Source organism: Mastigocoleus testarum BC008, from assembly GCF_001456025.1.
Lineage (GTDB): Bacteria > Cyanobacteriota > Cyanobacteriia > Cyanobacteriales > Nostocaceae > Mastigocoleus > Mastigocoleus testarum.
This window is the reverse complement of the sequence record NZ_LMTZ01000097.1, coordinates 57672-115342: the sequence shown is the minus strand read 5'-3', so window position 1 is coordinate 115342 and position 57671 is coordinate 57672. Positions and strand designations below refer to the sequence as shown.

The following is a 57671-nucleotide window of genomic DNA, read 5'->3' as shown; positions in this document are numbered from 1 at the left end:
TAATATTACTGGAATTTTAAAAAATCAAATTGATTGGATTCCTTTAACTATAGGTTCAGTTAGACCAACCCAAGGTAAAACTTTAGCCGTTATGCAGGTTTCTGGTGGTTCTCAGTCTTTCAACGCAGTTAATACATTACGAATTTTAGGGCGTTGGATGCGGATGTTTACCATACCCAACCAATCTTCTGTAGCCAAAGCATATCAAGAATTTAACGAAGATGGGACAATGAAAGACTCACCATATCGTGACAGAGTAATTGACGTTATGGAAGAACTCTACAAATTTACTTTGTTATTACGCGATCAATCAGATTACCTTACAGATCGTTACAGCGAACGCAAAGAGAAAGCACTTAAGCAAAGTAAAAGTATAGAAAACTGTTTACCTAAATTTGTGAATTGAGTTAAATAAAGCCTACAGTTTCTAAAAAACATTCAAAATTTTCTGAGTAAATCTATTACTATTAACAACTAATCACACCATGAAAAAAGTCATGTTTGTTTGTAAGAAAAACTCCCGTCGTTCTCAAATGGCGGAAGGATTTTCTCGAAGTTTAGGGAAAGGAAAAATTTCTGTTGTCAGTTCTGGTTTAGAAGCAAGTTACGTCGATCCCAAAACAGTAGAGATTATGGCAGAAATTGGAATTGATATTAGCAACCAAACTTCTCAGGCTTTAAGTGATTTTAATCCCGGGGACTACGATGCAGTGATTTCTCTATGTGGATGTGGCGTAAATCTACCTCCTGAATGGGTAACGCGAGAAGTGTTTGAAGATTGGCAACTTGACGATCCTGAAGGTCATGGGATCGAAACATTTCGACGTATCCGGGATGAAGTTAAGCAAAGAGTTGAAAAACTAATTGCTGCTTTGAGTTAGTTTCAAACCTTAATCACTAGCGCATAAAAGTTTATACTCAAAACTCGCTCGGTATTAAATTTAATTTTAATTTTCTATAGAGATATGACAGAGTATAAATGGGTGATTGCAGTCAGAACATTCCAGCGAGAGGTTTGTGCCAACACCATATTAGGCTCTAAATGAGGTTAGTCATAACCTCTGTCACGTCTCTACAGACTACCAATGTAATAGTTGTGGCACTTAAGCAAGATTTAAGTGGCAGGACAGAATTAATTACACTGTGTCATTTTATTCGTATTAGAAATGATTGGGTAAGAAAGATAAAAGATTGGGAATTAGAAAGCTCTAAGGAAACGGCTTAAATAGATTTTGAAACTGATAAATTTTGAGACTGATAGATTTTGAGAGTGAGAATGTTTTTAATATCTATCTTTTGAGTATCTACCTGGGAATTTGTGTTAAGCAACGAAGGAATTAGTTTTCATTAAGATATTAACTACAGAAAGGAATTCAAAATCGTTGCAATATTCATTTTGCGATAAGCCCATAGGGCATCGCAATAAATGGAGTGATAGAAGATTTACAGTTGTGCACTCACGTATAAATCACTCTTAACCTAAAACTAGGTTAACTTTGGTCGACACTGACAAGAGCCATCAGAGTATGTCCAACTCCTAATCCTTTTTGAGTGGAAACTTCTAAGTTATGTAAGTACTTAGCCAGAATTGGCTCGATGATACTAGCGCGGATATTTTCAACTTGAGAATTATCGAGCGACTCTTTTAATTCTTTAGTCAAACCTTGAAATTCAGTGGGTAGAGTAGATTCACATCCATGGACAGTTTCTCCACAAAGTATTGCAGCCTCTCTTATTAATTGATTCCACCAACCTTGAAAAGTTTTAAAGAAATCAATGATTTCGGCTGGTGCTTCTCCCAACTGCACGTCAAACATAAGTTGTTCAAAATCTGTAGTACAATCCACATCCATCAAACTATTAACTAAGTTTCGGTAACGAGATAAGTTCGGAGTAAACTCTCCTGTTGAGGTGTGTCTTCCAACCATTACAGAACGGTCGAAAAACTCTATATTTGACAATTTACAATTCGCTTGTGCTGCTGCTTCATGAATTAGTTGATTTAACTCCTGTGCAGAATAAAAACTCATAGGTGTAAAATCGGCTTCTCCATCGCTTTGGAAAAAGTTCATCCGATAATCCCAACGACTTAAATTCCACTTAGATACCCACTCAATGGAATATTTCCCCAGAACATCAACCACAACCGCAGATCGGGTGTTATGACGACGGATATTTTCAAATATGTTCTGTAGGGCTATTTGTAATTCTGCTGGAGTCAAATGAGAATAAGGGACTCCACAAGAAAGGTACAACTTAAAGGCTTCGTCAGGAAGACTTTGACGAATATCTCCTTGTAAGAACCTTACATAATTACGATGAGAGTGAATAGAACGCGCAGTTTCACACATATCTTGACAAATATCAATGCCAAGATAGTCAATATCATCATCTAAATTTAAACCAGACTCTTTCATTAATTTGCTGGTCAGTAGAGATATTCCGTCCCCAGTTCCACTTCCTATATCTAAAACTTCTAGAGAATTCCCTAAACGATATTCCGTTTGTTCTATAGCTTTACGATAAACCATACAAGAGAATGGTTCTTCCCAATTGACCTTTACTGCATCACGTCTGCTAGGTGATAAATAGTGGTCGGTAGCTTTAGACTTACCATAAACTTTGACAATTTCTTGAGTTTTGGTGCTCATGGTGAACTTTAAGAAACTTTAGCTACATTTTTTATTATCTACCCCAATTGGAATTATGTACAATAATGTACCAATTAATAGAAGTCTCAAATAATCTGTATTCCTTGCTCTATATAGGTTAAAAAATTTTTTAATTTTAATTTTTATCACCTAATTTAGGATATTTAAATTGGTAATTAACAAAGAGCTGAAGTAACCTTAATCAACTTTAGTATTACTGTTGACCTATACTCAATAATAAGTTTGACTAGGGAGGATATGGATAATTTAATTGGTGAACGCGAGGTTAAAAATAACCTCAAAATTCTGTGAATTATAATCATATCACCGCATAGTAATGGATATTATTAAAACATTTAATTTTTGATATTTAGCATTTGCTGAAAAGCTAACATTTAATTTTTAATCTACCGTTAGGTATAATTTTAAGTCCGATTCAAATAAGCACAACCGTCGATTTCTCAAAAATTGCTCGTCATGATCGTTGTATATTTATTAATTAAAATAATGCTATAAACCTTTATACTGCAAGCTTTACAGCCTATATACTCTGAGTATATAAGTTACTTTAAGCATAATTTAAGTTCTCGTACATATCTACTTGCTAATGTAATTGTCGAAACCTAATTATTTTTTGATTAACTTAATATTTTATCTATTTTTTCAATTTAAGTATGTGCTCTTAGGCTCAATGGCATTATATTTGTTTATGAAAATTAGCAATAATTGGCAATTTAAACTCAATTATGGATATTTTTTAATATTTACTAGTGAATTAATGATATAAGAGCTTCAATAATCTTCTATACAAAATATATTGAATAATTATTTGCTGCGATCGCTGTAAATATGGACTACAGGCAAAATTTTAATATTAGACTAAGATTTCTTTAAATTTAGTGACTTAAGCTAAAATATAGTTATCCAATTCACAGGAGTCGATAGTAATGCAAATCAATCGACATCCCAAAAATTCACTTAATTCAGAAGTTGAAAATATATCTCTTGAAGGATATAAGTTTAACTGGTTTGACTGGTTTTGTGTATGGTATCCACCAGGATGGTTAATTTTATTCAATCGTCATTGGCAACACTATCACGAAGACCCAGATGGGTGGAATTGGTTGGAATATTTACTATTTTTAATACCTGCAGGTTTTTACATTGCACTATTTATACGCTGGTTGCGTCTTGGTTTTCGTCCGCCAAAACGACGCCATAGTGCGTTCAATCCCCAGTATCAGCAAGCCTTTAGAGAAGAAATATTAGCACCAATTGTTAAATCTTATTTTCGTGCAGAGTTACATTTATCAGAAAATTTACCTAAAAGTGAAAATATAATTTTCGCGATGAATCATGCGGGAATGTGTTTTCCGTGGGATTTTGTGGTGTTGGGCTATTTATTGGCTGAGAAAAAAGGGTGGATTGTACAACCTTTAGCTGGTGTATCTTTATTTGAACATCCTTGGATGATTTGGTGGTTACCTTCAGGATGGTCCCAAGTATTAGGTGGGATCAAAGCCCAGAAAAAAGATTTTCAAAGTGCTGTCGAACAAAATCGTATTTTACTCTACGCTCCGGAAGGTCTGAGAGGACCAAGCAAAGGATGGGGAAAACGCTATCAGTTAGAAAAATTTGACCCAAGTTTTATCCATATCAGCCAAAAAAATTGTATGAAGATTGTACCGGTTATTTGTATTGGTAACGAAAATCTTCATCCTTGGACTATTAATATTAGTAGACTACAAAGAAAATTACAAAATTTACTTAAATTACCTTTTCTACCATTATCACCTCTCTTACCTATTTTTATGCTTTTCCCTTCCATGGGTGTTTGGGCTGCAAAAAGTCGTTTGCATTATTTTATTGAGTCTTGGATCGAAGCAGAAGCAATCGAATCCCTGCAAACAACAGAAGAAACAAACTTACGGAAGAAGATTTATTGTCAAGCTCAAAAGCTACGCGCACAAATGCAAGAACAGATTAATATAAGACTTAAATTGATAAAGCCTTAATTGATTGATTTAAAAGTAGCAGATAATACTTTAAATGTTGGTTTAGAGCCTGATAACATAAAAAAAATATTTTTGTATAACAATTTACCTTGCACTGAAATGAATTGCTGATACTTTTTAAACGAGTTGAACAATCTAAGTAGAGTTTCTCGAAATATTATTTTGGAACTAATATTTTGGGCAATAATATCTTGGACCATAATCTTTTGTAATTATCCTTAAATCTCATAGTATCGGGGCTTTTTTCAGTTTTTCTCATTCATATAAAACTTCATATGGAAATAAAAAGAGTATGTATTCTTGGTGCAGGTATTAGTGGTTTAGTTGCAGCCAAAACATTTATCGAAGATGGTTACCAAGTGACTGTTTTTGAGAAACAGTCTAATATTGGTGGAGTATGGGAATGCTCTAGAACTTATCCAGAGTTGACAACCCATAATCCTCGAAATACATATTGTTTTACTGACTATCCCTTCCCTCAAGAATATCCAGAGTTTCCTACTGCAGAGCAGATGAGGAATTATTTGCAATCCTATGCAAATAGTTTTGGTGTTACCGAACGGATTTTTTTTCAAACAGAAGTCACGAATATATACAGAAAAATAGGTAACAAAATCATCTGGGTAGTAGAAGCAAACGTCAAAGATGAAAAAGAGAACCGGGTCAGAAAAAAAATATATGACTTTGATTTTGTTTTGATATGTAATGGTGTATTTAATCTTCCCAAAATTCCCAAGCTAGCGAATAGATCGGAATTCGAGTCATGTGGTGGAAAGATACTTCATTCTAGCCAGCTCAATGACCTATCAATTTTAGATGAGAAAAAAGTAATTATCGTTGGTTTTGGTAAATCTGCAACTGAAATTTCAGTCATCGCAGCTGATAGAGCTTCTTCATGTACTCTAATTTTTCGGCGTTCTTTATGGAAGATTCCGAAGTATTTATTCAACAAAATTCCTTATCAGCAAATTTTCTTCACTCGTTTTGCAGAAATTTGGTTACTTTATCTTAGACCCGTAGGAATCGAAAAATTACTTCATTCTTTTGGTAAACCTTTGGTATGGGCTTTCTGGCGCGTCCAAGAGATAATAGTCAGATCGAAATTTAGTCTCAAGAGTTACAAGCTTATACCTAAAAAACCTATGAATAGCATGCTAAACCATACTGCTAATTTAGTTACAGATTATTTTTACAAGTATATTCGAACCGGGAAAATAGATACAAGAAAAGCAGAGATTAGCAATTTTTTTTCTGGTGGTGTAGAACTAAATTCAGGTGAAACTTTAGCCGCTGATATTGTCATTTTTGGAACTGGATTCCGCCAGGATATTTCCTTCTTGGAGGAAAAGTATCGTCATTGGATAGTCGATGAAGAAGGTAATTTTCATTTATACAAACATATGATTCACCCAGACATTCCCAATCTGGGTTTTTTAGGGTATAACTCCAGCATCTTTTGCCAGTTAACCTCAGAGGTCGGAAGTTGGTGGTTATCCCAATACTGCAGAGGTAAGTTATTCTTACCTTCGCGCTCGCAAATGTACAAAGCAATGCATATAAATTTTCGGTGGAACAAAAAAAATCTACCTAATAGTTTAGCCTACGGTATTTGTGTATCTCCATTCAATTTCCATTACCTAGAAAATCTGATTGAAGATATGGGTTTTAATATTTATAGTACAAAGAGTAAGTATATTCAGAACATGATGAATACTATAGAACCATATGCATACAATTGTATTCGAAGAGTATTACGCAATAAAATAAATTGATATATAAGTTATTTCTCATAAATTGATCGCTGGCTAAAAAATTATCTTTTGTAAGATTATCAGAAAAAACAAACATAAAAGTGCATAAGTTGACTATTTGTACATTTATCAACTAAGTGTAGATAAACTAATTAAAATTTTAAGAAAGCGCATTGAATATGAGCGCCTTGTCAAGGTATTGGAATATTTGGCGAATAGATCCCGCAAGCGAAGCAGCGGGGTATAAATCTTGTTCAGTCCCTATCGCAAAGGAATTTATTAAGGATTTAGGAGTTTCTCAAGGTACGGACCTACAAACAACTTTACTATCTTACTTTTACGGGCAAAATGGCACTTTAGATGTCGTCACCCGTGCAAAAGCAGGTCTTTGTCTGCGATGTTATATTTCTTATCCAATTTTAAAGGTTTGCAAAAAAATTGATTATTTATTTAGTGGTGGGAAACAGTTTACCTATCGGGATCTATTACCTTTTGTCCTAGACGATGACGGGAAAAGCTTAATTTTTATAGATAGAGATACAAAAAAACATTTTTTTATAGATAATAACGGCGAACTTAAAGACCCCACTTATCAATTCTTTTCCGCAAAGATATTACAGTCATTTCGTTCGGAGTCTCAGTTAAGAATGAGTTTAGATAATTGGGCATATTTACAAACAAAACAAAATCCCCAGATTAAAAATTTTATCTCAGAATTTGGTTTTAGACATTTGAGTGATTGGGCACTATTAAATAGAGTTAGGCGCAAACAATTAGAAAACTTATCTATAAGCGATCGCAATGTGGTAGAAGCATTTCATATGGTTTATCGTCGCGATCGAGTGAAACAAAGACAAACTGGAATCAGAAAATGTCCAGATCCCTCACGGGAACAATTGCAAGAAATGTTGATGCATTTGAAAGATAAAGAATCTCATATTTATACAACCAAAGATTTAATTATTTTCCTCCATCAAATAGCAATACAACTTAGACAGTATGACATTTGGAATTCTAGGGAACCTTTAGAAATATATAATCCTGAAATTCAAACTTACACGACGAGAACTGATTTACCAGGTTCTAGTTTAGATATTGAAGAAGAAGAAGATAAAGAATTTATGGGCTTTTTACATAAACAATTAAATTTAATATTAGCCAATACAATTAAACAAGAAATAAATAACCGTATTTCCCAACTCCAAAAAAGTAAAAATTATGCTATCTTCGCTAATCAATATCTTCAAGGGTTAAAATTATATTATTGTCAGAATCTTTCCCTTAGAGAAATAGCTCCCAAATTAAATATGAAAAGTTGGGATAGAGCTAGGCGAGTTTTAAATCCAGGAAAGCTTCTAAGTGATATTCGTAGTTCTACAATCAAAGAAATAATTGGTGAAATTTTGCATCAAGTTAAGGAGAAGAAATTTCCTATTAGCTTATCATCGCCAGAATACTTAGAAAATTTAGCAATAGAAGTTGAGTGTTTTGCTGACACAGAAATTTTTAAGGAAGCTGCAGAAGAAATTAGAGCCGGGAAAAATCGCACCATGAATAGTTTATATGCTCAACAATTACGAATTTATTTTAAAAAAAATAATTAATAAAATTGCGGCTCAAAATTAAGATTGAAGGAGTAAAAGTAATGTCAAATATTTCAACACATAACTCTGTAGATTTCAGGCTTTTGATACCAGAAGTTATTTATTTAGAATCAGAACACTTTGATCGTGCGGAAAAAATATGTTTACAAAGTAATCATGAAGATAAGCAGTGGCAAAATCATCTAAATTCTTTAGCTGTAGTTGCTTTTAAAGATTGGTTCAAAGAAAAACTATCTACGTACAGCTTAAGTTTAGAAATTAAAGCGACTGAAGATGGGTATTATTTATCAGTTGGTAAATTTAACTATTTTTTGATTACAGTAGAACATCTGTTAGATGAAATTGTAAATGTATCTAAAAGTATTATTAATACGTCCACAATTAAGGTGGACTTCTATGTACTAATAGAAGTATTAGAAGAAGAGGAAGAGGTAATAATTAAAGGATTTTTAAATAATGGCGAACTACATGATTATTGTACTGAAATAATATCGCATTCATCCAATAAAAATTATTATCAAATTCCTCTATCAATATTTGATTCAGAACCTAATCATTTATTGTTATGTCACCAATTTGCAGAAGTACTTGAATTATCTAGAATTGAAGTATCTGCAGCTGAGTTATCTACAGTTAAAACTGAAATCAAGACAAAAGAGAAGAAAATATTCATTAGTGAAATAGATAAAAAAATACCCAAGCTTAGTGAATGGTTTAAAAATATTTTTGATGAAGGCTGGCTGACAATAGATAAATTAACAAAAGTAGAAACAAACTTAGCCTTCAATACCATCAGGAAATCGATCCAAGGGGTTAGGAGAGGTAAGCTAATTGATTTAGAAATACAATTAGGTAAAAATACTGTAGCTTTACTGGTTAATATAGTTGAAGTGAATGGCAATAAGTTTTCCATCTTAGTGCAACTACACCCCACTGGCAAAAATAAACATTTGCCCCATAATCTTCAATTGAGAATGTTTTCTAAAGGAGGAAAGGTACTTCAAGACGTTCAAGCAAGAATTAAAGATAATTATATTCAATTGAAACCATTTAAAGGAGAAGCAGGAAAACGTTTTAGTATTGAAGTTGCTTTAGGTGATGTGAGTGTTAAAGAGAATTTCGAAATTTAAGTATAAAATCTTCAAGCTATTCTAATTTACCAATTAACTCCTCAAATACTGACAAGACAAACAGTAAAAATCTTAACCGTAGCAAAATAGGAAAGCATACTTTTAGCTAATACCTCGAAATATTAGCTAAAATTATTATTTGTGTTTTAATAATTATTTTGTAAAGACAAGTTGTAAAATACTAATGCATATTAAAGATAAAATTAACATGTCTTGCTAAAAAAACAAAAGATAAAAGCAAAAATTGTTTTATGATTGATTATTTTATCTGCTTCTTATGAGTAGGGTAATTGTTTTAAGTTTGGGGACGGGAAATTTACAAGATGGTTTTCCTGTTGTAACTTTACAACTTGGAGAATCAAATAATGCTTATAGGATGAAATTTACTGGTAGCTTACCACCAGCACCAGAAATTGCTCAAATCTATCGCAATTGGCAATCTTTATATTCGGCTTTTTATCAACCTTTAACCTTGTATCGTAATACTGAGGATATTGACGAAGCAGATGACACTTGGGAAATAGAAGAAGGTTATATAACTAATGTTTCCGAAGTAGATATTGTTTCTCTATGCAATCAGATTTCACAAAGTATAAATGCCTGGTTTGATTCAATAGAATTTCGTAATATCGATCAACAATTGCGCACACATTTAGAACCATCCGAAGAAATTCGCTTCATCATTGAAACAAACGATATTTTATTGCGAAGAATTCCTTGGCATCTTTGGAAATTTTTTGATGATTACCCCAAATCAGAAGTTGCAATAAGTGCTTATGACTACCAAAAGCAAAAAAAAATTCTCGAGTACTCTCATAAAGAGGATGTAAAAATTCTAGCTATTTTTGGTAGCAGCGAAGGGATTGATATTAGTCAAGACAGACTTTTTTTAGAACAATTATCTGCTCGAGTAGAATATGGTACTATCGCTTCAGATTGCACTAATGAAGTCGCTGCTTCACGTTGCACCATCGAATTTTTGGTAGAACCAAAGTTGAGCCAATTAGACGAAAAGCTGTGGCAAAAAGGTTGGGATATTATTTTCTTTGCTGGTCACAGTGGTACTCAAGAGCAAGGATTTATACATATAAATAGTAAAGATATTATTACTATCGATAAGTTAAAGAATGCTTTCAAGCAAGCCATCGGTCGAGGGCTAAAATTAGCGATTTTTAATTCTTGTGATGGTCTAGGTTTAGCAAAAACATTAATCGAATTACATATTCCACAAGTTATTGTCATGCGCGAGCCTGTACCAGATAAGGTCGCGCAGGAATTTTTAAAGTATTTTTTGGCTTCATTCTCACAGGGACAATCTTTATATACAGCAGTACGTTACGCACGAGAAAGGTTACAAGTTCTCGAGAAAGATTACCTTTGTGCGACTTGGCTACCAGTAATTTGTCAAAACCCAGCCGAAGCACCTATCATTTGGTCTAAAAATGGCATTCACACTGAAGGCGGACAGGACAAAATATTGCCATTTTCGAGCAAGATATTAGCTGTAAATTCTGACTATACGAATAAATCTGATATTCTTATACCTAAAACAAAAAGAAAGCCCAGTCGTAACCGTAGGGAAAAACCTCCATCAATAAAATTTAATCAAAAACGCTTAATAAAGAAATTTTGGTCATTTGGTCAGGGCAAATCCCCTTTGAAAACTTTACTAGTAGTAAGTATATTTTTAGCCACTCTATTAATGAGTATTCGCTACTTAGGATTTATACAACCTTGGGAATTAAATGCTTATGACCATTTAATGCAATTGCGACCATACGAACAGCCAGATCGACGCTTGTTGATAGTTACAGTGGGCGAGTCAGACATCAAGTATCAGATAGAACAAGGGATGGATATGCGATGGTCTTTATCAGACCAGGCATTGTCTAAGGTTTTAGAAAAGTTAGAGCAGTATGACCCAATATCTATTGGTCTAAATATTTACCGAGAATTTCCAGCTGATCCAAACTACCCCAATCTAGTAAATCGGTTAAATAAGAATAAAAATTTAATAGCTATATGTAAAGTTTCTGCCCCTGCTGATGGGGAACCAGATGGTGTCCCTCCTCCACCAGAAGTTCCCAAAGAACGTCACAGCTTTAGTGATTTTGTAATAGATATGGATGGGGTCCTCCGTCGTCAACTTTTATTTATGAACCCTCCTTTAAATTCTCCTTGTATAACGGAGTATGCTTTTAGTTACTTAATGGCAAGAGAGTATCTAAAGTCACAAGGATATCCCCAACCTAAATTTAACGTTCAAGGCAACTTGCAAATTGATAAGCTTATATTCAAACGTTTAGAACCCCACAGTAGTGGTTACCAGGGAGTAGATGCAGCTGGTAATCAAATATTAGTAAATTATCGTTCTCTACCTTCTTTTAAGGATATTGCTACTCAAGTCAGTCTCAAAGATATCCTTAGTGACAAAATTAATCCTAACTCTATTGAGGGCCTCAAAAACCGTATTGTTCTGATTGGCGTTACCGCCCCTAGTATTACTCAGTTTTGGCAAACCCCTTATGTTTCCAGAGGAGTTTACAAAGAACTTGAGATACCTCATGTGATTGTACAAGCCCACATGATAAGTCAGATTCTCAGCGCAGTTGAAGACAAGAGGTCTTTAATATGGTGGTGGTCTGGGTGGTTTGAAGCTCTGTGGATATGGTGTTGGTCTTTGCTAGGAGGAGTTATCGCTCTTACTATTTGGCAACCAATTACTCTAGTATTCGCTACCGCAACAGCTTTGTTATTACTTTTTAGTACGTGCTTTGGTATATTGATATATGCTGGATGGGTTCCTCTTGTACCCCCAGCATTAGGGTTGATATGCTGTGCATTTCTTCTCAAAGTTTTATTAAGCGATGGCTTTATTCCAATCCAGAAATCTATTAATACTTGATAATGGCCGAGATTAATTTATTCAAAATTCTAATCAAACAGCTTTATATTATTTCTTTGCCAGTTGTATTATTTGGAAATTTAGAACGATCTTGGGCTGGAATGGTAGATACTAATATCTCCCAAGAAAATATCCCTGTTATTGATCGAGGAGTATTTAAACTTCAAATATCCAAACAGCTATTCAAAGTAAGTTCGCCCGACAAGTCGATCGCCAGATCGATTTCTTTCGCACAAAAATATTTAGCCCAAAAAGTACCTGACAATATAGGTGCTCCCACAGGTCGTCGTAAGGGAGGAGCAACTAGGGATCCAAAGCAATGTTCGAGTTTAGAAAAACCTATCACTGCTTTGGTTCCTGGAGGGAAAAGTGGCGAGAAAAATAAATCATTTTTTGCATCAACAGTTGATCGATACCTAAATGTTTGGTTGTTCGTTCCTCAATTAACAACTCCCATGAAGTTTGGAGAATTTGTATTGCAAGATGACAGTGGCAACGACATTTTGAGAAAAAGAATGTCACTTCCCCATAAGGCTGGCGTTATAGGTATCAGCATTCCCCAAAATCCCCAATATGCTCTCAAAAAAAATCATAAATATCAATGGTACTTTCAAGTTTACTGTGGGGATCCAAAAATTCCCCGAGAGTATGCTTATGTTGATGCGTGGTTACAAAGAGTCGCACTAAATCCAAATTTGCAAAAACAATTAGAAACAACTAAACGAGGTAAATACGCTATTTATAGCAAAAATCATCTTTGGTACGATGCTGTTAGCGACCTAGCAAAACTTCGCACTCGCAATCCAAATTCACAGCAACTTGCTCGAGATTGGGCTAACTTACTCAAAATTTTTAATCTAGAAGAATTCGTTGATGTACCTATTATCAAAAATTATGTTTTGTCAGAGTGATTGGTAATGGGTAATTGGTAATTGGTAATTGGTAAAAGCCCGCCCCTCAAAGCGATTTGCTAATTGGTAATAGATTTGAACTAAAATCTATTGCTTTGCGACCCTATAAGCACAGCGACGCGCACCAGCAACAATATGCTCGGTTCGCTCGATCGCATATTCTTCTCCTAAAGCTGCTTGAAAAACTTCCTGCTCCTTCATACACAAACCGACACAAGCAGTTGCAGCAGCACAAATCGGACAATGATTCTCAATCAACAAAAACGACCCATCTTCTTGAGGTTGAACTAGAGCCATATAGCCCTCTTGAGTACGAATTTCCGCTAAGGCTTCTAATCTTTCTCCTAGGGTATCTAATCCTACTAAATATTCTTGATAGTTATCTGTTTGCTGTCGTGCTTTAATTTCTAAAAGTCGATCTAAACCAGCTTCTCCAAACGCTTCTGTGACGGAGTTAATTAGACTTAATGTTAATTCGGCGTACCCATCAGGAAAAAAGCGATTTGCAGCAGCAGTTAATTGCCAAATTTTTGCAGGACGCCCCATCGCTCTAGATTCTTCTTGATAAGTGACTAAATTTTCATCTTGCAGAGCGTACAAATGTTGACGTACAGCCATCGTCGAAACATTTAAACGAGAAGCTAACTCCTGCGAATCCATCTCTCCTTCTTGCTTGAGCAAGTTAATAATTGCACGTCTAGTCCGGACTGCAGTCGATTTTTTGTTGGATTTTTTTGCCATGTAACACTCGTCATTAATGTCTTTAACATCAAGAAAAATATGCTTGTAAGTTTATCTATACCGATAAAAGTTTGAATACGGATTTTTATAGATATATATACAAAGTAAAGAAAAATCTTTACAAAGTCAATTGAATTGTGTAGGCTAGTTTATAAAGAAAAAACTTTAGAAAGTTATTGCGAGCAACTGAATATGAATTTTCATCGATTTGAACATATTAACCAGTCATGTAAGAACCTGGATGTGACTCGTCAGTTTTATCAGACTCTATTCCCCCAATGGTATGTACGGGCTGAGGGTGAGGAAGATGGCTGGAAGTGGATGCATTTTGGCGAACGCCAGTTTTACCTCTCTCTAAATCAATATCTAGATTCATCAACCGTTTCACCATCGATGGGTCATGTAGACCATATTGGCTTTGTGATTGAAAATAGTGAAGCGATGAAAGCTTTGTTAGATGAAAACGGGATTGATTATTCTATTTATATTTCTCCAGAAACCAAATGTCGTATATACGTCGATGACCCGGATGGTACTCAAGTGGAGTTGGTGGAATACAACGAAAGCTACGAGTTGAAATAATTATTGAAACAACTAGTATCCAAACTGGTTTAATTTAAGATAATAAGGAGATTTCCAATGGTTGATCGCGGAATAACACACATTGCACTTGCAGTTAAGGACGTCGATGCAAGTATTTCGTTTTATCAAAAATATGCCAACGTGCAAGTCGTACATCGTCGAAGCGATAGCACAACACAGTCTGATGTTGCTTGGATAGGTGATTCAATTCACCCTTTTGTTATCGTATTAATAGGAAACTCTCAAGTAAAAAGTCCACTCTTACCGGAATCCCATATTGGTGTAGTATATGAGACTCGCGAACAAATAGATCGTCTCTGCAAGATTGCCCGAACGGAAGGAATTTTAATTAAAGGTCCAACTGATTCGCCCCCTCCAGTTGGTTATTGGGCTTATATTCAAGACCCAGACAATCACACCTTGGAAATTTCTTACGGTCAAAATGTTGAATCAGTAATTAAGAGTTAAGAGTTAAAACAATGACTAAAGATATTAAGTATATTAATCCAAAAGGATTGTACGATCCTTCTGGAAATGGCTACAGCCATGTGGTTATTGTGCCACCAGGGGCAACTATGATTTATATTGCCGGACAAGGTGGTGAAGATGAAAACGGCAATCTTATTGATGATTTTGCCCGACAATTAAAACAGGCTTTTGCTAATCTCCGTGTTGCTCTGAGTGCAGCTGGAGCAAATCCAGAACATGTAGTCAAACTCACTAGTTTTGTAGTTGAACATGACGAGTCCAAAGTTCAATTATTAGCCTCTGAAGTTTTAGGGATATGGGGAAATCAAACACCTGCACATACACTTATACCCGTACCGAGATTAGCACTTGATGGAATGTTATTCGAGGTTGATGCGATTGCAGCAATTCCCAATTCTTAGTCATCAAAAAATTTGCTATCAATTCATTAATGACAAAAGCTGACAAAATCTAAAACTTTAATAAATATATACAAAGGAATTTTAACTATGTCTGTAGAAAGTCAAGTATTGACTGTAAATGTGAACGACCGACAATGGGTTTGTACCGTTTGTGGTTATAACATGGTTGGTAAGATGCCCGATGTCTGTCCATTTTGTGGGGCGCGCCATGACACATTTGTTACTTGGAATGAAGCAGAACAGACCTATCGAGTAACACCAAGCAAAGTAAATGATTACGTCACACAATTGATTTCTGTACCTCGTCTAGGAATTGAGCATGCTGCTTATCGCATTGAAACGGATGATGGTGTAGCAGTATGGATTGATTGTCCGTCAGCATTCAATCGGGACTTAGAACCAGTAGAAGCTATTTACTTCACTCATAAGGATTTTATGGGTGCATCCAACCAATATCGACAGTTATGGGGTGCGAAGGTTTATCTGCATATTAACGATAGCGAACATCCCCTTGTCCAGCAATTTCCTGTTGACAATAAAATTTACGGTGACTTTAGCGAGCATGGTGTTGAAGCCTTTTATATCGGTGGTCATACTCCAGGTTTCATGATATATGTCTATCGCAAGGTTTTGTTTATTTGTGATTATGTATTTCCTCCGGGCTCGAACATGCAATTCAACCCCTTTGGACCAAAAGATAAAACTCGTAAACGTGCATCAAGAATACTAGATATTGTTTCTGAGAAATCCCTTGAAACCGTATGTGGTTATAATTTTGTTACTGATTTCGATAGCTGGTACAAAGATTTCAAGCACCTACTCCATGGTTAATTAATATTTCTTGTATCAATTGATGTAGTGTGTTAGGCGCAAAACCATTAAACATTATTTCAAATACTTCATTAGCGCCATAACGCACCATTAAGAAAATAGGTCGAGGTGAGTGAGGATGAATCAACAGAAAATTGCGATTATTACAGCTGCGAGTAGATCTATAGGTGCAGGATGTGCGCGAGAACTAGCAGCACGAGGTTATAAAGTTTCTCTAATGGCGCGTGGTAGAAATATTTTTGATTTAGCTTCAGAGTTGGATGGGATTGCAATTCAAGGCTCAATTACAAAATTCCAAGACTTGCAACAATTAGTAGAGACAACCTTGGTTAATTATGGACGCATAGATGCAGTGGTGAATAGTTTTGGTGACCCACCCCGACCGGATTTACTTTCTATCTCCGATGAAATGTGGTTAGAAAATTTTGAAATGCTCTTCCTGAGTGTTGTTAGGATGGCGAGATTAGTTACAGAAGCAATGCAAAAATCAGGAGGTGGGGTAATAGTTAATATTTCAGCCTGTGATTCCCAGGAACCATCCTTAGGAACACCTTTCAGTGGAACCATCCGCGCCGCAATGGAAGGATTTACAAAACTTTACGCTAAGCGTTACAAAGTAGATAAAATTCGGATGATTTCGATCGCACCTTTTTTTGTCGCAGATTCAATGGAAGAATTGGAAGGATGGGACGTACCGAACAATTTGATATTTGGTCGTCCTGCGACCTATGCTGAGTTTGCAAAAACAGTGGCTTTTTTGGTTTCTGATGATGCTAAATTTATTACTGGTACAACCCTAAAGGTTGATGGGGGAAGTTCTGCAACAATTTAATATCAATTTGGTTTTTCCCAAACTGATACGTGATAGCGACTAGTATTTGTAAATGGTTCTTTTTTCCAGCCTCCCCACCTTGCTCTGAGTTTTAAATTGGCGATTCTTGCCATAAGATCGAGTTCTGATGGCCAAACGTAACGAAAATGTATTGAAGATAACTCCATCTTTTGGTTATGAATTCTCAAATGATGTGATGTTAGGGATTGAGAAACAACATCATAGGTATCTACTCCCCAATGACGCTCGCATAGATCGAATACCCGATTTGTTTCACCATGTGGTAAGGACTGAAGAGCGGGAACCATGACCTCAAGAACAAAACTTCCACCAGGTTTAAGATGTGAGGCTGCGTTTTGGAAACATCTAACTTGCTCATCTTGAGTTGTGAGATTCATGATGGTATTGAAAATCAGGTAGACAAGCGAGAAGGATTCTCCACATGATGCAGTTGTGAAGTCACCTTGAATTACTGAAATTCGGTCGCTACCAGATTTCTCAGTAAGCTTGGTAATCATGGTATTAGATAGTTCAATTCCATGAACTTTGATGCCTTTCATCGCCAGTGGTAAAGCTATGCGACCTGTTCCAATACCAAATTCCAATGCATTCCCGCCATCAGCAAGTTCAGCCAGAAAATCAACAACTGGTTCGACTTTTTCCGGGTTGAAGGCGTCTACGTCGTCATCATATGTTGCAGCAACTCTTTCGTCGAAATATCCGTCACTATGCATGGTTCAAATATGAAATTCACCCTATTGATATAGAAAAAAGTTATTTTGGAGCGATAGGTTTAGCCCTCTGTCTGAGATCGCAATGAAATCTGCTTAAATACATCATCAAACAACTGTACTATAAACAAATGTCCTTCTTTTGGATACCGATTTAGTTTTGTTTGTGGTATCTTCTCATCGAAATATGCTGCATAACTATAGGGCGCAAACCTGTCTTCTTCTCCGTGAAACAGGTGCACTTCTATCTTTATCTCCTCAACTCTAAAACCCCATTCCCCATACAAAATGATTGCATCATCAGCCGGTCCTCGAACTCCTTGCCGAAATCCTTCTGCTATGTCATCTGCATAAAATTGGGCTAATTCTTCATCTGCTGCCAGCAGTTTGTCCGCCACACTCATCGAACTTTCTAGCGATTTCATAAAACCCTGGGGTGACATCCTTTTGGCTGCATATCCAATAAACGAAAATGGCACATAGAATATCCAAGGTGCACTTTTTGACAGCTTGGCAAAGAATCGATCCAACGGAGCCATTTCCTCCCACAATTTAGGCTCTGTTGCTACTGGTCCCCAACTTCCCATCACTACAGAAAACTCAAGTAGCTCTGGGATTGCATAACTGCATGCTAGCGTATATGCCCCTCCGCCTGATGCACCAATAACTCCAAATCTCCTAACTCCAAGCTGTTTTGCAACTTCTTTCACATCTTGTGACCAATCCAGTAATCTCCTGTTTTTGACGTAATCCGACCGACCCATTCCAGGTCGATCCAATGCTATGATTCGGTAACCATATTCTTTTCCTGCTCGATCGCCAAATGAAGGTTCATACCGGGATCCTGGCGTGCCATGAAAATAGAATACGGGCTTTCCTTGTGGATCACCGTATTCACAATAAGCGATCTGCCGTCCATCATCCACTCGAACGTATTGTGTATCAGGCTTATGCTCCGGCATCTTCATGTCGATCTCCAAATACAACTACGCCAATACAGCCTAACTATTTATTACAACGAAAGTTTTCACATATCTCAACATCGTAAGTGAATCAGATACCACCCATCATACTAAACGAGGGCGTAGTCCAAAATTTCTGAAGCACCTTGCGACAAATGTCAGCAAGTAGCTATTAATATACTAGTGAAGTAGTAAGTCCGATGGCATTGCCAAACGGATCTATAAGCATTGCTGCATCAGCACCGAGATCTGTTTTTAGTGGACCTCGGTATAATGATGCTCCTTTTGCGCTTAACTTCATTATGGCATTGGAAACATTGCTTACTTCCCAATAAGTCACTGAACCACCGACACCAGTTGGATTTTTTGTATCGGCAGGGTGGAAACCAAAGATCATCCCTGCACCGCGAACAAAAGCATAATTCGGATTTTCATACTCAACCTTAGAGTCAAGCAAATCAGCATACCATTGTGCGGCTGTATTAATATCTTCGACGAAGAAAATTGTTGACTCTATATGCTTGAACAATATCGATTCCTTTTTTAGCTGCTAATTATTTATTATATGAAAGGTTTACATATAACTTGTTGTCAAATATTTCCCATCCTAATATGCAAAGTGTTGGAAATTACTGCCCCATCTGAAGTATACAGAAATCATCACAAACTGGGAAAAACAAGGTATCAACAAAGCATTAGAACAAGTGGCACTTAATTCGTTACGCGAAGTTTCATAACTGTATCCGTAATTCAGTCTTGTTTATGATTGATGGCTAGTTGTCTGATAATTTGTTCCAGTGCATTTGCTGCAGAGTTAAAGCTAGAATCCTTATCTGGCTGAGATGCAATCCAAAGAGCAGCATCTATCATCGCGCCGTTCAGTAGAACTGCAAGGGCTTGGGGATTGACATCAGAAAAAATTTTTCTGTTAATCAAATCAGCGATCGCTTCTGTCAATGGATCGAGACTACTTTGAGCGTCGATATCACGTAGCCTTTGCCCGAGAACTGAAGGTGCATCCTTAAAAACGATGCGTTGTATTTCTGGTTCAAGGGCAAACGTTAAATAGGCACGACATACTTTCACAAAAGCTTCCAGTGATGTGTCATCGCCGCCGATTTCTAAGAGACGTTCGCCCATTTCATGATCGATCTCTCGCACAACTGCCTCAAATAACCCTTCTTTGCCACCAAAATTGTGATACAGCGCTCCTCGCGTGACGCCAACGCTGGCACAAAGCTTATCCATAGAGGTTTCGGCATAACCGACTTTAAAGAAGCTCTTGCGTGCTGCCGCAATTAATTGTGCTGAGGTCTCCGCCTTTTTTTGAGCCCGTGATTTGGACATATTTTCCTCTAATCTATTGACATACTAGACGTATGTGAGATATTACATACATAACGTAGGTTAAATCAATAGGTATGGATAATCAACCAAGTAGTTTTGAAACCGTACGCCCAGCAAATCATCAGGATATTCCCTTTCTTGCTCTTATGGATCTAGAAGCCTCGCGGGCACCTTTCGGGAATTCCTTCTGGGAAGAGCTTCTAGCACCAACTGGGACACCTTCAGTTCGTTTTCTTGAAATAATGCTTCAGTGTGACGCATCCAACTGGGGGCATATCAAAGATTTCTTGGTTATTGAAAGAAGCGGTCAACCTGTCGCAACCTGCGCGGTTTATCGACCTTCGTCAATATCGGAAATAAATGGTCCGCTTAATCTCATCAAGTTACCCGAGATAGCCGAGATGCTTGACTGGGGTACTTCTATAACCAAAAGTTTTGAACAGGCTTACAACAAGATCTGGGGAGACGATAACAGTTTTCTCAAACCGCAGGCTGAGATGATTGTCGAGACTGTAGCTGTTTCCCCCGAGCATCGGGGCTTAGGGCTCGGACATAGCCTGATGAAGGCAGCCTTTAAACGCGCTCGTGAAGCAGGAGCTTCCTCATTGGGTGTTATGGTGATTCATGGTAATAGCCCAGCAAAGGCGCTTTATGAAAAATACTTCGAACCGTTCGTTACTTTTCACTCTGCTTTCTTTGATGACACATTTCCCGGTCTAACTAAGTATCGAGCAAACCTTAATCCATAGGAGAAATAACAGAAAAATCGATACAATGCTCTTATGTATGACCTTGCTGACGGTCAAAATGAAAAAAACTTTGAAGCGTCAATCACTCGAATGCTCTCATTGTAACTGAAATGCGGTGGTTTTTATATTTCGCAAATTTTGGGATTTCGTGAGTCCAATGTTGATTCGTACGCCAAGGGATTATTATGAAATCTCCGTTCCTTAGAACAAAATCTTTTATCAGATTACCCTTAGGATATGGACGCATTCGAAATACTCGCTCTTCTCCAAGGGAAATCGTGATTATCGGGGTTTGGGGAATGAGACCCTTCGTGCTGTCACGATGTTTGCCGTGATAATGGCTCAAACTGCCATCGTGCCAATTTACGAATAAACCATTGATTCTAGGATCAATTTCTTGTTGCACCCATTCCAAGTAGGATTTCAATGATTCGGGTACATCGTGTGCGATCGCGATTTGGTTGGAAAATGGGTAGTCTTTCTCATAGGCACGATTCCATCTCGGTACTTTGACGTGTTTCCCGTGTATGACGATCTCGGAATATTCGTCAGGGTGAAGACTCCATAGCTCCTTAAAACGGGTGCTATCCGGAATTAGATCGGCTGGAATTGTACCCGTCGTGATTTGGCAGTCTGTATCAAGGTCAATCTTACTATTCATTTTCCAACGCATCTATTCAATTTGTTTTTGGTATTTTTTTACGCCCAATAATGAATGGCATTAATTTAGCTAGATTTTTTGCATCATCAATTCCTCGATGATGTGTTCCATCTATAGACAAACCAACCATTTTTAGCGCTTTAGCCATACCATATTGTTTTTTAGTTCCTAATGCTAAAGAAAATAATTTTTTAATATTTACGTGCTCATTTCCCATGGGATAGGGGATTTTATGATACTTTGCATCTCGTTCAAGTTGATTTTTATCGTAGTCGCCCCAAGAACAAAAAATGGAATTTTGATATTTTTCAAACCAACATTTAAAAGTTTCTACTGCTTGTGAAAATGTGGGTGCTTCCTCAAGGTCTGCTTGTTTAATCGTAGTCAACTCTGTGCAAAAAGCAGTCAGTATTGGATGTCTAACGGGTTTAATAAAAATTGTAAATTCGTCGATGATATTTAATCCTACAGCTTCTACGATCACAGCACCAATTTCAATGGTTTCCATTTCCTTTTGCGGGATAGAAAATTTATCGCAGCAAGTAGCTTCCAAATCAACTATTAAATAATGATCGTAACTAAATAATCCGATATTCATATTTTATTTATTTTTTTATATGACAAATAATGACCGTGATGTGCAGCACGAATACTAAGCAGGGATGAGGGTGAAGGAGCCGGCGGGGCTCTAACGGGGTTAGCCACGGGCGCGAAAGAGAGCTAAAAAGATACGCTTAAGCCTGATTTTCCAGTGCAGTGCGGTTTTACTCGCTTTAGTGGTGGCTTTTGCCATGTGCCATTAATCGCCTCTTGTTGTGGCAAGTAAAGCCGCAAGGATATGAAGAAGCCCTTATCCGGTGCAGGTAGCCAGTTCTTCCTCTTTTTTTCTTCAGTTGGTTGAGCGTACTGGATATAAAGTGTCAGTCCTTCATCTTCGTCGAGAACAAGTTCATTGTTGTCTAACATCGTTGAATTAATAAGATAGCGCTCGAGTTCGTTCTCGACGAGAAGCTGCTCGGGGAGATTATACATCGTTGCCGACCAGAAAGCGTCAGCCGGTGGCAATCCACCTGGCTCGAAGCGTAGCGTATAACAGACGTCGCCTGATGCATTTAATTCGTTGCCGTCTGAATCGTTATAGTAGGAAGGATACATGGCCTCCTCAACGGAATTGCCCCAGATGCCAAGAATCGCGCCAGCCATGCGGTACAGGTAAATGTTACCTGTTTCCGTCAAGTGCTGACGTGTGCCGAATAGGTCGGCGGCGGTGACTTCTTGAGTGTTAATTTTGTTCTTCTTCAGCTCCAGATAAGCATCCCAACCGTCCTTTACACCTTGCTCGACGGCCTGTTTCAATTCCACAGAGAGTTCTGTCGGGTCAAAGGTCAGGCCAGGTCCGATGTTTAGTTTTGCGAAGCGAGCCATCAATTCCGTTTCCGATTCGTGTGTTGGACAAAACGTCGTAAGAAGGAAGTTCAGCAGGCTGAATACTTCAAGTGAAGTCTCGCCCTTGTCCAGTCTTACGGGTCTTGGGTATCTCACCGCTGGCATTTCCGATGGCGGATCCGTATTTGTAAACTTACTCAGCGGTTGAACCTTGTAACCGTTCTCAATGATGTCTTCGACATTCTCTAAGTCATCTGAGTTGAAAAGCTGGGTGCGGTACAAGGCTAGTACAAGACTGGTTTCGCTACGTATAACTGCGGTGATTTCAGCCGGTGTCTGCCCCGTCCAGTCAGGACCAGCCAGCAAGTACTTGCCTGCCCCATTGCCTGTCGTCCGAGTGCCAACATATTCGAAATTGTGAGTGTAAGCATCAATGAGTTGGATAGAGTAGTATCGTCTAGGGTCTATAATTGGGACCGTCAAAACTAAAGGTTCCGCACGAAGATCTGCGCCAACCACACAGTAAGGTGTATCCGTGTTCGGTGTCTGAACTGTTTTATCCGATGGCGTGGACAGTCGTGCTTCGCCATGTAATTCATTCAATGGTCCCTTATATTCGTCATTATTGGGCCAAAGAAAGTAGGCAAAAAAAATCCGATAGCTGTCCACCATCGGATACGCGTAAATGAACGCATCTTTCGAGATCAATCGGGCTTCTTGTGGAGTAAGTGTGGACGAATCAGCCATTCTCAATTTTCCTTTATAGTTATTCCCAAGGATTAATTATATCGATACCACATTTTTCAAAATCATCCACATTTCGTGTCACCAAAATAGCCTGATGCAAACAAGCAATAGCAGCAATCTGAGCATCAATTTGAGAAATAGGACGACCTATAGTTTTTCTTTTGGCTACTATAGTTGCAAATAATTGTGCTGCATCGGTATCAAAAGGCAAAATACGTCCAGCAAAATCTAGCTCGAACATGGATTTAGCTGCTTTTTTCAAGGCAGTACGCCGTTTTCCTACTGGTAAAATTTCCAAACCATATAGGATTTCGGCTTGAGTCAAAGCAGTTATAAATAAGCTTTTTGCTTGGTATTTCCCTATCCAGTGCACAACTGATTTATCGGGTTTCGATTTCATTAGTTCCGATAAAACATTAGTATCAAGAATAATCATTGCTCAAATTGAGGAGGTTTGCGCATTGCTTCACGAGAAGAAGCAGGTAGGTCGTCAACTCCACCCAGTTGAGCAAATCGTTTTTGAATTGATTCGGCGAGATTTTCTGACAGTTGAGTATCTTGGAGTAAAGTATTGCGTAAAATTTGCCGTACTTCTTCTTCCATCGAATGACCGTGATGTGCAGCACGAATACGCAGTAGTTCTTTTATTGGTTCTTCCAGATTGCGAATAGTTAAGCTAGCCATAGATTTTAATTTGACTTTGTACTTGCATTGTAATCAATGCTAGCAATGCTATCAATTTACTCAAAAGTGATATCGCTTTAACATATAAAAGTGTTTTACAACGAGAGGAAGATTTAATTGTTGGAGTAATTTAAAATTTGCCGTAGCGTATTGCTTGCTGAGAAGGAGAAATATATGGAAATTGTTACAAGTTGGGAAAAACAAGGTGCTAACAAAGCATTAGAACAAGTAGCACTTAATTCATTGCGCGAAGGTCTACCAGTAGAGATAGTTGTAAAAGTTACAGATTTGACTATAGAGCGAGTGCAGGAATTGAAAGCGGAATTAAAAGCTGAAAATAACAAGTAGGGAGTTAGGATGATTGGGATCATCGCCAGATTTAATTGACTTAAAGCTCTAAGGTTTCAGTGCTGCGATCGCTATTTCTTTATCTATAGCTTCATACAGCTTCCCACTCTTTGGCATGTTTTTTAGGATGTCCGTCACCAACATTTTAATTGTGACTTCGACAACTAGAATATCTAGCACACCGTAGATGTTAGAAGCGAAAGATGTCAGCAGCAACGCTAAACATATCGCGTTCCATTCCTTGTAGGAACATTTTTTAAGATCTTGCTAGTATTTTCAAGGCGATGATGCCACACAAAAGTTTGAGTCACCGGCGTGAGCAGGTTGAAAAAATAGTATTACGGCTGTGTAAGCCGAACTTTCGGCGCACTCTCTGGTTAGATGAGCAAAATAAAATCTATTGTTGCAGATACGAAAAAGGTTTCATAAACTTTCTAAGAAGTTTTGATCTTGCCCAAGATGGAATTAAAGGACATTGCTTATTGATCTGATCGCGTTCCTGCATAAGACCTTCCCAACGATTAATAAATTCTGCGACTTCAATAATACTAGCTCTGCTTCTTTTGATCAGGAGATAAGTTTTGGTCGCCCATGAATCCAGTGCATTGGCAGCTTCAAAATGTAACTGTTGCTTCTCGGATGGGTTAAGAAAAGACATTGCACCTGTCAGCCCTGAAACAATGAATGCTGTTATGCCAGCAGTAACAGAGTACTTGGCAAAAGCTGATACACCAGAAACACTAGCTAAGATCGCTGCAGGTAATCCAAAGAATATATGTAGATTACCATAGATTCCAGCAGCATTCCTATGGCAACTAGACATTTCAAGCGCTCTGTCTGCATACCACTCCATCTCGGTTGCTAGATCAAGTAGAAACCGGGTGTGGCTAGAATTATGATCATCGTCTGTCATAAACAATAAGTTACGAATATTTTAATGAGTATCCTTTACTTTTTTTAGAAGCTGATTGATAAGAAAATGGACCAGGCAGATTTACTGAAGTATTTTGAGTGGAATTCCAACTAATTGGACCAGCCTTTATAGTCGTTGAAATTTCTGATTTGGATAAATTGACAGATAAACCGGGCAACAAACAGCTTTATCTTTTTCCTAAAACGAAATCCCATAGTGTTTTTAATATATCTATCCATTTCAGTATGCCCATATTTCACCAAGATTATTAACTCTAAAAAACCTTTAAAGCAGCAATAAGTACAATGAGATTAGAGCAGAAGGAGAAATATATGGAAATTGTTACAAGTTGGGAAAAACAAGGTGCTAACAAAGCATTAGAACAAGCAGCACTTAATTCGTTGCGCGAAGATTTATCAGTAGAAACAGTTGTAAAAGTTACAGGTTTGACGCTAGAAAGAGTGCAGGAATTGAAGGCAGAATTAAAAGCTGAAAATAACAAGTAGGGGATTAAGATTATCGGGATTAATAGCTAGACTCAAAGGAGCAAATCTTGGATACTCTAAGGAATTTAAGTAAAAATCTACTACTCAATAGGGCGCACTTCGGTGCGCCCCTACGAGTAAGAAATTATGGTAAGAATATTTTTTTGGGAATTTATTACAAGAAAAGAAGCACTTTGCAATACTCCTGGCTGCAAATATTATTCCATCTGGTTAAACTTCAGCTACGACGGTTAAATTTAAAGCAATAAGATTACTGATAGTAAGGAAAAATTTGTTAACGAAATTGATTCTCAAACCGTTCGCGATTGCATGCACGTAGTTTGCGCTTATCGCAGCTAAGCAGTTAGCAGAAGCGTACCGTAGGTATTGGTTCTCCTTATAGTCTAATACACTTCTTAAATTGATAAACATTGCTACAGTGAGACCGATTATTAGCCCCAGTTCAGAGACGGTAAGCGAGAGCCACTCATTCCCTTTCTCACACTTTTCTCAATATCTAAAATTACCTTCTGAATCCCACTCTGCTCGTTATTCAAAATATCTTTCTTCATTAAACTGAAGTAACCTTCGATATTCTGTTTCAGAATGGGTCGGTACTTAACTTCTGTATTGTGCACGTCCACAACATCCCAAGCAATAATAGCCATAGTTGCTAAAGGACCTAGAAACTCTCCACCAACTAACCCCCCTGTTTTACCTAAAAAGCTTGTACTTACAAGGGCTTTAGTTGCTATTTTCCCTGTCATTTTTTCAAATAACACTACTGTTGCTTTCGTTAATAATGCCCCACTTCCTAAGCTTCCAATGGTAAAAGCTTTTAGTTGCAATGGAACTTGTTTTCCCTCAACGTTAGTCACAAGGACTGTAACACCTTGCAAATACTCGTTCCAGTCTACTTTGGGGATGTTGTATTTAATACGAATTTTCTCAAAGTTTCGCTGCAGTTCACTAGTATAAATTTGTGAAATGTCCCTTGAAATAGTTTTTAATTCAAGCTTTGCAAGTTCAGGTTGAAGAACACGATTTGTAAATTCCTCAAGAACCTCTTTCTGAATTTTCTCTTTAGCAGTTGGAGAATTTTTACTTAGAACTCGCTTCCCAGTTTGTAAAGTTCCATCTAAACCAAATTTTTTCTGGGTCCAGTATCCAAAATACCAATCCAGGAAATCAACATCCTGACTTGAATCAACTCGACTCATCAAGCCATTAATCCAGGTATCTAGCTCATCTGAAGCAGCCGTTAAAGCTGCTTTGCGAGCTGCCACTAAGGCAGCATCTAGTTCTACCGTAAGCTTATCTGTTTGAGTTGCCGCAATAGTAAATTTACTAGCTACTCCAGTAGTGTTAGCTACGGGTGCAGCAAGGGTATTTCCAAATGCAAAGTGCCTTCCAAAAGAAGACAGGACAATGAGAATTAAAATAGCCCAGAGAGTAATAGAGAAAATACGCCATCCTAGCTTCAGTAACGTCTGCCATGTAGGAATTCTCTTTACAGAGTTAAGCAATACTAAAGCTAAATTAGTGACAAGTGTTAGAAAATCTCTTTTTTTTGTCATACTACACTTGATCCCTGTAGCTAATGTTTATAACAATATGTTATATTTGATACTTACTAGTTATCATTGGGTTTTTCCCCGATCTCTTCAATATTAATTTCGTAATCTTTTAGTAAAACTATATTAGGGCTTACGCAAAATTTATGTAATTCGACATCCAGTTAACTTCTACCAAAATACTTTATTCTCTAATAACAAAATCTAATGATAGGATGACCAAAATTACTATTCAAAGTAACTATGCCTATCGACCATGACCGCTTATTTAAAGAGTTAATTTCTACATTTTTCATTGAATTTATCGAACTTTTTATTCCTGCTATAGCTTTAGATATAGATCGAGATTCTATTCAATTTTTACCAGAAGAAGTTTTATCCGATGTGACTGCTGGAGAAAAGAAACTCATAGATTTACTCGCAAAAGTCAAATATCAGGAGAAAGAAACTTACTTTTTAATTCATGTCGAAGCTCAATCTTATTCACAACAAGATTTTGCCAAACGAATGTTTAAATACTTCGCCAGACTTTATGAAAAATATGATTTGCCAATTTATCCTGTTGTTATCTTCTCATTTGATGAACCACTAAGAGCAGAACCAAAAACGCATAGCATTCAATTTCCTAATTTGGATGTACTCAGGTTTGAATTTGCAGCAATTCAATTGAATAAAATTAGTTGGCGAGATTATTTAACCCAACAAAATCCTGTTGCTGCTGCACTAATGGCAAAGATGAATATTTCACCGGAGGAGCGTCCACAAGTTAAAGCAGAATGTTTGCGGTTGTTAACTACTTTAAGATTAGACCCGGCACGCATGCAATTAATATCTGGTTTTATTGATACTTATTTAAATTTAAATGAAGCAGAGGAAAAAACCTTTAAAGCTGCAATAAGTACAATGGGATTAGAGCAGAAGGAGAAATATATGGAAATTGTTACAAGCTGGGAACGAAAAGCATTAGAAAAAGTAGCACTTAATTTGTTGTGCGAAGGTATATCAGTAGATATGGTTGTAAAAGTTACAGGTTTGACTTTGGAACGAGTGCAGGAATTGAAGGCAGAATTAAAAGCTGAAAATAACAAGTAGGGGATTAAGATTATTGGGATTAATCGCTAGACTCAATTGACTGCTCAAATTGAGGAGGTTTGCACATTGTTTCGCGAGGATAAGCAGGTAGATCGTCAACTCCACCTGGTTGAGCAAATCGTTTTTGAATTGATTCAGCAAGATTTTCTGACAGTTAAGTATCTTTTAGTAAAGTATTAGGTAAAATTTGCCGTAATTCTTCTTCTATCGAATGACCATGATGTGCAGCACGAATACGCAATAGTTCTTTTATTGCTTCTTCTAGATTGCGAATAGTTAAGCTGGCCATAGATTTTTGTTTAACTTTGTACTTATATTGTAATCAATGCTAGCAATGCTATCAATAAACCAAAAAGCGATAATCGCCCTAATGATGAAACAAGTATCCTGAGCAGTTGTGCCAATGTCGCCTTGATGAACGATCCACAAGCCCGTGAAAAGACTTGAGAGTACGGTGCATAATTCACCGAAATAATGCTGTCTAAAAGATTGGTAGGTGGCGCGTTCTTTAATAAGAAAACGTGGTGCGCTCCTCGTAGCATCCGCTCCATTGAGTTGTTGGGCATCACAAATGCTTGCGCTTGCTGGCTTGAGGCAACAAAGCCCAGCCTACAGTCAGCTTAATCGCACCACGAGAACGAAGATCGAGATCATTTGCTCTACTCGACAAACCTCTCTATAGAGACTACATAGAAATCTCCTCTAGCTTATACTTTGGAATAATCCGGTTCAGGAATAACCAACCCAAAAGTTTTACCTCCTTCAACCACAATCTTCAGATCAAGTACTTCCGGAATTTTAACGCCAAGAAATTCTTCCAGAGTCTGATAGGGACGGACTGAGAGATTATGGGCAAAGACTGAGTCTGAAGCAGCTTTGGCGATAATTTTTTGCTGTACTTTTTCACGACCTTCTGTTTCAATCAGCTTACTTAAGGATTTCCCCTCTTTGTGCGCTCGGAGATAACTTTTGGAAAGAGTCGGTGTCGTCGCCATATCAACAATCGCTGGGATACGACTACTGGGGTTGGGAAGATAACCACTACCCGAGTTGAGCTTGTACGTTTCTTCTTTGATGTTTAAGCTATTAAAGACCTCCTCTCTTGTAAACAAACCATCTGGATTGATGACCACACCAGGAGTACTGTCCTTAAATAGGTATTTGCAAGCGTCAATATTCAGCGAGTTGTCCTTGTATAGTTGCGCTTCAGTACCCAGGCTGTATTCTTTGATTATCCAGCCTGAATAATCTGTACATCCTGACCCTTCGTGCCAGCCCCAGATGCAGTAGTATGCAGGGTTTTTGGCATAGAAACTTTGAACCCACTTTGTAGGAGGGGTGCTTTTGTCGCCTTTTATGACCAAGGGGTGCATGGGGTCGTCTTGCCAGAATGTGATGACCTTATAGGTATCTAACATTTGTTGCCAAAGATTTCTGTCTAAACCCAATAAAACAGCCTTAGCCAAATCCAAGAATTTAGGATCCGTTTTGTCCGGAAATGCTATTGTTGCCAACTCAGAAAGAGTGGTGGTAGAGCCTTCAAAGGTAAAGCTTTTCTCCCAGTTACCGACAACATTGGCATGATAAGCTGCCAGTTGAGTATCTACTGCGATGCATGTTTTTGAAAAGCGATTAACATAGCTTGCAAAGGAGCCTTTTATATCGGCAGGCGGTTTATCGTACCATGAGGAGATTAATCCAGCAAGAAAATTTCCGACGATAGAACCAACAGGGCCTGCGATTGATGAGCCAATCTTCCCGAAAGCACCTTTCATAATGCTTAACACGATTTTGAGGCCTGGGTCACTCTTATCATGTTCAGATAAGAGGAGATAAGCGTTTGTGATCTTATCCTGACCATAATTATGAACATAATCATTTAGCTCCTGCATATTTTTCAGGTTATTCTGAACCTTAGTTATATCTGCAGCAGTAGGTGAACTCATATATTCCTCAACTTTATATTTTTATGGCGTTGCATAAATGCAGGATGAATTAGCTGAGCACTAGGATCTCTTTGTACTCGTAACTACAAAGTACAAATTAGACATGCATTTAAGCATATCCACTGATTTAAAATAGCATAATTGCAAACCACATAAATGTAACTTTGTCTACTTCGGTGTTTGCCGTTTTTTCTAATTTTTCTAGACTTGCAGTATAGATAATGCACAGTAGAAGAGATCAATTCATCCCTCTATTATGCAACGGCGAAAATTCCCACAGAAGATGACACTCCTTCATAAAAATTTCCCACTTCAATCAACCACATACTCCCCAAATTCCCGCGTCAAAGCCGGAAACACCGGACAAACAGCCTGCTTCTGCAAATTATCCGGCTTACTCCAAGTAAAAGGAGCCTCTTTCGCTGCAGACATCCACAACAAACGTTTCGCCCGAGTCATCGCCACATAAAGCAAACGATATTCTTCAGCAATTTTGAGATATTTTGCTTGTTCCCAAGCTTCGGTAACATTGGGTAAACGGGGTTCGTCATGTAACGCCGCACGAATTTGGGCGCGAGCAACCTCTGATAAAGTAAAGCTACCCAAAAATTGCCTTTGGGGAGGAACCCAAAATCTCCCTGGTATTAAATTTTCGTGCAGAAACGGCATAAATACATAATCCCAGTCCAGCCCTTTGGCTTTATGCATGGTAATGATGGTCAATTGACCGGGACGGGTATACCGGGCTTCTGAATCTTCTGTATCAACTGGTTCAAAACGTTCGGAACTGACTATTTCGCTTAATACTCGCAACATTTCCCCCAAGGAAAGATTACCGGCGATTTGGATTGCAATGCGTTCAGCTAATTTGTCTGCAGTAGCGAGTTCGGCTTGTTCGTAGTTTAAAGTTAAACCAATAAAGGAAATCAGGTGATAAACCGGTAATTCTAACCGAGCGCGGAGTAAACTTCGACATATTTGAGCCGCTTTTTGCACCGGTTCTGTTTGCGGTGGAGCGAGGGGTCCGGGATACAAAAAGTCCTCTGGTAAGGATGCAAGGGCGTTAAGGTCTTGGGTTTCAATAATGCGACGTTGTACCATTACCGCCAATGCAGCTTTTAGGTAGTCCGGGGAATGGGGGCGATCGCAAAAGTTAAGTATGGCTAAAATTTCTTCGGGGACATGGGAATGACGTTCCTGCTCGCTGACATCATACAGGTTAATTCCATGTTCTTTGCAAATCGGTTTGAGTACTTCACCAAGCCATCGTCCTTGACGGTTTTCCCTAACTAAAATTGCGCCGGTTATTGTATCGCTTTCATCTTCACTAAACAACTCAATTATGCGTTGAGAAATCAATTCTACAGTATGGTGAATATCTCGAGGCTTATGTAGTTCTAAACCTTGACCGATCGCTTGAGGATTTGCATTGGGTTGAGGATCCTCTGGTTCTACAAGATGAATATTTTGATCGCGAAATGGAAGTTTTGCTGTAGCTAGACTTTCTGCTTGCAGACGTTGTTGTTTCGCTTTTTTATTTTGACTACTGTAAAGTGAATTGACCCACTGCAAAGCAAAGTTAGCCGCTTCAATCACTATACTAGTACTCCGTCCCGCTCGATCCATCGTCGCCAGTCGGTTTTTAGCCTGACATTCTTGGCAAAACTCGCGGAAATAAATTGGATCTGCAGGGGTAAAAGTTGAGTTAATTGCTTGGTTGGGATCCCCTACCCTTACCAGGTTAATTAGGGATTGGCGTTCGGAGCGCACGCTCCGCGTACCATTAGGGATTTGGGATTGGGTAATAATTGTTTGTCCCCTGCTCCCTGCTCCCTGCTCCTCGTCTCCCTGCTCTCCACTCCCAGTCCCCAATCGCCAGTCCCCAGTCCCCAATCCCTCCGTCGCCAAAATCTGCAATAACTGGGTTTGCAGAGGTGAGGAGTCTTGAGCTTCGTCTTCAAATACGGCGAAAACTTGATTTTGTTCGATTCTGCGGGCGCTGGGATTATCTAATACCCGTAACGCTGCTAAAATCATGTCGTCATAATCAATAAATTCGCGATCGCGCATCAGGGTTTCATATTGGTCGTATAACCCAGAAGCTATACTTAAAATTCCATATTCATCTTGAGTTTGTCTGCTTAAAATTTGTAAATCTTCTGGCGACAATCCAGAACTTTTTGCTTCATGAATCACCGTACTCGCCAAATCCGGTAAAACCTCCGTTCGGATTACTGACTGACGACGCAATCTTTCGGTTTCCTCACCGTCAAATTGCATCCCTTCAACTAAACGGTAATATTGAGATTGGTTATTAGTAATCCAATGCTCCACAGAAGTGCGAATTAAACGGTGTCCTTGGTTGGGAGTAATTAAAGTAAGACGGTCTAGTTCTAATCCAGATAAATTGGGGTGACGACTAGCAATGTTGAGGGCTAAACCGTGCAAAGTATGGACGACAAAACCTGTTTGGGGTAGAGATAAATCGTCGCGGAGATATTTACGAATTTTAGCTTTAATATTGGCAGCAGCGGAACGAGTAAAGGTCACCACCACCAACTGTCGGCGAACATTGGGGCGAGAACTGTTAGAACGCTGATACTGACGCGCGATCGCAATAGCTGCGGCTGCAGCCATTCCGGTAGATTTACCAGCACCAGGAACAGCCGAAACAGCTAAAGGTCCACCTTGCCAATCTACCATTTGCTGTTGCCCGTGACGCAAACTATTACGAATATTATTAATGGCTTGTTCCCTGGGAGAAGCAAGGTTTTCTCTCGCAGATAATTCTGTATCTAGAGGCTCAGTCGGCACTGTATCAGTAAAATTAGCGTCTGACATAGATTCAACTTTAAACTTTAACCTTGAAATTTGAGATTTGAGCTGCCATATTGTTCGTTATTAATTTCTCATTCCTCGCTAGAAAATGGTGGGTACATTTGACACTTAATTAGTATGTATTTGTAATAACAAATTTTGTTATTCAATCAGTTTATATCAATAGAGTTTAATAAAAATCTATTTTGTCAAGGGGTTTTGGAAAGAACAAAAATCTTACAACCTTTACGGATACTTTAAAACAGACATCAGACTTAATCTAATAAATGAGTTTATAAATCAATAATGACAAATTTAAAATCAAAATATTTCCTACATTACTTAAGTTTAACTTTTTTAGTTTTACTTGCTGCAATTTTACGATTTTGGCACCTGGATTTAAAGCCTTTATGGATGGATGAAGTTATTACAGCCATCTTCAGTTTAGGTAAAAACTATCAAGATTTACCTTTAGATGTAGCACTACCTTTGGAGAATTGGCGAAATTTTTTGAGTTTAGAAACAGGGAGAAGCTGTTCTCAAATTGCCGAAAATCTTTCCAATCAATCTACCCATCCCCCATTATTTTTTTGTGGAATGTATCAGTGGCTAAGTTGGGTTTCTCCTAAGGAGCAAGATTTAGTCACACAATTACGTTACCTCCCAGCCATATTTGGCGTGCTTACAGTTATACCAATCTATGCTGTCAATAGAATTGCTTTTTCTACTCAAGCTGGCTTAATGGCTGCTGCTTTGATGGCTGTTTCACCTTTTGGAGTTTACCTTTCCCAAGAAGCAAGACATTACACCTTACCAATGCTGTTGATTTCAATATCACTGTTGGGGTTGATAAAAATTCAACGGGATATCATCGAACGGAATCAGATAAAATTTTCAGTCTGGTTGGGATGGACAATTGTTAACAGCATTGGGTTTTATGTCCACTATTTTTGTATTTTGGCGTTCATTGCCCAAATTGCGACTTTTATTGTCTTAATGTATGGAAAATTAATATATCCTAAAAAACCACAGGAACAACAAGGTAATATTCTTCCTCAACGTAAAATTTTACTGGCGTTAGTTTTGTCAATTGGTGCAACTAGTTTAAGTTTTTTACCTTGGCTACCAATTATTACCAAACATTTTACTAGTGCAGATACTAGCTGGCTCCATGCTCCCGTCCATATTGCTCCAATTTATCAAACCCTGGCAGGATGGCTGGTAATGTTAATTGTATTACCAGTAGAAAATCAACCTTTACCAATAGCGATCGCCTGCGGTGTATTAATGCTTTTATTTGGTGTTTGGGTAAGTTTGCAAGTTTTCCGGGGTTTAAAACAGTTATTATCTGCACCTAAAACCTATTTTTCAGCAGTTACACTTTTAAGTTATTCAATATTTATTATTTTAGAATTTTTTGCGATCGCATATATTTTGGGCAAAGATATCACAGCAATACCCCGTTACAACTTTATTTACTTTCCCAGTTTTTGCGCCCTGATATCTGCTAGCTTATGCGCGACTAGAAACTTAAATAAAAATCAAAATACCAGTAAAAATAAAAAATTCAACAAGTTTAAATTTAATAAATTTCAATTCAACAAGCTGAGAAGTTTTGTAAATAAAATAAATTCTGTAGCGCTGACAAGATATTTAGTTTTACTAATTGGAGTCATAAGCTCATTATTCGTAATTAATAACTTTGCCTTTAAAAAACCCTTTCTTCCCAGTGAATTCGCTCAAAGTATAGATCGAGAAGTATCAATACCATCAATAGTAGTCATGGGGTATAGAGATAACCAAGATGTCGCGCTAGGATTAAGTTTTGCTCTAGCCCTAGATGCAGAAAAAGAACAAAAAAAATCAAAAATTACTTATGTATCGAGTGATTCAACTTTAACAACAAGAGATTTTATAACAAAAGATTTAACAGCAGGAGGTTTAGTAAAAGGAAATTTACAAGTAGATCGCTTGGGAAAAGAAAATTTACCCACTAAAAAATATTCAACAGCCGATAAGTTTGCATTTTTTTCTCAAAAACAGGGATTTCAAGCAGTTTGGCAAAAACTAGCTGAGTTACCTCCACCAAAGGAATCACAGGTAAATTTGTGGGTAATTGCGCCAGGTCTTAGACGTCGCGACTATCCCCAGCAAACCAACTTGTCCTCACAAATTCCTTGCACCATAGATCCCAAACAACATTACCGTATTGGAGTACCCTATCAACTTTATCGGTGTGAAAACTTTGAGTAAGGAGTAATGAGTAACAAGTAATAAGTAATAAGTAAGGAGTAAATGATAACTGATAACTGTAGCCCGTAAGGGCGTGGCGTTAGCCATAAACTGTTAGCGGATCCGTAGGTAGCGCAGCTAGAGGCTAACGCCGACGCCGCAGGCTCTACTCTAGCGTGCACGACAGCGCATTAACTGGTAACTGATAACTGGTAACTGGTAACTGATAGCTGATAACTGATAACTGGTAACTGATAACTGGTAACTGATAACTGATAACTGATAACTGATAACTGATAACTGATAACTGTTAACTGACAACACAAGGATGAACAAAAGAATTATTGGCTTAACCGGAGGTATCGCAACAGGAAAAACTACTGTAGCGAACTATTTAGAGAAAACCTATAATTTACCAGTTTTGGATGCAGACATTTATGCAAGAGAAGCTGTCGCAACAGGTTCGCCAATTTTTCAACAAATCGTAGGACGTTATGGAACAGAAATTTTGCTTGATGATGGAAACCTCAACCGTCACAAACTCGGGGAAATTATTTTTAACGGTCCAACAGAACGTTTATGGCTAGAAAATTTAATTCACCCCTATGTCCAGCAAAGATTTATTCAAGGTATTGAAGAATCAACCTCGGAAACATTAGTTTTAGTTGTACCGTTACTATTCGAAGCTGAAATGACCGATATGGTAACAGAAATTTGGGTTGTATATTGCAATGAAGAACAGCAATTACCAAGGTTGATGCAACGAAATAATCTTACATTAGAACAAGCTAAAGCCAGAATTAGCAGTCAAATACCCTTAGAAGAAAAAGTAAAAAATGCAGATGTAGTCTTAGATAATTCTTCTACTGTAGAAGTTTTATTGAAGCAAATAAACACTGTGCTAGCAAAACATGAACGGAAATCAAGTTCAAATACAGTTTAAACTGGGTTTATGAACAGTCAATAGTCGCGACATTGACGAGTAATTTTACAAAACTGCAGGTGATGATGAATAAATTTGCTGTTCTCTTTTAATAAAAACCTCAGCTAATATTTCATAAGCTTCTGTCCATGCTGTCATCACCTCATCAGTTGCAGCATCCCCCAATACATCTTTCATTGCTTGTAATAAACTTTCTCCTACAATGGCATATTGTTCGGGTTGAACATGAGTTTTGACATGACGGTGGGCTATTGTTTCCACAGTGGACTTTAATGCTTCAAGATTATCGATGTGACTAGCATAACCATAAACTGCATTTGCAAGTTTTGCTGGTTGAGAACCATTAGCTTGTGCGGACATATCAAACTGTTTTTTCACTTCTGGATGGTTGTGAAACATGATTTCATACATCCGCGTAGTAATTTGTTTACCGCGTTTTTTGAGCATCGGAGCAGTAGACTTAACGATATCAACGGTTTTTTGGCTGACACCACTTTTTGCTTGGAGATGTTCTGAAAGGGTAAGCATAAAGGAAAGATTTTCTGTAGCTCGTACCGCGTGGATGGTATTAGCTGGTAGAAATATAAACACACCTGGGGTCAAGATAATTTCTCTACCTTCTAAGGTAAGAATTCCTAGTCCCTCGATCGCTGTAATTGTTGCGTTGCGAGTTGAAGTATGTTCTTTAATTTCTCTACCTTTAGCTAAACAAAGTAGAGTGTATTGAGTGTTGTTATCTTTAAACAAAACTTTGCTAATTGTCTTGGTTTGGGAATATTCAATTGTATCTTTGAGGGTTGTTGTAAAGTAAGTACTGGGAGAATTAATAGTGTTAGTCATATATTTGATTCCTAAATGTATCTATACAAACAAAAAATCGAGAATAGTTCGAGATAAAGAAGATGAAGGCTTATTTCATCTCCACTACAGATATCAACTAAAGATATAAGGAAATTTCACACCCTTACATTTGAAGTTATATTCACTTTCTCACTAAATTTTTACTGTGTCTCTGAGCTAGCTCATAAATATGGAGCGAAACCGATCAAATTTTCTTTCAAAATCACAAATAGTATTTGAGTTTTTCTACCTTAAGTCAATAGATATCGCAGATTGGAAGTAAGTGAGGTACAGCTTAAAAGGTAAAATTTAGGTATGATGCAGGTTCAAATTCTATCTCCTGAATTCTGACTCCTGACTCCTGACTCCTGACTCCTGACTCCTGACTCCTAACTCCTGACTCCTGACTCCTGACTCCTAACTCCTGACTCCTGACTCCTGACTCCTGACTCCTGACTCCTGACTCCTGACTCCTGCTGTGCTTACACCCCGCTATGCTAACGCTGTAAGCGCGGTCTGTCCTAAATTCTTTTTTACTTTATTGTTTGATTTTTCAACAGATGCTAATCAGAGGTCACTCTTCAATTGAACAGATCGCCAAAATTTCGGTCTTTCTAGACTTAGAAACCGCTCAATTAGAGTATCTTGTACCTCATAGTTGCATTCGAGATTATCAGCGCAATGAAATTATCGTACATGAGGGCGATCGCCTTCCACCTCAACTTCACGCTCTAAGTACGGGAATATTACAAATTAAAAAAACTGCTACCAATGGGAAAGAAACATTAGTACGTTTGATTCCCCCAGGAGAAATTTTTGCAGCTCCGGCTATTTTTGGCGATGGAATTTCACCCGCTACAGTGATCGCTCAGGTAGACTCACAAGTATTGACAGTAGAAAAAGAAGCATTATTAGAAGTAATTCGCCATCATCCAGAAATAGCTTTGCGCATACTTTCTGTTTTTAATCAACGTCTACAACAGCTCCACAACACCGTACATGGACTAATTTCGGAGCGAGCGATCGTGCGTCTGGTACGCGTGATTCAATATTACGCTCATCGCGATGGAACTCACACCACAGTTCAAGGGGATTGTTTAAATATTAACCTTCCCTATTATCAAATAGCTCGAAGCATTGGTATTACTTATGAAGAGTGCGTGCGCTTGTTCAAAAAAATAAATCAAGTTGTTACTTATCAGCGAGGAGGTAAGATTATTGTGAAAAATTGGCAGCAGTTAGAAAAGATTACATATTCTAAATAGAAATAATCATAGCAGAAGTCAGGAGTCAGGAGGCAGGAGTCAGGAGTGAAAGCTGCTTTACATATAATTTCTAGCTTTTTGGCTGTACCTCACTTACTTGCAATCCGCTATAAATGAAAATAACCCCGTTCTATAGCTCAACTCTCGCACTACGAAAACGGGTTTATTTTGGATATTTCTATTAAAGAAAATCAATTGTTCAGAAAATTCCAGAGAATTATGCAGGATTAGCTTTTACTCTGTTTTGCAGTAGATTGATAACGGCTGCTTTCTCTAAAATTCCAACCAATGCTCCATTGTCGCGAGTTACAGCAAGTGCGGATAACTTTTGTTGTTCGAGTAATTGAATAACCTCCAATAACGGTTGACCCGAACGCACAATTGTAGATTCTTCAATTGGTCGCATGACTTCTACTACTCGAGTTTCTGACCATAATTCAGTAGGAATATTTCGTAAACTGTCAATCGATATTGAACCTAACAATTGTCCGCTATCGTCCGTTACCAAAAACCTACGCCAATCTTTTTGACTTAAAATTTGTTCGTCTGCAAATTCTCGTAAGCTAAGATTATCCGAAACAATTGGGCTATTATTCGTTACAGCATCTTCAGCAGTTAGACCAGTAAGCTTTTCCTGTATTGAAGCAAATTGAGCTGCATTACCAGCATTTTGAAGTAAAAAGAAGCCTATCAATAAGTTCCAGATGTTAGCAAAACTACCGGATAACAATAGAGGAACTAGACCGGATGCGATCGCTAACCAACCAAATACTTGTCCAACTCGACTTGCAAAAGTCACACCTTTGTAAGGATTACCAGTAACTTTCCAAACAATTGCTTTGAGTATATTACCGCCATCTAATGGTAAACCTGGAATCAAATTAAATAGCGCTAATGCCAAGTTAACTGATGCTAAAAGACCAAGAATTGCAGCCAATGGTCCCGATGGATTAGTTGTTATACCAATAGCTGTAAGGGTTCCAAACAGGAGTAAGCTAACTAAAGGACCAGCGATCGCAACCCAAAAGGCTCCAGCAGGAGTTTCAGACTCTTTTTCTAAACTTGCTAATCCACCAAATATAAATAATGTAATTGATTTAACATTAATTCCCTGACTAATAGCTACAAAGCTGTGTCCTAACTCGTGAGCGACAACAGAACTAAATACTAATAATGCTGTTATTAAACCTAATATTAGAGCCACTCCCCCGCCAAGCTGGGGAAATTGCGCCATCAGTCCACCACCATAGCTCCAAGTCACTAAACCTAAAACTAAAAACCAGGATGGGTTGATATAAAAAGGGATTCCAAAGAGATTACCAACACGAATTGTATTATTCATGGCTTTTACATTGTATTTCAGCCTTGAGAGGTTTTTAATTCTCTCGATGTTTCTATGGTAACGAAATGTTAAGCAGATTTAATCTTTGTAACTGTAGTGGTGTCCGTCCATACAGGTGCGGTTATGCGACTTTGGTTATTAAAACCTATACAGTAAAGGTGAATTTGGGAATGAATGGACAAATTTCGCTCCTCAAAAACGAGAAGAAAAAACAAGAAAAGTGAAGATTATTTGCGATGTAAATCACCAATTTGCTGATAGTGATAGATTGATTATCAAAGCTGAAATAGCTTCTCCGGCAGATATAGCAGCCAAAGTAGTTTAGTTGAATTGTCTTAGTTAAGAGGTAAAAGAGCTGTTTTACTATCTGTCCACCGAACGAACAACAACACCCACCCAAAGCGAAAACTTAGATTTCTTCAAAGTGGCGAAGGGGGTAATGTAACTGAATTTTTGCTTCACTTCTAGGTTAAAGTGCTTTACTTTCAGGTTAAAGTTATAAATTCAGTACAAACCTAAACATTGATGAATAAGAGGAAATCATCAAGGAAGTAGAATATCGGGTGTTGTCGTTTTAAAATAATTTCAATATAAATAGAGTTGACGGTATTAGAGAGATAACAGTTAACCCTAATATTTTCAGTTTGTTTTAAAGATTGTTTTGATTTTTATTTTTTTGATTTTTATTTTTTTGATTTTGACAATTACATTTAAGGTTGCAATTAATGTTCGGTAATCATTAACTAATCAGCGAGAGAACCGAGTATACATTACCTTAAATCCTCATTTAATATAGGAATCAAAGCAATCAGTAGAACACTGAATTTGTGAAAAAATTCTAGTAAGTTGAGGGAGAACTGTATGTCATTAGTTCACTTTAACCCTTGGAGAAAGATTGACGATATAGAACATCGTTTACATCATTTACATCCAGAACATCATTTCCACAGCTTACTTGATGACTTGGTCTCAACAGAGTCAAATGATGTAAATAATTTTACTAAGGTTCCTGCTGCCGAATTAATTGAAACTGATAGTGCATTTTATCTTAGATTAGAAATTCCAGGAATGAAAGTCGAAGATCTGGATATTGAAGCAACAGAAAAATCAGTTTCTATTAATGGAGAACGTAAAGCAGAAACAGAAAGTAAGAAACACGGTCATACTAAAAGTGAATTGCACTACGGTAAATTCCACCGTGTAATTCCCTTACCAGTGAAAATTCAAAATACTAAGGTAACCGCTAATTATAGAAATGGTATTTTGAGTCTGACATTACCTAAAATGACCGAAGACAAAAATAAAGCAGTCAAGGTTAACATAGGAAGTTAATCTCTTTGATATTTGCAAAACATTATCTTGAATTAAGTTATTAAGTCATTAAGTCTTGTATTTCGATAATAGTAATTTTGTATAAATACCAGCCTGGTTCTAAAAAGAATCAGGCTTTTTATTGGTAATAGATACCACTCATATGATTCTTATAGTTGTTTAATTTTTTTATTTATAAAGCCTGTGATTTAGATAACAGATAAAAATATTACTATTGGTGTAATAGTAATAAGTAAATATAGATTTTAAGCAATTAATTCATTGTTCAAATAAATACTCTGAAAGTTACAGGTGTGAAGAAATCTGTTATATACCCATGTGCTTGACTTGATGAATATTAATATTCAGTAATAGGAAAAATTTCATGGCAGATTTATTATTTGATATTTCAATATTAGATCGTAGTACAACAATTATAATTTTATTAGGTTTATCTACTATTGTGGTAGCTATAGTTTCGCAATTCATATTACCGCTGTTTTATTTTCTCATAGCCAGTTTTGTTTCTCCGAATATAAGTGAAACTATTCAAAAAGTTGTAACTCCCTATAATAAGTTAATAGCTATTTTTAGCGGAATAATTTTTATAGAAATAATCATTAAATCAATCTCAGTCGCTAAAAATTACCCGATAATTGAGTTATTTATTAGTTTTATCTTAACAGTTATAAGTTGTTGGCTTGCTTCTAAAATAACTGAAAAGTTTCTAGATGTGTATCTTTTGGATATAGCTGTTAACAGTGGTAAACAGGCTAATAGCGAGCTAATTATAACAGGGAAAGTAATTGTTAACTTAGCAATTATTGTATTTGGGATAATAATTTTTGCACAGCTACATCAATTTAATATACTTGGCTTATTAGCAAGTTTGGGAATTGGTGGTTTAGCTATTGCTTTTGCGGCTCAAAAAACTTTGGAACAATTTCTTGGTGGAGTTGTCTTATATCTAGATCAACCGTTTAAAATAGATGACTACATTGGTTTATCTGATGGTATTTTTGGCAGAGTTGAATCAATTGGTTGGCGTTCTACTAAAATAAGAACTTCCGGAAAAGGTACAGTATTAATTGTTCCTAATAGTTCTTTAACCCAAATGAATATTGAGAATTATACGGAAGCGAAAAAAGTAATGTCAGTTATCAATTTAAACTTTGACCGAGAAATTCAATCACAAGAACAAGCATTAATTCGACAAGTAATTTTGGCAAGTACTAGCGATATTTTCGGTCTAGATTCACGTAATACCGATATTGCATTTAAAAGTACTAATCAAGCTCAAATAACATTTTTTATCTTAGGTTCTTCTGGTGAAGAATCAATGGAATTACGGCGTCAATTGCTCGATAAAGCTAAGCAAAAGATTGACACCAAGCTAAAAGAGTATGGTATAGAGTTTAGACTAGATGACTCAACAATTTATGTTGATGCACCTATTACAATTTAAGGGGTAAACATGAAATATATAGAAGATATAATATCTTTCTTAGAAGGTCAGGGTGTTAATAATATATTAATTTTTTTGGGTTTAGCTATCATTTCTTTAATACTTGCAAGATATGTTCCTGCAATTATAAAGTTTTTCATCTCTCGTTTTGCGACATCACAAATTATGGATGTCTATGAAAAATCGGTAGATCCAATTAGTGGCTTAATTAAGATTGTAGTTGCTTTCATCTCAATTTCTTATTGGTTAGACTTTTTACTTTCTGATGAAGCATTCTATGATTTTTTTCGTGTTTTGATGGATTTAGGAATTGTTATCATTATAGCTTGGTTATTTTCACGTTTATGGAGTCAATTTCTTAGAGTTTATGGTATTCATTTTTTACGTAAACTAGGTTATGAGATTGATGACTTAGTAGTAATTGCAGAAACAGTAGTTAACATCACAATTGGTGTTATTGCTGCTTTTGCATTTGCTGGAATGAGAAAAATGAATTTAATTGCTCCTCTAACTGGTTTGGGAATTGGGGGTTTAGCAGTTGCTTTTGCAGCACAGAAAACACTAGAGCAATTATTGGGTACTTTAGTACTTTACTTAGATAGACCTTTCATTCCTGGTGAATATATCCGTATACCTTCTTCTAGTCAGTTATCGGAAGGTTTATTTGGTCGAGTGGAGTCAATTGGACTACGTTCTAGTAAAATTAGAACTGCTGCAAAAGGTACTTTGATTATCGTTCCTAATTCCACATTAGCTAATTTAGAGATTGAAAATATTACTCGTGGTAAAAAAGTAATGGTTTTACTCTATCTCGACTTTAATAAACAGTTAATAGATAAAGAACAGGCTTTAGTAAAACAAGTTATTCAGGAAAGCACCGATGCAATTACTGGAATCGATCCAGGTAGTACTAGTATTTTTATAAGTCATAGCTCAGAAACTAAAGAATCTAGAGCAAGAGTAACATTTTTCATTTTAGGATCTAGTGAAAATTCTATTGAATTACGAAAACGCTTATTAGAGATAGCAAATGAAAAAGTCTCTTTACAGTTAAAAGATTATGGAATAGAGTTTGAGATGCAAGAACCTAATATTTATGTGGAGTCACCCATCACTATTTAAAAGTTTATATCTATAAGTTCATATTGTTTACCATTACAGATAAATTGGCAGGTATGGTTGAAATACTAATAACCCATGGGGATAAAAAGTTGACTGTACCGATTGAATCTAAGATTTTACTTACTTTGTTAGACAAAGCGCAAGTGATGACCGGACTATAAGCAAGGATATTTACAAGAACTGACCGTTATTATGATATCTTACAGCGTGTCTTAAAATATAAAAAAGTAAAGATGAAAAATAAGATTGAAAGATAATTTTAATTGAATGAGATTACATCAGAATATATTCAGGTGGTCGGTCATAATATTTTTAGGGTTGAGTCTTTATAAAACTACTGTTGCTTGTAGTGAGATACTTCCAGAAACTAAACAAATCTCTCCAATTGAATTAGCTCAAGTCATTAACACAAATGCAGTACCAATAATTTTAGATGTACGCACAGCAAAAGAATATTCAGAAGGTCATATTCCAGGAGCAATAAATATTGAATATCGAGAACTACCATCTCGTTTACATGGAATCAAATCCTCAGCAAAAAAGCAAATTATAGTTTATTGCGAACGAGGTTTTAGAGCTAAAATTGCAGAACATACCCTTAAACAAGCAGGCTTTAAAAAAATCTTACACCTACAAGGAGATATGTCTGCTTGGCGAAGTAAGGGACTAGAAATAGAAAAGGACTAGAAATAGATCGCAGTATAACTTATGGTATAAAACTATTTTATTTATCTTTGCCATTTGATAGAGAGAATATTCAATATGTTTTTTTAGGATTAATCTTAGATCGAAACAAACATAGTCTAAGTATTAAACCTATGAATAACAACCAAAATTTAACTTTAGAAAATCGTCAATTAGAAGATAAACAACCACTTAATCCAGAGGAAGTTGCTCCAGAGCAAAAACAACAACAGCAGCAGGAAATAGACAGTAAAGGAAATGATTTACCCATAAATCCTGGCGATCGTATTGATGGATCGAAGAATCTAGATCAAAAAGCAAAGCAGGTAGCAGTGGATGCACCGGATATCACTGGAGACCATGTGACTGTTCCGACATATTTCGTTGTGGAAGATACAGAAGGTGATAAAGAAGCCTTGCATCACGTCAAAGATGCAGAGGAGATTTCAGACGTCATCAGACAAGCGCGCACAGACGAAAACGGTAAACGTGTTTGGGATTAAAAAAAGAAATTGCGCGAGGATTTTTCCGAAACACTATAATGTAGCGAAATTCGAAGTAGTGTAGCAATAATTAATCTAAGTTATCGATCCAAATTTCGGGTGTAGAGAAATTCTAGAAGGCTTTAGAAATTAGTTCTAGAGCTGAATTTCTCCATCTATACGAATATCTACATATACAAATAGGTAAATACATCTATCGATCGCGTTTAACCTTTTTTATTTTTTCCTCCCATAAAGCATCAATTGTGACGAAATTATATTCCCTTTCTAATAATTGAGGAATTAAGGTATTCGCTATTTCTGCAACATCCTCTCCTCCACAAAACCCATCATGTAAAACGATCGTTGAGCCTTGCTTGACTAATTTTAAAACTCTTTGTGTCACAGTCAGAACTCCAGGTCTAACCCAATCTTCCGGTACCACGCTCCACATCACCGGTCGGTAATTCCACTTTTGTAGTAGTTTTAGAGTCTTAGGTGTAAAAAAACCGTTAGGTGGACGAACATCTCGTATTTGTTGCGATCGCAATCCACAAGCACTAGAAATTGCAGTCTGAGTTTTTTCTAGACTTTGCTGAAGTTCTGTTTCTGAAAGGAATGGAAAATTATGATGAGTATAGCCATGTAAACCAATCCAATGACCCGAAGCATGAATTTTTTTAACAATATGTGGTGAACGTTCGACACACGCTCCCAATAAAAAAAAGCTTGCAGGGATTTTGTGATATTCGAGAATTTCTAAGAGTCTTGGAGTGTATTGGGGATGAGGTCCATCATCAAAAGTAAGTGCGATGTTACGGGAACTGTTATTCCCCTCCCAAAGACAATCAGGGAAGTTGGGGCGGAGAATACGGTAAATAATTGGAAATATAGGAAAAAATTGCATAATTGGGATATTTTCAAATATCAATTACTCCGAGGGCGATCGCATTTTAGGTCGGAACCAGTGCAGCTTTTATTTTGAACTTCGATCCCATTCCAGAGTCTACCGTTCGAAGTATATTTATTTTTGTAAAAATAAACATAAATACTAACCTCAGAGCATGAAGACATATATAGGGGGGCTAACTGACTCAATTTATCTAAAATATGAGAGCGTAATTTTGGTAAGTTATTTTGCCATAATTCTTCAAACTTTAGTAATGGACCAGTATCCCTAATCTAAATACTGCCTGCAAAATTGAAATAGAGTAACCATGATAGACTATTTCGAAAACAACAGTTTATCCACTTGTGCGCTGAAGTGGCGTATGGGTAAATTATTAGTTAAACCCGTGGATGAAGTTGAACAAGTCAATCTACCTGCTGTACACAGCAAACAATGGTTAGTTGAGTGTTTAAAACATTCTTCAGTAAATCTAGTTTGTATAGATCCAAAATTAGGGGGAAAAGAGGTTCTATTTTGGGCTGATGCTTGCGAACAAGCAGGTAAACCCATATATTTAAAACTGCCAGCAAATCAAAAACACAAGGGACGATTAAATTGGTTTTTTGGCTTTTTTGATTACTTTTTCAATTTAATTTTTGCCTCATTCCTAATTATAGTATTGAGTCCGGTAATGATGTTATTAGCTTTCCTCATTACTAACTCTTCAAATCAAGTATTTGTTCGTGAATGGCGTATTGACAAGCGAGGTAGGCTGTTTAGAGTTATTAAGTTTAATACGAAAGCATTAAAAACAAGCAGTATCCCCAACTTTCAAAAACCCAACCAGGATTATGGGAAATATACGTTAAATTTGATAGTTTATGATGTTTTTGCTTATCTCCCGCAGTTATTCAATGTTCTGCGTGGTGATATGACTTTAATAGAAACCGTTCCTTATCGATTTTTTACTTCATTAATGATAAAAAGACAAAAACAACAGCGATTAAATAATCTACCTCATATATTTAAAGACTGTTTGCTAAATGAAGTTAAATTTCAACAAGTTAATCTCAATATTCTTAACTCTTAGTATTTGAATAAATCATTGAAACGATTAAATACCAGTATAGTTTTAAGTTTTTTTGTAGGAGCGCTTGGCTCCTTCTTTTTTCCCAAATTGTGTATATTCTGCTGCAAAAGGAACAGAGAATGGCGAACAAAAAATGTCCTGCAAAAATATAGCTAAATACATCCTGCTATACTTTTCTCTCGACGGATAAATTTTGTAATATCTCTAGGATTGAGAATAAAAATCATTTTATTTCTCAGGGTATATCTGATGAGAATTACGAGTTTTCCATGAAGTTTGTCAAAGCTTTTTCTTGCTTCTTAGCAATTTTTATCGCTGCAGGTACGGCTTCTGCAAGGGTTTCAAAAGAAACGAATAATAATACTGCAACGTCCGATCTGCAAAGTTTGGGGACGGAAGAACTGATACGTAGTTATTGTTCTACTGATAGAAAGAATATATATAAAGAGTGGCGAGGTTCTGTTTACGCTTTTGTACCCCAGGAAAGACAACGAAAGCTTTTTAATATCATTGGAATGAATGTTGCTCGCTGTTTCCAGGATGATGGGGGAGAATGGTATCTAACATCTCGCGAGCTTACCTTTTACTTGGATCCCCAAACCAATGAAATACTAGAAAATTGGCAAAATCCTTGGACACAGGAAGTTGTACCGGTTGTTCATATAGCCAATAATCCAGTGCAAAATATTGTGAGAGGAGAGTATCCAGTTTTTATCAATGGTGAAAATGTTACTTTCGTACTCGATATTCCCCTTACCTATCCCAATGTTTTGGGGAACGATCCAAAATTTAAAAATTACAGTCCCGAGAAACTATACCAAGCTGGAGAATTTTTTAAGTTTACTGTTCCCCTGGAAGAAGCAACAGATACATCAAAAGCTACAACTGAATCATTTTCCGGTACTTGGACTCGTCTTGGACCGTGGTTACCTTGGATGAAAATGGGCGATCGCCCGGGACAACTTGTTTACAGCGCTGCATTTAGCAAATTTCGGGACTTTGAAGAAATGTCACCCGTACTTCAAAAATTAATTACTTCGCGACTTCCTGTTTATAAGAAAGCTCCCAGGTGTTTTCTTGCAGCCGAAAATGAAACATCTTGGACTTATTTTCGCAAACACTTCAACGAGTATTTAAAGGGTGCAGAATTTCCCATTCCAGAGTTTGAGGATAACAGGTCTTGTAGCTGAAGAACTGATATGATAAGCGCTTAATTACTTATGAAAAAATATGTTTGTAGTAGCGCTATGTCCTGACGGACACACTAACGCTAATAGCGCCAACATTTGTCTATTGCGCTAAAGCGCTACTACGAACCTTATTATAAGTCTTTTACCGGACATGATATGAGGAGGGGAATTGAACTAGGGAGCAGCTTGTTCTGCTAAAGCAAAAGCTCCCATAAGACCAGCTTTGTTACCTAATTTTGGAGGTAAGATATAATCTTCGATTTCATTGAGGATTTCTGGAACTTTTAAGTAACTACTAAGATGTTTCTGGACTTGAGAACGTACAAGTGGAAAAAGCTGTTTTTGATTCATGACACCACCTCCCATAATGATTTTCTGAGGTGATAAAGTGAGAACGAAATTTACTAAACCAAGAGCTAAATAGTTTGCTTCTAGAAGCCAAGCTGGATGTTCCGGTGGAAGAGAAGTTGCTTTTTTACCCCAACGCTTTTCAATTGCAAGTCCAGATGCTAATCCTTCCAAACAGTCATTGTGGAAAGGACAACAACCGGTAAAGGGATCCTCTGTTAAATTGTGAGGGATAAAAATATGTCCCATTTCAGGATGAAGCAGACCATGGATTAATTTACCATTAACCATTCCTCCTCCACCTATTCCGGTACCAACAGTAATATAGATGAAAGTATCTAATCCTTGGGCATTTCCCCAGCGATACTCACCTAAAACTGCAGCATTTACATCGGTATCAAAACCTATTGGTATCTTGAATTCGCGCCTAATTGCACCCACAAAATCAAAGTCTACCCAATTATGTTTGGGTGTATGCTTGAGATAGCCGAAAGTAGGAGAAGCAGGATTTGGATCTAAAGGTCCAAAGGAACCAATTCCAATACCTTCCAAGGTACCTTCAAGTTTTTCTTGCTGATGGAAAAAATCAATTACTTGAGGTATTGTTTCTTGTGGTGTGGTTGTTGGAATGCGAATTTCTGCACGTATATCATTAGGTTTAGTTCCTACACCACATATAAATTTTGTTCCTCCAGCTTCTATCCCTCCCCAAAGTGGCATTATTTTCTCCTCATAGAAATATAGTGCTATGCGCAATTCACTATTCAAATAAATTCACATCCACACGAAAATACTCTGCAAGAGCTTCTGCTTGTGCTTTATTGATGGTAGCGCCATTAACAATTTCCCAAACAACTTCCCTAGAACCAATTACCCCAGCTAATGCTTCTGGAGTAAGATCCCGTGCCTCCATCAGATGTATTAACATCGAATGGGGAGTACCTTGGGGTATTGGGTAATGAGTTTCTTCAAATTTCTCAATTAATGTCACCAACAGTTCCAACAGCATCTCCTTTTCTGCTGTACGATTGGGATGATGTTCTAAGCTTTGTGCTAGTTTGATAGCTTGTTCGGGTAGTAATTGTTTTTGGTTGATACTCAGCTAGCAGTTTACCGTAAGATTCAGAATTAAAAGTACGGGTAATTTTTTCATTTATCCTTATCATATTCGGCGTGAGTTAGGACATATTTAATATAAATTCTTTGAGTTTTGTAAATGATATCAACTATTAAGCGATAATTGTTTTCTTTTATATTAAACACAGTGAAGTTGCCAAAAGCAGAAGCTTTTGGATAAATAGCTTGAACTTCAATTAGATTTTTCCATTCTGCTAAAATCAAAGAAATTATTAAATAAATTACTAAAGAAATTGCCAATCTTACCCAAGCAATTCCTGGTAACATAACTGATTATGATTTGCATCCCGCTTTAAAAACAACAACACAAAAGTATTATCATCTCGAATTTGATTCCTTGTATACAAGCGTTTCAAATAACAAGCAGTTAATATCACTTAGTAGTTTTATTACTCAACCTATCCGCTACTGTGCGCAGATTTTGTTTAATGCATTAGAAAATACAAAAAAATATCAAAAGTGGCTGCGGGAAACAAATTAAACAAAGGTGGAAGTTAATCCAAAAGATTTGGAACGTTACTCGCTAGATCTATCTACAGTTGAGTTGTGCCGGTGGAAACTCAAGCATTTTTTACATTCTAAGGCGACTTGTACTTATGAAGCTCTAGACCAGGCTATGACTGGAATCATGGATTACATCATAAAAGATAATACCATCGATTGTTTCGCTCACTGCGATCTATTCGCCTGAAAATTGCTGTAATGATACTTCATCTTTGCATTTGTCATTGTAAAGGGTTTGGATAATGACTAATAACAATAAATGCTCAGAAAAACGACCGGTACACGAACGATTCGCAAATTGGTTTCAAAAACGCAAACAAAAAATCAGGCAAAAAAAAATCAGGCAAATAATAATCAAATATTCTATCATTCCCATCTGTATTACTGCTTTAGCATTTATTATGTATTTAGTAATACCAGAAGGTAACAAAAAAGACACGGAAATCAAAAAGTTCTGGGCGACAACTTTAAGAAATATTGAAGGTATAAGCATTTTTGCCGCTGTCATTCTTTATTTTATAGAAATTGATGACAGAAAACAAAGAAAACATTATGAAGCTTGGCAGGTGATCGACGCAGCTGATGGGATAAAAAGCAGTTACGCCAGAAATCAAGCTCTGCAAGATTTGAATGAAGATGCAGTTTCTCTGACAAGGGTAAATTTATCGAATACTGATTTGAAAAGCATCACTCTCAAATATGCCAATCTCAAAGAAGCGAACTTCAGTGCTACTAACCTTAGTAACGTCAACCTGAGAAAAGCCGACCTCAGATATGCCAATCTTAGAGATGCAAACCTTAGTAATGCCAATCTTTGCGGTGTCAACCTTTGTAGTGCCAACCTTTGTGGTGCAAACCTAAACTGTGCAATCATCGACTCCGAGACAAAACTCGACCGAAAATGGCACTTAGTCTGGAAAATTATTAATCAGCCAGCCGAGAAACGAAAACTCTACAGTACGGACCTTAGCGGAGCCAATTTGAGTGATGTCAATCTGGTAGAAGCCGATCTCACTAATGCCAACCTTAGCGGTACAAACCTGACTAAAGCCAACCTCAGTAGTGCCGACCTTAGTAATGTGGACCTCAGTGGTACAATCATCGACTCTGAGACAACAATCGATCAAAAATGGTATTCAGTCTGGGAAATTGTTAATCAACCAGCTGAAAGACGAAAACTCAGTAATAGCGATCTGATTCATGCCAATCTCGCTGGCGCTAACCTCAGGTATGCAAATCTCGCTGGCGCTAACCTCAGATATGCCAATCTCAAAGAAGCCGACCTAATTTATGCCGATCTCAGAGAAGCCAAGCTCACGGGTGCCGATCTCAGAGAAGCCAAGCTCACGGGTGCCGATCTCAGTAATGCCAATCTCCTAAGTGACAATGGCGATTTCAGTGGTGCCAACTTCAGTGGTGCTGATTTAAGTCATGCTAACCTCAGTAATACTAAATTTAGTGGTGCCGATCTCAGTCATACTAATCTCAGTAATGCCAAATTCAGTGGTGCAGACCTCAGTAATACTAACTTCAGTGGTGCCGATTTGAGTCATACCAACTTCAGTGGTGCTAATCTGAGCGGTACCAACTTCAGTGATGCCAATCTTAGTGGTGCTGACCTGAGTGATACAATAACCGATTCTGAAACAAAATTCGAGCAAAAATGGCATTTAGTCTGGGAAATTATTAATCAGCCAACTGAAAGACGGAATCTTACTAATACCGACCTCACTGGTGTTAACCTCAATGGTGCCAACCTAGTTAATGCCAATCTGAGTGGTACAAACCTCAGTGGTACAAACTTCACTAATGCTAATCTGAGTGGTACAAACCTCAGTGGTGCTGACCTCAGTGCTGTCAACCTCAGTGGAGCCAATCTCAGTACTGTTAACCTCAGTGGTGCCAACCTCAGCAATACATTAATCAATTCTGAGACAAAACTTGACCGGAAATGGCGCTTAGTCTGGGAAATTGTTAATCAGCCAACTGAAAAACGAAACCTTACTAATGCCGATCTTAGTAGAGCCGATCTCAGTACTTCCGACCTCAGTAGTGCCAATCTTAATGGTGCCAATCTTAATGGTGCAAATCTTAATGGTGCCAATCTTAGTGGTACCGATATTAGTGGTGCTGACCTCAGAAATACCAGCCTTAGTGGTGCCGATCTGAGCAATACAATCATCGACTCTGAGACAAAACTCGATCAAAAATGGCGCTTAGTCTGGGAGATTGTTAATCAACCAACTGAAAGACGAAACCTCAGTAGTACCGATCTCAGTGGTACAGATCTTAGCGGTACCAACCTCAGTGGTGCCGACCTGACTAATGTAAATCTCAGTTATACAAACCTTACCAATACGAATCTCAGTGGTGCCAATCTTAGTGGTGCCGATCTGAGCAATACAATCATCGACTCTGAGACAAAACTCGATCAAAAATGGCGCTTAGTCTGGGAAATTGTTAATCAGCCAACTGAAAAAAGAAACCTCAGTAGTACCGACCTCAGTGGAGCCAACCTCAGTGGTACTGACCTCAGTGGTACTGACCTCAGTGATGCCAATCTGATTTATGCCAAACTTAGCTATACCAATCTTAGTGGTGCCTATTTAATTCGTACCAACCTTAGTCGTGTCGACCTTAGCGGTGCCGATCTCACTCTTGCCAAGCTTAGTGGGGCCTACCTTCGTAGTACCAATATTAACAGTGCGAACCTCAGTACTGCTGACCTCAGTACTGCTGACCTCAGAAGTGCCGATCTCAGAAGTGCCGATCTCAGAAGTGCCAAACTTATCGGTGCCAATCTTAGCAGCGCTAACCTTAGTGGTGCCAATATCAACAGTGCGAACCTCAGTACTGCTGACCTCAGTACTGCTAATCTCAGTACTGCTGACCTCAGTGGAGCCGATCTTACTCTTGTCAAGCTCAGCACTGCTGACCTCACTTTTGCCAAGCTTTGCAGTGCTAAACTCAAAAATGCCAACCTGACTTATGCCAACCTCAGCAGTGCTAATCTTAACAGTGCTTACCTCAACAGTGCTGACCTCAGCAGTGCTGACCTCAGCAGTGCTGACCTCACCGATGCCAAACTCATGTACACTAATCTCAGCAGTGCTGACCTCAGCAGTGCAGATCTTAGCAGGGCCGAACTTATCGATGCCAAATTCAAAAATGCCAACTTGCTTTATACCAATCTTAGTGATGCTAACCTCAATGATGCCAAGTTCTGGGATGAAAGCTTATATGAAGCCAGAAATATAACACCAGAACAAATCAAGCAAGCCAAAAATTGGGAAAAAGCAAAATATAGTCCAGAATTTCACAAAAAACTCGGGCTACCAGTAGAAGATGGATGATGAATCGGAGGATTGAGTAGTGATTCCCATGTAGTGGTAATACAGAATTTTAGTATATTTGTTCTTATATATAGTAGATTATTCCCGTATAAACGAACTATTGTGTAAACTCTTTTATAACTTTTGCAGCAAGTTCCCAAACAACACTTAATGCATTTCTCAAGTTATGTTACAGATGATAAATAAACTAATACCAATTCAATAAATCATTGCAACAGATTCTCCAGTAGAGACGTTGCATGCAACGTCTCTACAAAATCTATCCGTCTTATTATTTTCCGAAATTGGTATAACTTGCGATCTGCACGCGCAGCTTTAGCTGCCATCACGACTAATAATGATATAAATCTGTTTGCAAATCGATCTCAACAGTCAGCAACCCAGCACTAAAGTGACTGGGCTTCCAGCCTAAAAACTGGGAGTCTCTCACGCTTCTTGTGACCGCTCTGCGGTCTAGCTGACCAGATTAAGTGCTCCGGGCACTACGTTTCAAGGAAGTGTTAAAGTTCTCACCAAGAAATGCGTAGCTAGTTTCTTGCTCTGAAATCAAGAAGTTAAATAGACCCAATGGGTTAAGTCAGTGCTTTTTGGATGTGCCGCCTTTAAACCTTATCGAAGCTAACATTACCAACGAGAAAAGCAGCAATGCAAAATTACGTATTTGTAGTCGATACCAACAAAAAACCAGTAAACCCAGTAACGCCACGTAGGGCAAGAAAATTACTGGAAAAAGGAAAAGCAGCCGTTTGGAGAAACTATCCCTTTACCATAATTCTGAAGCATGCTGTAACAGAAACTGTTCTCAAACCTTTAACAGTAAAAATCGATCCTGGTTCCCGATTTACTGGCATCGCAGTTTCAGAAGGAGAAAATGTAATCTGGGGCGCTGAAGTAGAGCATCGCGGATACCAAATTAAACAAACTTTAGAATCCAGAAGAAGTTTGAGAAGATCTCGCCGCAATAGGAAAACCCGGTATCGTAAAGCTCGGTTCGATAACCGCAAACGCTCGCCTGGCTGGATTCCTCCAAGCTTAATGCACCGAGTTTTAACAACTCAAACCTGGGTAAAACGCTTGATTATTTTCGCTCCAGTAGCAGAAATCTGGATTGAAAAAGTCAAATTTGATATGCATAAAATGCAAAATCCAGAAATATCTGGTGTGGAGTACCAGCAAGGAGATCTGCAAGGCTATGAAGTCAGGGAATATCTTTTAGAAAAGTGGGGTCGAGAATGTTCTTATTGCAGAAAGAAAGATGTACCCCTCCAAATTGAACATATCCATCCCCGCTCAAAAGGAGGCAGCAACCGAGTAAGTAATCTATGCTTAGCTTGCGAAAAATGCAACCAGAAGAAAGGGAATAAACCAGTCGAAGATTTCCTGAGAAAGAAGCCAGAACTACTGAAGAAAATCAAATCAAATGCTAATAAACCGCTAAAAGATGCCTCTGCAGTTAATTCAACTAGAAACAAGGTAGTCGAAGTTTTGTTTGGATTATTACCCGTAAAAACAGCTACCGGTGCTCAAACCAAATACAACCGAATTCGCTTAAAACTAGAAAAACAACATTGGATTGATGCCGCCTGTGTAGGTGATGTAGAAAAGTTAGTCTTAAAAACAAACCAACCACTAAGGATTAAATGCAATGGTCACGGAACTCGTCAGATGTGCGGAACGAATAAGTTTGGTTTCCCAACTAGACACCGAGGTAGGAAACAAATACATTTTGGTTTTACTACCGGCGATATCGTAAAAGCTGTCGTCACAAAAGGTAAGAAAATAGGTACATATTTTGGTAGATTATTATGCCGCAAAAGTGGAAGTTTTGATATAGCTACTAAAGCAGGTAGGGTAGCTGGTATCAGTTACAAGTTTTGTACTCCAATACATAAAAAGGATGGTTATTCCTACTCTTTTTAAAAGCAATATAAGGGGTAATAAATTACCCCGTGTCGTTTTTCCTCCCAGGGTTAAAACCACTGGGCTTCCAAACTCCCGTAAATTTCTTGTGACTTTCTGGGATTTGTTAGAGTAAGTACTATATTAAATTTTCGCTCAACTTCCTAAGTAAAGCCATCTTTGAGAGGCAAATATGCTAACAAATACCATTATCCTATCCAAGCAAATCCCCACACTGGAATATTCCTCGGCGACAGAGAGGTTTGACGAAACCTGGGAAGCTCCTTTATCAACTTTATTGGGCTTAGGACGTGCAGCAGGCGCGGACTTCGTGGAATTTTTCCTAGAGCGTGTTAATTATGTTAGCTGCCTTGCAGAGGATGACGCCATTACTAGCATTACACCACGCCTTTCCACCGGTGCTGGTGTGAGAGTATTTCGCGGTAAGGCTGATTGTTATGTCAGTACTAATAACATTTCTTTCGCTGGTTTAAAAGCTGCTTTGGAAAAAGCTTTAGATATTATGGGTCTGCAATTACCCGGACCAAATGCTTTCATTCCAGAAATTAATTTGGAATTATTTAGGGACTATAGCACCAAACGCGGTAAAGATGCCTGGTTACCTTTGTGCAGCAGCATGCAAGAGATGGGGGAAGTATTACTTGATGCAACAAGTACCCTGGGTAAAAAAGCATCCCACATTCAATCCCGACGTGCTTCATATTTCCGAGATTGGCAAGAAGTGTTAGTTGCTGCTAGCGATGGAGTTTTTGCTCGCGACATTCGCCTAACCCAATCGGTAGGATTCAATCTTCTTTGTGCTGATGGCGCTCACCGTACTTCTATCGGTCAACGCGCTGGTAACACTAGTGATCCCAAATTCTTAAAAACCTGGGATTATCAAGAAGCAGCCGACGAAATTTCAGAGTCTGCAGGTAAAATGCTTTACGCTGATTACGTAGAATCTGGCAACTATCCCATTGTGATGGCGAATCATTTTGGTGGGGTTATTTTCCACGAAGCTTGCGGACATTTATTAGAAACCACCCAAATTGAGCGGGGTACTACTCCCTTTGCAGATAAAAAAGGTGAGAAAATTGCCCACGAAAGCTTGACTGCTTGGGACGAAGGTCGTTCCGACAACGCTTTTGGTACCATCGAGATGGATGATGAAGGAATGCCAGCTCAAAGAACACTTTTAATTGAAAAGGGTGTTTTGAAGAACTTCTTAGCAGACCGGGCTGGTTCCATGCGTACCGGACATCCCAGAACAGGTAGCGGACGTCGCCAGAATTTCACTTTCGCTGCAGCTAGCCGGATGCGTAATACTTACATCGCTACCGGAGAGTACAAGAACGAAGATTTATTCGCTTCCATCGATAAGGGCATTTATTGCAAGAAAATGGGTGGTGGTAGCGTTGGTGCAACCGGTGAATTTAACTTCGGTGTAGATGAAGCTTATTTGATTGAAAATGGCAAAGTGACCAAGCCATTGAAGGGAGCAATTTTGATTGGGGAAGCAAAAGAAATTATGAATAAAATTTCTATGTGTTCCCAAGATTTATCTTTAGCTCCGGGTTTCTGCGGTTCTGTGAGCGGTAGTATTTATACAACCGTTGGACAACCCCATATCAAGGTTGATTCAATCACCGTTGGCGGACGTTAAGGATTTTTGTGTCTTTTTGTGTGTGCTGGATTGAAGATTTTCCAAAGCGGAAATATATCAATCTTAAGGGTAGACGTATTAAAGATTTTAAGGGCGCACGTCTGTGCGCCCCTACGGGTACAAAATACGGTACGAATCATTTTTGGAAACTCTCAGTAATACCGATCCAGCACACAGACATATTTTTTAGTTTTCGACTTTTATGACGTGACATTTAACGTCTCTACAACTTTTGATTTATGTCCTACGGACACGCTACGCTAATAACTTTTGACTTTTTAAACTATGGCGAGTATTAAAGAAATTGCAACTGCGGCGAAAGAAAGTGCTAGCAAACTGGGAATTAAGAAGTTTGATATTTATGGTGCGGTTACCGACCAAACTAGCGTTCAAGTAGATAAAGGCGAACCAGAACAGGTAAAAGCTTCAAATCTTTCTGGTGTAACGGTTAGGGTATGGAACGACGAAAATACCATGGGCGTTACTAGCACCACCGATGTGAATTCCAAGGGATTGGAACTAGCATTACAAACTGCTTACGAAGCAAGTTTTTTTGGTGTTAAAGAAAATGTACCTGATTTTAGTCCTGAGGCTACCGTTAAGATTGACGTTAGGCAAGAGGAA

General features: G+C 37.7%; 57 protein-coding genes and 1 pseudogene (2 of these 58 cut by a window edge). 33 read left to right on the top strand and 25 right to left on the bottom strand.

Annotated elements, in window-relative coordinates:
* The 3 genes from arsH to BC008_RS49615 all read left to right on the top strand — a co-directional run.
* Positions 1-406, top strand: partial view of an arsenical resistance protein ArsH gene (gene arsH, locus BC008_RS21810; protein WP_027842682.1) — the 3' portion only. It extends 251 nt beyond the left edge of the window; only the last 406 of its 657 coding nucleotides appear in the window; the start codon falls outside the window, past its left edge; the stop codon is at positions 404-406.
* 79 nt (positions 407-485) lie between these two features.
* Positions 486-881, top strand: coding sequence for an arsenate reductase, glutathione/glutaredoxin type (arsC, locus tag BC008_RS21805; RefSeq protein ID WP_027842683.1), 396 nt, complete (start codon positions 486-488; stop codon positions 879-881).
* Positions 882-1042: 161 nt separating this feature from the next.
* Complete coding sequence (locus BC008_RS49615; RefSeq protein ID WP_058183793.1) at positions 1043-1225, top strand: hypothetical protein; 183 nt, start codon at positions 1043-1045, stop codon at positions 1223-1225.
* 265 nt (positions 1226-1490) lie between these two features.
* On the opposite strand, the gene BC008_RS21795 is transcribed toward BC008_RS49615, so the two are convergent.
* Positions 1491-2651 carry a class I SAM-dependent methyltransferase gene (locus BC008_RS21795; protein ID WP_058183792.1) on the bottom strand — a complete coding sequence of 387 codons (1161 nt, stop codon included), beginning with the start codon at positions 2649-2651 and terminating at the stop codon, positions 1491-1493.
* 947 nt (positions 2652-3598) lie between these two features.
* On the opposite strand from BC008_RS21795, the gene BC008_RS21790 reads away from it, so the two are divergent.
* From BC008_RS21790 to BC008_RS21760, 6 genes are all read left to right on the top strand, one after another.
* On the top strand, positions 3599-4666 hold the full coding sequence (locus tag BC008_RS21790) for a 1-acyl-sn-glycerol-3-phosphate acyltransferase (RefSeq protein ID WP_027842685.1): 1068 nt from the start codon (positions 3599-3601) through the stop codon (positions 4664-4666).
* Positions 4667-4941: 275 nt separating this feature from the next.
* Entirely contained in the window at positions 4942-6438 is a 1497-nt protein-coding gene (locus tag BC008_RS21780; protein WP_027842687.1) for a flavin-containing monooxygenase, read from the top strand.
* Between the two features lie 158 nt (positions 6439-6596).
* Positions 6597-8021 carry a hypothetical protein gene (locus BC008_RS21775; protein WP_027842688.1) on the top strand — a complete coding sequence of 475 codons (1425 nt, stop codon included), beginning with the start codon at positions 6597-6599 and terminating at the stop codon, positions 8019-8021.
* Positions 8022-8062: 41 nt separating this feature from the next.
* Positions 8063-9151 carry a DUF1822 family protein gene (locus BC008_RS21770; RefSeq protein WP_027842689.1) on the top strand — a complete coding sequence of 363 codons (1089 nt, stop codon included), beginning with the start codon at positions 8063-8065 and terminating at the stop codon, positions 9149-9151.
* A gap of 277 nt (positions 9152-9428) precedes the next feature.
* The gene (locus tag BC008_RS21765; RefSeq protein WP_058183791.1) at positions 9429-12056 is read left to right on the top strand and encodes a CHASE2 domain-containing protein; all 2628 of its coding nucleotides are present in this window, start codon (positions 9429-9431) and stop codon (positions 12054-12056) included.
* 2 nt (positions 12057-12058) lie between these two features.
* Positions 12059-12967 (top strand): DUF928 domain-containing protein, encoded by a 909-nt coding sequence (locus tag BC008_RS21760; protein ID WP_058183790.1) that lies wholly within the window; start codon positions 12059-12061, stop codon positions 12965-12967.
* An 87-nt stretch (positions 12968-13054) separates the two neighbouring features.
* Here the strand turns inward: BC008_RS21760 and BC008_RS21755 are convergent, their stop codons facing one another.
* On the bottom strand, positions 13055-13708 hold the full coding sequence (locus tag BC008_RS21755) for a helix-turn-helix transcriptional regulator (RefSeq protein WP_027842691.1): 654 nt from the start codon (positions 13706-13708) through the stop codon (positions 13055-13057).
* A 192-nt stretch (positions 13709-13900) separates the two neighbouring features.
* Here BC008_RS21755 and BC008_RS21750 point away from each other — a divergent pair, with 192 nt between their 5' ends.
* The 5 genes from BC008_RS21750 to BC008_RS21730 all read left to right on the top strand — a co-directional run bounded on the left by BC008_RS21750 (position 13901) and on the right by BC008_RS21730 (position 16843).
* Positions 13901-14290 (top strand): VOC family protein, encoded by a 390-nt coding sequence (locus BC008_RS21750; RefSeq protein WP_027842692.1) that lies wholly within the window; start codon positions 13901-13903, stop codon positions 14288-14290.
* Between the two features lie 57 nt (positions 14291-14347).
* Positions 14348-14758 (top strand): VOC family protein, encoded by a 411-nt coding sequence (locus BC008_RS21745; RefSeq protein WP_027842693.1) that lies wholly within the window; start codon positions 14348-14350, stop codon positions 14756-14758.
* Between the two features lie 11 nt (positions 14759-14769).
* Positions 14770-15180, top strand: a complete 411-nt coding sequence (locus BC008_RS21740) for a RidA family protein (protein WP_027842694.1) — start codon at positions 14770-14772, stop codon at positions 15178-15180.
* Positions 15181-15267: 87 nt separating this feature from the next.
* Entirely contained in the window at positions 15268-16011 is a 744-nt protein-coding gene (locus BC008_RS21735) for an MBL fold metallo-hydrolase (RefSeq protein WP_058183789.1), read from the top strand.
* A 118-nt stretch (positions 16012-16129) separates the two neighbouring features.
* Entirely contained in the window at positions 16130-16843 is a 714-nt protein-coding gene (locus tag BC008_RS21730) for an SDR family oxidoreductase (protein WP_027842696.1), read from the top strand.
* A 2-nt stretch (positions 16844-16845) separates the two neighbouring features.
* On the opposite strand, the gene BC008_RS21725 is transcribed toward BC008_RS21730, so the two are convergent.
* From BC008_RS21725 to BC008_RS52770, 5 genes and pseudogenes are all read right to left on the bottom strand, one after another.
* Complete coding sequence (locus BC008_RS21725; protein ID WP_027842697.1) at positions 16846-17577, bottom strand: class I SAM-dependent methyltransferase; 732 nt, start codon at positions 17575-17577, stop codon at positions 16846-16848.
* A gap of 59 nt (positions 17578-17636) precedes the next feature.
* Positions 17637-18536 carry an alpha/beta fold hydrolase gene (locus BC008_RS21720; RefSeq protein ID WP_027842698.1) on the bottom strand — a complete coding sequence of 300 codons (900 nt, stop codon included), beginning with the start codon at positions 18534-18536 and terminating at the stop codon, positions 17637-17639.
* A 172-nt stretch (positions 18537-18708) separates the two neighbouring features.
* Entirely contained in the window at positions 18709-19065 is a 357-nt protein-coding gene (locus tag BC008_RS21715) for a VOC family protein (protein WP_058183787.1), read from the bottom strand.
* Positions 19066-19286: 221 nt separating this feature from the next.
* On the bottom strand, positions 19287-19697 hold the full coding sequence (locus tag BC008_RS21710) for a hypothetical protein (protein ID WP_235595895.1): 411 nt from the start codon (positions 19695-19697) through the stop codon (positions 19287-19289).
* 12 nt (positions 19698-19709) lie between these two features.
* A pseudogene (locus BC008_RS52770) lies at positions 19710-19883 on the bottom strand (TetR/AcrR family transcriptional regulator); the annotation flags it as partial.
* A gap of 401 nt (positions 19884-20284) precedes the next feature.
* Here BC008_RS52770 and BC008_RS52765 point away from each other — a divergent pair.
* Positions 20285-20632: a GNAT family N-acetyltransferase gene (locus BC008_RS52765; protein WP_407657065.1), complete on the top strand. Its 348-nt coding sequence runs from the start codon at positions 20285-20287 to the stop codon at positions 20630-20632.
* An 82-nt stretch (positions 20633-20714) separates the two neighbouring features.
* Here BC008_RS52765 and BC008_RS52760 read toward each other — a convergent pair whose 3' ends face one another.
* The 5 genes from BC008_RS52760 to BC008_RS21680 form a co-directional block, all read right to left on the bottom strand.
* Positions 20715-21293 carry an alpha-ketoglutarate-dependent dioxygenase AlkB gene (locus tag BC008_RS52760; RefSeq protein ID WP_407657067.1) on the bottom strand — a complete coding sequence of 193 codons (579 nt, stop codon included), beginning with the start codon at positions 21291-21293 and terminating at the stop codon, positions 20715-20717.
* 16 nt (positions 21294-21309) lie between these two features.
* The gene (locus tag BC008_RS21695) at positions 21310-21891 is read right to left on the bottom strand and encodes a 3'-5' exonuclease (RefSeq protein ID WP_027842702.1); all 582 of its coding nucleotides are present in this window, start codon (positions 21889-21891) and stop codon (positions 21310-21312) included.
* Between the two features lie 122 nt (positions 21892-22013).
* A complete protein-coding gene (locus tag BC008_RS21690) occupies positions 22014-23426 on the bottom strand; it encodes a DUF1254 domain-containing protein (protein ID WP_027842703.1) in 1413 nt (470 codons plus the stop codon).
* Positions 23427-23445: 19 nt separating this feature from the next.
* Positions 23446-23862, bottom strand: coding sequence for a type II toxin-antitoxin system VapC family toxin (locus tag BC008_RS21685; protein WP_027842704.1), 417 nt, complete (start codon positions 23860-23862; stop codon positions 23446-23448).
* Positions 23859-24110 carry a FitA-like ribbon-helix-helix domain-containing protein gene (locus tag BC008_RS21680; protein ID WP_027842705.1) on the bottom strand — a complete coding sequence of 84 codons (252 nt, stop codon included), beginning with the start codon at positions 24108-24110 and terminating at the stop codon, positions 23859-23861. The genes BC008_RS21685 and BC008_RS21680 overlap by 4 nt, the downstream gene beginning before the upstream one ends.
* Positions 24111-24284: 174 nt before the next feature.
* Here BC008_RS21680 and BC008_RS49610 point away from each other — a divergent pair, with 174 nt between their 5' ends.
* Positions 24285-24458 (top strand): hypothetical protein, encoded by a 174-nt coding sequence (locus tag BC008_RS49610; RefSeq protein WP_161938136.1) that lies wholly within the window; start codon positions 24285-24287, stop codon positions 24456-24458.
* Positions 24459-24506: 48 nt separating this feature from the next.
* Here BC008_RS49610 and BC008_RS52155 read toward each other — a convergent pair whose 3' ends face one another.
* The 3 genes from BC008_RS52155 to BC008_RS52755 all read right to left on the bottom strand — a co-directional run bounded on the left by BC008_RS52155 (position 24507) and on the right by BC008_RS52755 (position 25549).
* Entirely contained in the window at positions 24507-24638 is a 132-nt protein-coding gene (locus BC008_RS52155) for a hypothetical protein (protein WP_268768236.1), read from the bottom strand.
* Between the two features lie 217 nt (positions 24639-24855).
* Complete coding sequence (locus BC008_RS21675; RefSeq protein ID WP_268768237.1) at positions 24856-25311, bottom strand: SLATT domain-containing protein; 456 nt, start codon at positions 25309-25311, stop codon at positions 24856-24858.
* A gap of 70 nt (positions 25312-25381) precedes the next feature.
* Positions 25382-25549 carry a DUF4236 domain-containing protein gene (locus BC008_RS52755; protein WP_407657066.1) on the bottom strand — a complete coding sequence of 56 codons (168 nt, stop codon included), beginning with the start codon at positions 25547-25549 and terminating at the stop codon, positions 25382-25384.
* Between the two features lie 154 nt (positions 25550-25703).
* Between BC008_RS52755 and BC008_RS49605 the strand changes: the two genes are divergently transcribed.
* A complete protein-coding gene (locus BC008_RS49605; RefSeq protein ID WP_161938134.1) occupies positions 25704-25877 on the top strand; it encodes a hypothetical protein in 174 nt (57 codons plus the stop codon).
* A 431-nt stretch (positions 25878-26308) separates the two neighbouring features.
* Here the strand turns inward: BC008_RS49605 and BC008_RS21670 are convergent, their stop codons facing one another.
* Positions 26309-27433, bottom strand: a complete 1125-nt coding sequence (locus BC008_RS21670) for a hypothetical protein (RefSeq protein WP_027846905.1) — start codon at positions 27431-27433, stop codon at positions 26309-26311.
* 240 nt (positions 27434-27673) lie between these two features.
* Between BC008_RS21670 and BC008_RS21665 the strand changes: the two genes are divergently transcribed.
* Positions 27674-28522: an Rpn family recombination-promoting nuclease/putative transposase gene (locus BC008_RS21665; protein ID WP_058183786.1), complete on the top strand. Its 849-nt coding sequence runs from the start codon at positions 27674-27676 to the stop codon at positions 28520-28522.
* Positions 28523-28676: 154 nt separating this feature from the next.
* On the opposite strand, the gene BC008_RS52150 is transcribed toward BC008_RS21665, so the two are convergent.
* The 3 genes from BC008_RS52150 to BC008_RS21650 form a co-directional block, all read right to left on the bottom strand.
* Positions 28677-28811, bottom strand: coding sequence for a FitA-like ribbon-helix-helix domain-containing protein (locus BC008_RS52150; protein ID WP_268768235.1), 135 nt, complete (start codon positions 28809-28811; stop codon positions 28677-28679).
* A gap of 418 nt (positions 28812-29229) precedes the next feature.
* Positions 29230-30468, bottom strand: a complete 1239-nt coding sequence (locus BC008_RS21655) for a hypothetical protein (protein ID WP_027846097.1) — start codon at positions 30466-30468, stop codon at positions 29230-29232.
* 312 nt (positions 30469-30780) lie between these two features.
* On the bottom strand, positions 30781-33309 hold the full coding sequence (locus BC008_RS21650) for an ATP-dependent helicase (RefSeq protein WP_027846098.1): 2529 nt from the start codon (positions 33307-33309) through the stop codon (positions 30781-30783).
* 282 nt (positions 33310-33591) lie between these two features.
* Between BC008_RS21650 and BC008_RS21645 the strand changes: the two genes are divergently transcribed.
* Positions 33592-35538, top strand: a complete 1947-nt coding sequence (locus BC008_RS21645) for a glycosyltransferase family 39 protein (RefSeq protein WP_027846099.1) — start codon at positions 33592-33594, stop codon at positions 35536-35538.
* A gap of 307 nt (positions 35539-35845) precedes the next feature.
* A complete protein-coding gene (coaE, locus tag BC008_RS21640) occupies positions 35846-36460 on the top strand; it encodes a dephospho-CoA kinase (RefSeq protein ID WP_027846983.1) in 615 nt (204 codons plus the stop codon).
* A 45-nt stretch (positions 36461-36505) separates the two neighbouring features.
* Here coaE and BC008_RS51465 read toward each other — a convergent pair whose 3' ends face one another.
* A complete protein-coding gene (locus tag BC008_RS51465) occupies positions 36506-37300 on the bottom strand; it encodes a globin domain-containing protein (protein WP_027846982.1) in 795 nt (264 codons plus the stop codon).
* Between the two features lie 560 nt (positions 37301-37860).
* Here BC008_RS51465 and BC008_RS21630 point away from each other — a divergent pair.
* Entirely contained in the window at positions 37861-38565 is a 705-nt protein-coding gene (locus BC008_RS21630) for a Crp/Fnr family transcriptional regulator (protein WP_027844668.1), read from the top strand.
* 217 nt (positions 38566-38782) lie between these two features.
* Here BC008_RS21630 and BC008_RS21625 read toward each other — a convergent pair whose 3' ends face one another.
* Positions 38783-39907 carry a site-2 protease family protein gene (locus BC008_RS21625; RefSeq protein WP_027844667.1) on the bottom strand — a complete coding sequence of 375 codons (1125 nt, stop codon included), beginning with the start codon at positions 39905-39907 and terminating at the stop codon, positions 38783-38785.
* An 861-nt stretch (positions 39908-40768) separates the two neighbouring features.
* On the opposite strand from BC008_RS21625, the gene BC008_RS21620 reads away from it, so the two are divergent.
* The 5 genes from BC008_RS21620 to BC008_RS21600 all read left to right on the top strand — a co-directional run bounded on the left by BC008_RS21620 (position 40769) and on the right by BC008_RS21600 (position 44992).
* Complete coding sequence (locus BC008_RS21620; protein WP_027844666.1) at positions 40769-41239, top strand: Hsp20/alpha crystallin family protein; 471 nt, start codon at positions 40769-40771, stop codon at positions 41237-41239.
* 364 nt (positions 41240-41603) lie between these two features.
* Entirely contained in the window at positions 41604-42683 is a 1080-nt protein-coding gene (locus BC008_RS21615; RefSeq protein ID WP_027844665.1) for a mechanosensitive ion channel family protein, read from the top strand.
* A gap of 9 nt (positions 42684-42692) precedes the next feature.
* On the top strand, positions 42693-43805 hold the full coding sequence (locus tag BC008_RS21610; protein ID WP_027844664.1) for a mechanosensitive ion channel family protein: 1113 nt from the start codon (positions 42693-42695) through the stop codon (positions 43803-43805).
* Between the two features lie 267 nt (positions 43806-44072).
* Entirely contained in the window at positions 44073-44492 is a 420-nt protein-coding gene (locus tag BC008_RS21605; RefSeq protein WP_036266525.1) for a rhodanese-like domain-containing protein, read from the top strand.
* Between the two features lie 131 nt (positions 44493-44623).
* A complete protein-coding gene (locus BC008_RS21600; protein ID WP_036266521.1) occupies positions 44624-44992 on the top strand; it encodes a hypothetical protein in 369 nt (122 codons plus the stop codon).
* Between the two features lie 193 nt (positions 44993-45185).
* Here BC008_RS21600 and BC008_RS21595 read toward each other — a convergent pair whose 3' ends face one another.
* The gene (locus tag BC008_RS21595; RefSeq protein ID WP_027844662.1) at positions 45186-45878 is read right to left on the bottom strand and encodes a polysaccharide deacetylase family protein; all 693 of its coding nucleotides are present in this window, start codon (positions 45876-45878) and stop codon (positions 45186-45188) included.
* A gap of 310 nt (positions 45879-46188) precedes the next feature.
* Here BC008_RS21595 and hepC point away from each other — a divergent pair, with 310 nt between their 5' ends.
* Together hepC and BC008_RS21585 are read left to right on the top strand one after the other, a co-directional pair.
* Positions 46189-46950 carry a heterocyst development glycosyltransferase HepC gene (gene hepC, locus BC008_RS21590; protein ID WP_082650584.1) on the top strand — a complete coding sequence of 254 codons (762 nt, stop codon included), beginning with the start codon at positions 46189-46191 and terminating at the stop codon, positions 46948-46950.
* A 269-nt stretch (positions 46951-47219) separates the two neighbouring features.
* Positions 47220-48140, top strand: a complete 921-nt coding sequence (locus BC008_RS21585) for a DUF1838 domain-containing protein (protein ID WP_058183783.1) — start codon at positions 47220-47222, stop codon at positions 48138-48140.
* Positions 48141-48314: 174 nt separating this feature from the next.
* On the opposite strand, the gene BC008_RS21580 is transcribed toward BC008_RS21585, so the two are convergent.
* From BC008_RS21580 to BC008_RS21570, 3 genes are all read right to left on the bottom strand, one after another.
* A complete protein-coding gene (locus tag BC008_RS21580; protein WP_027844660.1) occupies positions 48315-49208 on the bottom strand; it encodes an ROK family protein in 894 nt (297 codons plus the stop codon).
* A 40-nt stretch (positions 49209-49248) separates the two neighbouring features.
* On the bottom strand, positions 49249-49497 hold the full coding sequence (locus BC008_RS51460; protein WP_235595894.1) for a helix-turn-helix domain-containing protein: 249 nt from the start codon (positions 49495-49497) through the stop codon (positions 49249-49251).
* A 140-nt stretch (positions 49498-49637) separates the two neighbouring features.
* Positions 49638-49892: a type II toxin-antitoxin system HigB family toxin gene (locus tag BC008_RS21570; RefSeq protein WP_082650583.1), complete on the bottom strand. Its 255-nt coding sequence runs from the start codon at positions 49890-49892 to the stop codon at positions 49638-49640.
* A 220-nt stretch (positions 49893-50112) separates the two neighbouring features.
* Between BC008_RS21570 and BC008_RS48520 the strand changes: the two genes are divergently transcribed.
* From BC008_RS48520 to BC008_RS21550, 5 genes are all read left to right on the top strand, one after another.
* Positions 50113-50316: a hypothetical protein gene (locus BC008_RS48520; RefSeq protein ID WP_153009626.1), complete on the top strand. Its 204-nt coding sequence runs from the start codon at positions 50113-50115 to the stop codon at positions 50314-50316.
* 55 nt (positions 50317-50371) lie between these two features.
* On the top strand, positions 50372-53482 hold the full coding sequence (locus tag BC008_RS21565) for a pentapeptide repeat-containing protein (protein WP_058183826.1): 3111 nt from the start codon (positions 50372-50374) through the stop codon (positions 53480-53482).
* A gap of 645 nt (positions 53483-54127) precedes the next feature.
* The gene (gene iscB / locus BC008_RS21560) at positions 54128-55402 is read left to right on the top strand and encodes an RNA-guided endonuclease IscB (protein WP_027846519.1); all 1275 of its coding nucleotides are present in this window, start codon (positions 54128-54130) and stop codon (positions 55400-55402) included.
* 172 nt (positions 55403-55574) lie between these two features.
* Positions 55575-57047 carry a TldD/PmbA family protein gene (locus tag BC008_RS21555; protein ID WP_027846518.1) on the top strand — a complete coding sequence of 491 codons (1473 nt, stop codon included), beginning with the start codon at positions 55575-55577 and terminating at the stop codon, positions 57045-57047.
* A gap of 285 nt (positions 57048-57332) precedes the next feature.
* Positions 57333-57671, top strand: partial view of a TldD/PmbA family protein gene (locus BC008_RS21550; RefSeq protein WP_027846517.1) — the 5' end (the start) only. 1002 nt of this gene lie beyond the right edge of the window; 339 of the gene's 1341 nt are visible here — the first part of the coding sequence; its start codon is at positions 57333-57335; the stop codon falls past the right edge of the window.

What these genes read in the sequence shown, in the direction of transcription:
- BC008_RS49615 (WP_058183793.1), top strand. Translation starts at nt 1,043, where the DNA reads ATGAGGTTAGTCATAACCTCTGTCACGTCTCTACAGACTACCAATGTA.
- BC008_RS21695 (WP_027842702.1), bottom strand. Translation starts at nt 21,891, where the DNA reads ATGAATATCGGATTATTTAGTTACGATCATTATTTAATAGTTGATTTG.
- BC008_RS21585 (WP_058183783.1), top strand. Translation starts at nt 47,220, where the DNA reads ATGAAGTTTGTCAAAGCTTTTTCTTGCTTCTTAGCAATTTTTATCGCT.
- BC008_RS21615 (WP_027844665.1), top strand. Translation starts at nt 41,604, where the DNA reads ATGGCAGATTTATTATTTGATATTTCAATATTAGATCGTAGTACAACA.
- BC008_RS21670 (WP_027846905.1), bottom strand. Translation starts at nt 27,433, where the DNA reads ATGACAAAAAAAAGAGATTTTCTAACACTTGTCACTAATTTAGCTTTA.
- BC008_RS49605 (WP_161938134.1), top strand. Translation starts at nt 25,704, where the DNA reads ATGGAAATTGTTACAAGTTGGGAAAAACAAGGTGCTAACAAAGCATTA.
- BC008_RS21755 (WP_027842691.1), bottom strand. Translation starts at nt 13,708, where the DNA reads ATGGCAAAAAAATCCAACAAAAAATCGACTGCAGTCCGGACTAGACGT.
- BC008_RS21775 (WP_027842688.1), top strand. Translation starts at nt 6,597, where the DNA reads ATGAGCGCCTTGTCAAGGTATTGGAATATTTGGCGAATAGATCCCGCA.
- iscB (WP_027846519.1), top strand. Translation starts at nt 54,128, where the DNA reads ATGCAAAATTACGTATTTGTAGTCGATACCAACAAAAAACCAGTAAAC.
- BC008_RS21605 (WP_036266525.1), top strand. Translation starts at nt 44,073, where the DNA reads ATGAGATTACATCAGAATATATTCAGGTGGTCGGTCATAATATTTTTA.
- BC008_RS49610 (WP_161938136.1), top strand. Translation starts at nt 24,285, where the DNA reads ATGGAAATTGTTACAAGTTGGGAAAAACAAGGTGCTAACAAAGCATTA.
- BC008_RS21770 (WP_027842689.1), top strand. Translation starts at nt 8,063, where the DNA reads ATGTCAAATATTTCAACACATAACTCTGTAGATTTCAGGCTTTTGATA.
- BC008_RS21620 (WP_027844666.1), top strand. Translation starts at nt 40,769, where the DNA reads ATGTCATTAGTTCACTTTAACCCTTGGAGAAAGATTGACGATATAGAA.
- BC008_RS21745 (WP_027842693.1), top strand. Translation starts at nt 14,348, where the DNA reads ATGGTTGATCGCGGAATAACACACATTGCACTTGCAGTTAAGGACGTC.
- BC008_RS21690 (WP_027842703.1), bottom strand. Translation starts at nt 23,426, where the DNA reads ATGGCTGATTCGTCCACACTTACTCCACAAGAAGCCCGATTGATCTCG.
- BC008_RS21570 (WP_082650583.1), bottom strand. Translation starts at nt 49,892, where the DNA reads ATGTTACCAGGAATTGCTTGGGTAAGATTGGCAATTTCTTTAGTAATT.
- BC008_RS21730 (WP_027842696.1), top strand. Translation starts at nt 16,130, where the DNA reads ATGAATCAACAGAAAATTGCGATTATTACAGCTGCGAGTAGATCTATA.
- BC008_RS21580 (WP_027844660.1), bottom strand. Translation starts at nt 49,208, where the DNA reads ATGCCACTTTGGGGAGGGATAGAAGCTGGAGGAACAAAATTTATATGT.
- BC008_RS21600 (WP_036266521.1), top strand. Translation starts at nt 44,624, where the DNA reads ATGAATAACAACCAAAATTTAACTTTAGAAAATCGTCAATTAGAAGAT.
- BC008_RS21780 (WP_027842687.1), top strand. Translation starts at nt 4,942, where the DNA reads ATGGAAATAAAAAGAGTATGTATTCTTGGTGCAGGTATTAGTGGTTTA.
- arsC (WP_027842683.1), top strand. Translation starts at nt 486, where the DNA reads ATGAAAAAAGTCATGTTTGTTTGTAAGAAAAACTCCCGTCGTTCTCAA.
- BC008_RS21655 (WP_027846097.1), bottom strand. Translation starts at nt 30,468, where the DNA reads ATGAGTTCACCTACTGCTGCAGATATAACTAAGGTTCAGAATAACCTG.
- BC008_RS21650 (WP_027846098.1), bottom strand. Translation starts at nt 33,309, where the DNA reads ATGTCAGACGCTAATTTTACTGATACAGTGCCGACTGAGCCTCTAGAT.
- BC008_RS21760 (WP_058183790.1), top strand. Translation starts at nt 12,059, where the DNA reads ATGGCCGAGATTAATTTATTCAAAATTCTAATCAAACAGCTTTATATT.
- BC008_RS21740 (WP_027842694.1), top strand. Translation starts at nt 14,770, where the DNA reads ATGACTAAAGATATTAAGTATATTAATCCAAAAGGATTGTACGATCCT.
- BC008_RS52765 (WP_407657065.1), top strand. Translation starts at nt 20,285, where the DNA reads ATGCTTGACTGGGGTACTTCTATAACCAAAAGTTTTGAACAGGCTTAC.
- BC008_RS21665 (WP_058183786.1), top strand. Translation starts at nt 27,674, where the DNA reads ATGCCTATCGACCATGACCGCTTATTTAAAGAGTTAATTTCTACATTT.
- BC008_RS21720 (WP_027842698.1), bottom strand. Translation starts at nt 18,536, where the DNA reads ATGCCGGAGCATAAGCCTGATACACAATACGTTCGAGTGGATGATGGA.
- BC008_RS21630 (WP_027844668.1), top strand. Translation starts at nt 37,861, where the DNA reads ATGCTAATCAGAGGTCACTCTTCAATTGAACAGATCGCCAAAATTTCG.
- BC008_RS21680 (WP_027842705.1), bottom strand. Translation starts at nt 24,110, where the DNA reads ATGGCTAGCTTAACTATTCGCAATCTGGAAGAACCAATAAAAGAACTA.
- BC008_RS21735 (WP_058183789.1), top strand. Translation starts at nt 15,268, where the DNA reads ATGTCTGTAGAAAGTCAAGTATTGACTGTAAATGTGAACGACCGACAA.
- BC008_RS21750 (WP_027842692.1), top strand. Translation starts at nt 13,901, where the DNA reads ATGAATTTTCATCGATTTGAACATATTAACCAGTCATGTAAGAACCTG.
- BC008_RS21790 (WP_027842685.1), top strand. Translation starts at nt 3,599, where the DNA reads ATGCAAATCAATCGACATCCCAAAAATTCACTTAATTCAGAAGTTGAA.
- BC008_RS21555 (WP_027846518.1), top strand. Translation starts at nt 55,575, where the DNA reads ATGCTAACAAATACCATTATCCTATCCAAGCAAATCCCCACACTGGAA.
- BC008_RS21625 (WP_027844667.1), bottom strand. Translation starts at nt 39,907, where the DNA reads ATGAATAATACAATTCGTGTTGGTAATCTCTTTGGAATCCCTTTTTAT.
- BC008_RS21595 (WP_027844662.1), bottom strand. Translation starts at nt 45,878, where the DNA reads ATGCAATTTTTTCCTATATTTCCAATTATTTACCGTATTCTCCGCCCC.
- BC008_RS21675 (WP_268768237.1), bottom strand. Translation starts at nt 25,311, where the DNA reads ATGGAGTGGTATGCAGACAGAGCGCTTGAAATGTCTAGTTGCCATAGG.
- coaE (WP_027846983.1), top strand. Translation starts at nt 35,846, where the DNA reads ATGAACAAAAGAATTATTGGCTTAACCGGAGGTATCGCAACAGGAAAA.
- BC008_RS52760 (WP_407657067.1), bottom strand. Translation starts at nt 21,293, where the DNA reads ATGAATAGTAAGATTGACCTTGATACAGACTGCCAAATCACGACGGGT.
- BC008_RS21685 (WP_027842704.1), bottom strand. Translation starts at nt 23,862, where the DNA reads ATGATTATTCTTGATACTAATGTTTTATCGGAACTAATGAAATCGAAA.
- BC008_RS51460 (WP_235595894.1), bottom strand. Translation starts at nt 49,497, where the DNA reads ATGCTGTTGGAACTGTTGGTGACATTAATTGAGAAATTTGAAGAAACT.
- BC008_RS52150 (WP_268768235.1), bottom strand. Translation starts at nt 28,811, where the DNA reads ATGGCCAGCTTAACTATTCGCAATCTAGAAGAAGCAATAAAAGAACTA.
- BC008_RS21725 (WP_027842697.1), bottom strand. Translation starts at nt 17,577, where the DNA reads ATGCATAGTGACGGATATTTCGACGAAAGAGTTGCTGCAACATATGAT.
- BC008_RS21565 (WP_058183826.1), top strand. Translation starts at nt 50,372, where the DNA reads ATGACTAATAACAATAAATGCTCAGAAAAACGACCGGTACACGAACGA.
- BC008_RS51465 (WP_027846982.1), bottom strand. Translation starts at nt 37,300, where the DNA reads ATGACTAACACTATTAATTCTCCCAGTACTTACTTTACAACAACCCTC.
- BC008_RS21645 (WP_027846099.1), top strand. Translation starts at nt 33,592, where the DNA reads ATGACAAATTTAAAATCAAAATATTTCCTACATTACTTAAGTTTAACT.
- BC008_RS21610 (WP_027844664.1), top strand. Translation starts at nt 42,693, where the DNA reads ATGAAATATATAGAAGATATAATATCTTTCTTAGAAGGTCAGGGTGTT.
- BC008_RS21795 (WP_058183792.1), bottom strand. Translation starts at nt 2,651, where the DNA reads ATGAGCACCAAAACTCAAGAAATTGTCAAAGTTTATGGTAAGTCTAAA.
- hepC (WP_082650584.1), top strand. Translation starts at nt 46,189, where the DNA reads ATGATAGACTATTTCGAAAACAACAGTTTATCCACTTGTGCGCTGAAG.
- BC008_RS21765 (WP_058183791.1), top strand. Translation starts at nt 9,429, where the DNA reads ATGAGTAGGGTAATTGTTTTAAGTTTGGGGACGGGAAATTTACAAGAT.